Below are 57671 nucleotides of genomic sequence, written 5' to 3' on the forward strand. Positions count from 1 at the left end.
CGTCTGATGAAAGAGGGACTATCTTCGAGTGCCAAAATCAATGAGATCAGAGATGAAGGTTTCCGATTCTGTTTAAATCTGCTCAATGGGCACAATGCTTCTGTTGACCTGCTTTACAACTTTTCCCCGCAATATTGTGAGCTGTCCTGTGAGGAACATCTGTCAAATTCACCCTATATCGGTGCAACTCTGGCGATGACGACGGCCTTGAATATTCCGATCATTTTAAGCTCAGAGTCGCAACACTCGCTCAGTGAGGCCGCTAAGGATCAAGTGTCTTATTGTCTTCCCGATGCTTCCAAAGCGATAAGCCAAGGCACTATCGACAGCATTTAAACTTCTAATAAGAAAGGTCAGGGATCCAATGATAAAGTACAGGGAAACTCTGTCGGGGTATTTATTCCCCGTCGTTGCCGGCGGCCTTATCCTGATAGGGGCCTTGTTGATTCTGACCGGGTGGTATCTGGAAATCAGAAGTTTTGTCAGTCCTTTCGAAGCGGGAGTGAGCCGGTTTAATACCGGACTGATGTTTCTGTTGTTGGGACTCTCTTTGATTTCATTCCCGGGAAGCCTTTTCGTTCAGCGCTTTTTTCTCTGGTTTGCCCCTACCCTGCTGCTCACCTTCTCACTAATGACGTTTTATCAGTATGTTTTCAGCCAGATCTTGGGGATTGATGAACTTTTCATCAGAGACTGGATGCCCGCAGAACAGGGACAGTTTCCCGGACGCCCTTCTCCTGCAACCTCATTGTGTTTTACTGGTTTATCACTAGCCATTATCGCAAGAAATATTGTTACGAAGACAAGCTCTGAAATAACGTATAAACAGCTCCAAGATGTTCCTGCTACGCGAATCGCTCTTGTCGTTTATGCCTCCCTTACTATGGCAACCGCAAGTACAGTAACAATTACATTGTTTGTTTGGATAACCGGAAGCTCAGATACCATCTTTGGACGCTTGTCATCGGGCCAATCACTATTAACCAGCGCTCTATTACTGATAGCCTGTGTTGGAATGATCATCAACCTGGTGTATGCAAAGCCGTTTCAAATGCACTTTTATTGGCTGCCGCAATCAATCTTTGTCGCTTTTGTCACAACAGGACTTGTTATTGCGAATAATACTCATGATAACAAAAGGCAATATTACCAGCTGGAAATCAGTAATCATCAGGCACTCATAAAAAAGCTGGCCTTTTCCGCGATCGACGATGCAATCAACAATCTGAGCAGCCTTTCCTGGTACATCGGTGACCCGATGCGTTTCCCACGACATGCCAATAAGGAATACACCCAAGGACTAGTGGGTATTGTCCTCGAAAAGCAAAAATCAGTAACAGAAACCTATGGCGAAGCGATCGAGACAAAACTGCCAGACTGCAACCGATCACCTTATCAATTGCGATGGGTTCATGACCGCCTATTGATCTCTGTGAAAGCTGCTGACTCAAATCCAAGCCGGGATCTCTGTATACATGGTTTTTTTGACCAGAATTTCTTTTTAAAGCACCCGTGGCAAGAGCTGGGATTAAAATTCACCACCCGCCTTACTCCGGCAATGCCCGGTCTCGGAGTCACCAGCCCGCTATCTGCTGAAAAAAACAGCGTCTCCATTGCGGGGCGTGATTTTGATATAACGATCAAGCCGACCTCCGCCACTGAGAAAATGTTTCATCAGGATTCCAGAGCTTTCATTATTGCTATTGCGATGTGCTTCGGGATGATTGCCGCAATTGCGGTCAGAATGCTGCTTAAATCAAGACTGCACTATGATGAGATGGCGGAGGCCAATCTTCGGCTTAAAACCCTCGAACAGCGTAATCGCAAAGTTCTTGAAATGGCTCCCGAAGCCGTATTACTGGTGGATGATTCAGGCACTATTGTTTATGCCAACCGACGCAGTTTCGAAATTTTTGGTTTTCAACCGGACCAGCTGCAGGGTGAGCCACTGGAAACACTTCTACCTGAAACACTCAGAGAGATACACAAAAAGCACCGAAAGAGGTACATAGCAGAACCTGTAACTCGTGAGATGGGGCAAAACCTTATGCTGGAAGCCTTACATGCTAACGGAACCGCTTTTCCGGTTGATATTGTACTAAGCCCCATCGAATACGGCGATAGCCGTGTTGTTATGGCTATTATTCGTGATATTTCAGACAAATTGGCCGAAAAAAGGCGTGTTGAACGAGACCTTCAGGAAAAAGAAGTCCTTCTCAAAGAGGTGTATCACCGAGTTAAAAATAACATGCAGGTTATTGCCAGTTTGCTAAAAATGCAGTCCCGCTCCAGCCAACACGAACAAACCCGATCCAGTTTGCAGGAAGCTGCCTTAAGGATATCGGCCCTGGCACTGGTTCACGAGAAGCTGTACCAATCGTCAAGCTTATCCAGAGCCAGCATACGCTCCTACATTGAAAGCCTCTCAGAGACACTGCGTCAAAGCTATCTGGGCACAACACCGCTGAAAATCAGTATTGAGGCCAGTGAGGGCGAATTTGAGCCTGAAGTCATCGTTCCTGTGGGACTTATACTCAATGAACTGATATCCAATGCAATGAAGCATGCTTTTTCACAGATGGATGACCGGGATACTTCAATCATTGATATTCGCTTTGAACATTCTGAGGCGAAGGGGCACTACACCCTAATGGTTACCGATAACGGAAGTGGAATTGAAGATATTGCGGCACTGGAAAAGAGTAAAAGTTTGGGATTGAAACTAATACGCAGCCTGACAGCCCAACTGAAAGGGAAACTTAACATAGACTCCGGAGTCACTGGCAGCTGTTTTAGTATCGAGATTCCAGAGAATGCCCTGCAGCCTTCTGCATCCCCTATGATGACCAGTGGGATAGCAGATAAGTACAGTTCGTCAGGCTAACGTCAACAATGGACTGGATCTGCTTAGATTACTCCCGCCAGTCCTGTCCAATGGCCTTAAGTGGCAGTTTAAGCCCTAAGTCAGGTACTTGCTCCCCAATCCAAGAAGGAAAAGTATTGCTGTTAGGACCCGGGAACATTGTATATTGGTCAGCCCATGGGTAATTGCGGGCTGCCTCATCGATTTCCCGGATCAGACGATCAACCCCGTCTCCTTTTCGGCTCAGAAGAAGCTCTGGTTTTTCGCCAAACCAATAACGATCAGGATAATCCTGTGCAATTCTTAAAGCAGGCAAGCCCCGCTTAAGTCGCCAACCGATTACTTCATATACCGTATAGCGCTCAGCTTCTGACGGCTTAACAGCGATCCAGGTATGAATAGCAAACCAGCCTCTCCAACCATAAACCGGTGCGCCATAAACCTGAACAACCGCTTCAGGAGTGCTGTCAGGATCAGGAGCAATACCCGCGGGTTCTCGACTTGCTGTTCGCCAGTCGTTAGTACTGCAGCCTAGAGTCAGAGTGAGAAGAAGAATGATAAAAAAACTGCGGGTGGTTGTTGCTAATAACGGCATCAGAAAGCTCCTCCTTTGAACTTACCTGTTACGTAGATCTCATCAATCAGTTCACATCAGACAAAGATCCGCATAAGCACAGATCATCAGGACGCTTTTATTGTGAGGATGGTTTAATGGGTGAAAACATAAGTTTGGTGAAGGCTTTGGTAGCATTTGATAGGTTTTGTTCAGCCTGCGACAAAGCATCTGATAACGGCATGTCTTCCGGCGTGATGCATAGTGCCAAATCAATGCCTTCTTTATATACAGCATCATAACCCTCGCCGAGTTGACCCGCGAAAGCGACAACAGGAATCCCAAATTTCTTAGCTCTTCGGCCAACACCCACGGGGGTTTTTCCCGCCATCGACTGATTATCCAGGCAGCCTTCACCAGTTATCACCCAATCAACACCAGAGCACTTCTCATCAAACTTAAGTAGATCCAGAACCAGCTCAACCCCCGGTTTCAAACGGCAATTAAATGCTGCAAGAAATGCAGCGGCAAGCCCACCTGCTGCACCACTCCCCGGAATAGACTTAACCTGTCGACCAAAGGTTTCATTCAGGATTTCAGCCCAGTTGTCCAGCCCATCATCCAGTGCTTTAACCTGAGCCGGAGTGGCTCCTTTTTGCGGGCCAAAAACAACACTGGCACCCTTAGCCCCGGTCAGAGGGTTATCAACATCACAGGCAAGCATGAACTGACACTGCGCCAGACGGGAATCCAGATTGTTAAGGTCAAGACGGACGACAGAGTTCAGGCTGGCTCCAATCGGATCAAGAGTATTTCCCGTGTGATCCAGTGGCCTGGCCCCCAGTGCCGTCAGCATACCAAGACCGCCATCATTCGTGGCACTGCCCCCTAAAGCGATAAAAAAGCGACGGGCCCCCTGATCAAGCGCTGCCAGAATCATCTCACCGACACCGAGAGTCGTCGTTATTTCAGGATTGCGTTCCTCAGAAGTAAGCAACTGTAGTCCTGCGGCCTGCGCCATCTCAATGACAGCGGTGCCTCCCTGCAGTACTCCGACCTCAGCATTAACCCGGAAACCGGAAACAAAAGGCCCTATTACTTCAAAGGTTTCTGTTTTACCATTCAGGGACCGAACCAGAACGGACAAAGTACCCTCTCCCCCATCAGCCATGGGTAAAAGAAGGGTTTCCGCGTTGTCTATGTTGGCTTTTATAGCCTGCTCGATTGTCAGGCTGGCATGATAGGCTGACATGCTCTCTTTAAAAGAATCTGGCGCGATCAGAAATTTCACACGAAGCCTCAGTATTTTTTGTTGTTAGTGGCACTAATAAGCAGATTCAGTTTCAGATCTCTATCTGCGTGTTTGCTCATTAAATCACTTTTTGTGACAAGGCTCACACACTAAGTAACTTGAGAGCCCCCTCTCAAGTATTTACTCTTAGTAGTATTATCCATAACAGGTTTTACTCATGTTCCGCCGGTTATCAAAGCAAGACAATTCAGTATTACGAAAAATGCCATTAGCGGCTTTCCTGATCACATTGCTGGCCAGCTCTTCTGTGTGGGCAGAGTGCCCTGACTATAAGGCGAAAAGTGCCGCAAATACGCTTTCGAAAGCCTTTTTAGGTAAAAACAGTTCTGTATTTCAGCCTGCAGTGGTCCTGAAACGACATCATCCCAGCCGCCAGAAAGAGGTTGCCAGTTACATTAAAGCGGGTAACCAGTATTACACGATGTTTTCTATTGTGAATGGCAGCTGTAAAGCTTTCTTTATCAAACGTGCAGGCCCCCGTTACTGATTCAGTTATTGCGTGGACCGCTATCACCTGTCTAAGACAATAAAAAAACCGTTGGGATCACTCCCAACGGTTTTTTTAGTCGTGGACAAACACCGTGAGGTGTTTATATCTGTTTTAAATGGTCTACACCACTTTCATTTTAGGAAGCGGTTGGTAGGGAATACGGAAAAACATTGCGTAGAAAACAGGGACGGCAATCAGCGTCAGCAAGGTCGCAAAACCCAGTCCAAAAGAGATCACTACGGCCATGCCTTCAAAGAAAGCGTCAAATAACAATGGCACCATACCCAGAATGGTGGTGATTGCTGCCATGCAGACCGGTCGAACACGACTGACCGCTGAATGGAATACAGCTTCATAAGGCTCAACACCTTTAGAAAGTTCGTAATTGATCTGGTCAAGCAACACAATACCGTTTTTAACGATCATTCCGGAAAGGCTCAGGAAACCCAGTAAAGCCATAAAACTGAACGCTGCATCCATAATCAGTAAGCCCTGCGACACCCCGATCAACGCCAGAGGTACGCACAGCCAGATGACGATAGATGCTTTGAAGGAGTTAAACAGCAACACTGTGATAATAAACATAAACAGATAGCCCATTGGCAAAGAACTGAAAATGTTCTGCTGCGCATCCCGGGAATTTTCGTACTCGCCTCCCCACTCCAGGCTGTAACCACGCGGCAGCTCAATCGCTTCAACTTTGGGGCGGATACGCTGGAACACTGCATCAGCGGTCTCATTCCCCATGATCAAAGGATCACCCATCACCGTGATGGAACGCTTACGGTTTCGTCGTTCAATAATCGGGTCTTCCCAAACAACTTTAAAATCCGACACCAGACTGCTCAGAGGCACGTAGCTACCAGTGGCCTGGCTATACACCTGCAAATCATGCACCTGATCAATACTGAGGCGTTCCTGAGCAGGAGGCTGCATAATGATAGGAATCTGACGTGTTCCTTCCCGATAAACACCAACCTGAGCACCGGAGAAATTCATCAGCAATACCCGGTCGATCTCTTTCTTGGAGATACCCAGGCGGCGGGCGTGGGATTCATCGAATACCGGACGCAACACTTTAACTCGCTGACGCCAGTTATCTTTGATGCCTTCGATTCCACCATCAGCATCAAAAATATCTTTGGCCTTCACTGACAACTGGCGCAGGATTTCAGGATCAGGGCCAATAAAACGTGCTTCGAGTTTGGAGTTACTGGCAGGCCCAAGCATCAGACGATCCAGTTTAAAGTCCAGATCCCCGTGATTGGCCTGCAGGTACTCATGAACTCTGCCGATCATATCGGGAATATCGTCACCTTGTTTAGCACGCACCACGATCTGACTGTAGCTGGTATTCGCCTGAGCGGCAGAATACGTCAGCATGAAGCGTAGCATTCCGCGGCCAGTGGTTGATGAGGCATACAGCACACGGTCATCTTTCAGAATAAAATCCTGAACATCCTGCACTCTCTCATAGGTTTCATCGATATGGCTTCCCTCCGGCATCTCCATGGTTACAAAGAACAAAGGAGTGGTTGATGGAGGGAAGAACGCCTGCTGAACAAACTGGAATGCCCAGCCCGCGGTAAAAAGAGACGATACGAGAATAATTACTGTGGTTTTACGGTAGTGCAGTGCTCGGGACAGCAACCACTTGTAACCCGTGAACAGAAAGCCCTGGTAAGGATCTTCCAGCTCATGTTCTTCCTTGACCTCTTCCTTAAAGAACAGATCACAGAAGAAGGGCGTCAGGGTAATCGCGGTAATCCAGCTCAGGAAGAGTGAAATTAACAAAACCTGGAACAGCGATCCGACAAACTCACCCACTGAATCCGGAGACAACCCTATCGGTGCAAAAGCAACAATAGCGATTACGGTTGCGCCCAGCAGCGGCCATTTGGTTTGTTTAACGACATCCTCGGCCGCCTGAAGCTTGCTATAGCCCCGCTTCAGGCCAATCAGAACACCCTCGGTGACAACAATGGCATTGTCTACCAACATACCTAACGCAATGATCAGACCACCCAAGGAAATTCGCTGCAGGTTAATCCCCATATATTGCATCACAATAAAGGTGCCGAGGATGGTCAACAGCAAAATCAGACCGATCAGAATACCTGAACGGACACCCATAAAGACGAGCAGAACGAGAATAACGATGCCAACGGCTTCAAAAAGATTCAGCAGAAAAGAGCTGACGGATTTATCAACTTCATGAGACTGGAAATAGATGGTATTCAGATCTATCCCGGCAGGTTGCTGATATTCCAGCTCTTTAATTCGATCTTCCAGATGCTTGCCCACATCAACAACATTGACACCTGCAGTGAATGAAACACCCAGCAAGAGCGCCCGTTGCCCATTGAAATCTACAAGATGGCTGGCCGGATCCTTATAACCCCTGCGGACTTCAGCAACATCACTCAGGTAGACGGTATCACCGTTAGGCGAAGGCAAAAGCAGGCTCTCAAGGGCCGCCAGGTCTTTAAATTCGCCGGTGGTACTGATACGGACATACTCACTGCCCACTTTGACGCGACCGGCATTAGAGACCGCATTCTGACTGCTTAACAGCTGATCCAATTGACCTATGGTAATACCCAATGCTGCCAGCCGGGCCCGGGAAATTTCGATAAAGATCTGTTCCTGCTGTTGACCTGCAATAGCAACTTTGCTGACGCCTTTAACCAAAACCAGCTCGCGCTGCAAAAAATCAACATACGATTTCAGGTCATTGTAGCGATAACCTTCCCCTGTAATCGCCAGCAGAACTCCGTAAACATCACCAAAATCATCGATCACATTTGGCGAAGAAGTCCCCTTAGGCAGTGATCCGGAAAGATCGCGCATTTTTTTCCGGAGTTCATCCCAGATCTGGTTCAGATCACGACCGCGATAAGTATCTTTTACCGTGAGCTGTACTTTGGAATAACCGGCTTTACTGGTTGAAACCAACTTATCGACATAGGGCAGATTCTGAATAGCCTGCTCAATGGGATAGGTCACTTCTTCTTCCACCTGTTCCGGAGTTGCACCGGGATAATAGGTGATGACCAGTGCATCCTTAATTGTAAACTCAGGATCTTCCAACTGTCCGAGTTTAGTAAAGGATACGATGCCACCAATCAGAAGAATCAGGGTGATCATCCAACTGGACACTTTTTTCTCAATAAAATACTTAGCGATATTCACCCTTAAAGCCCCCGCTCTTTAACCCAGGGGCGAACTTCCATACCTTCTTTAATGGCATGCACACCGGCAGCAACAATTTGTTCGCCTTCGTTCAGTCCTGAGGTAACCTGCAATGTATCGCCCTGTAATTCGCCAATGGTTACCGCACGCTTGCTTAAACGGTGCGTATCGCTGTTATAAACCCAGACAGACCGATTTTCACTATCAACAGGCTCGGACTCATCCATAAAGACCGCCTCGACCGGAACTAACCAATAAGCAGGGTTACCCAGCATCTCATAGACGTTAACATTAACTTCTGCGGTCATACCCGGTAAAAGTGTCACCAGATCCGGATCGGGGCGCGGCATTGTCAGGATGACATCATATCCCTTGGTACTGGGGTCCGGGTTGGTACTATGTTCTTTATAGCGAGCCTCAAAGAACTTACCCGGCACACTCTCTACCGCAACCTGAGGCAGGTAGCTGGTGTTATCTTTGCGGATGCGGGCAATCAGATCTTCAGGCACCTGAAAACTGATATCAATGGTTTCAGAATTTTCCAGTTTTACAATAGGCGCAGTCGCACTGACAAACTCGTAATTATCAGCATAGACTTTAGCAATCACGCCTTCGTAAGGCGCTTTAATAACACTGTAGGCCAACTGATTTTTTGCCTGCTGTAATGCTGTTTCGGCCTGCTCCATCGACGTTTTGACTTCATCAAGCTGAGACTGAGTAGCCGCTTTTTGCTTTACCATGGTACTAATGCGCTGATGTTGAAGACGAGCCAGGTCATACGCCGTCTGACGCTGTTTCACATTAAGCAGAAAGTCCTGATCATCAAGGGCAGCCAGCACCTGTCCCTTGCTGACCTTCACCCCTTCTGAAACAGGTAACTTCTGTAACTCACCGGAAACCCGGAAAGCGAGATCAGTTTCCTGACTGGCGACAAATTCAGCAGGAAAATAGCGAATATTAACGCTCTGATGCCCAATCGTACTGAGCTTGACTGGCCGAATAACTTCAGCTGACTCTTCAACAGTTTCTTCTTTTTGGCAACCTGTCAGTAGTAAAGACGATAACAAAGTACAGGTGATCACAAATGAACGTGATGTGGCGGGCATCGATTGAGTTCCTATCTGGCATCAGTTTTATTTCAAAAGCGAATGACATTATCTTGCATTAGTGCTCTCGACTAAAGTCTTAACAAGCATGTAAAAAGCAAAAAAATGGGGATCAGCATATTAGAGCAAATGCGTCAAAGACAACATCCTAATTATTCATCAAATTAAAACAAGTGATTAATCACAGCTCAAAGACAGAAAAGCCGGCGTGTGCCGGATTTTCTGTTGATCAGGATATGATCAGAAGCCCTCAATGGGCTTGGGGCAGTTCAGCTGTGGACATGCCTGCTCACCATCAGGGCGTTGGCTCTTACCCAGAATATCCTGCAGACTATGGCGTATATTATTATCTTCCGGTGACAGCGTGATTGCACACTGAACCGCTTCAAAAGCGCTGCTGTAGCATTGTCTGGCCAGCTGAATATAGGCAATGTTGTTCCACAGCTGACCGGACTCCCCCAGTGAAGGACTGGCTAATAGTGTATCAGAGGCCTGATCAAATAAACCGGACTGAAAGTAGGTGTTTGAAAGCGCCAGTCTCATTTCGTCAAATCCAGGCCATCGGTCAACACCCTGCTCCAAAGCTTTCTGTGCAGAAACATTAAGCCCGACATCAGAAAGGTCCAGACTGGCTTCCAGATAGCTTAATGAATTGGCCTCAGCAGGTAGTTCGCCGGGTTTCAGAAACACATAAGCCCAGCTATCAGCACGCTTCCAGGTGTTCAGAAAGGTTGCAAAATCTACGCGGTGCTCACGATAAGTGGCAGACCGTAAAATTAATTCTCTCGCATCAAGATCAAAACCAACAACAACAGCAAAATGCCACTGAGGCAGACTCTCAAGTCCCAGATTCTGGAAAACGAGTACCGGATAGCCGGATTCAACCTGCAATAACAGATGATTTAGTTCAGGTTCTAATTGATAGGCCATCAGCCCATAGCTGCGCCCAGTGCTGACTATTTCCAGGGGCAGGCTACCTTCCTGTTCTGGCAAATAAACGCGTTCAACCAGATCAGCAGGCTTAACCGGATGGCCTTGATAAACGAGAACCGTAGCTAAAGCCGCTGGGCCGCACTGATATTTTTTCTGAGGAAAAAAGGGAACCTGATCAAGGTTTACTTGCCGGGCCTCCGGCAGCTTGAACTTAGATTGTTCAGTTTTTTGTTCCCTGCCAACAATTGCCGTTTCATCAGTTTGTTCCGATGGTACTGTGCTGCAACCGATTAAGGTCATGGCTGTCAGCAAAAGCATCGGGAACCACCTGCATGATTTAAGTGGGTAGGGTTTAGGGTCGCGGGAGGGAAAAAGCATCGTTAGGCTTAAGTTTTTCATGGCATTTAGGGCTTAGTAGAGTCCGTTCGGTCTGATCGTTAAATGACAGGGCCAAAGTGCCCTGCCAGATCGTTAAGTTTAACCCTGCTTTATCGATTGATGTTTTTTACAAATGGAAAGACGTCAGTAGCCCCGAGCATATCGGTAATGACAAAAACAACAAAAACCATAAAAGCCAGCCCCAGAACATCCTGACCGGCGGGTTGTTCTGCCAAATGCTGATTAAGCTGTTGAATTTCGGCATCAGACATGGCCGCAACACGGTTTTTCGCTACTTCAGAATCAACGCCTAACTCTGTTAGCTGCGCCTGAACATCTGTGCGATCAAAAAGCGCAATAGCCTGCTGACGGTCGAGCTGTTGCACAATAGTCTGGTTACTGATCATGGCAGCCTGAGCCTGATGAACCGTTGCTGATAGCATGAATAACGCGAGAAACCCTGCCAGTAGACGCTTGGATGTCTTAATCAGTTTCATACTCTACTCCAATTTTTTTAAACGTTTTAACCATCAGACCTGCTCTGCTTATTGAGTGCATTAATCCGAAACTCGTCATCCAGAACACTGATGCCCAGTCCTGGCTTTTTATTCACTTTGATCTGAACCGGAATTCGCTCTTTCATGGCGCTGATATGGCTGATGACACCAATCATCTTACCGCTGGCATTCAGATTATCCAGTGCGTTCAACGCCATTTCCAGCGTTTCGCTATCCAGCGTACCAAAGCCTTCATCAAGAAACAGAGAATCGATACGTACTTTGTGGCTAACCAGATCAGAAAGAGCTAAGGCCAGCGCCAGACTCACCAGAAAGCTCTCTCCACCAGACAGGGTACGGGTGTCCCGTACCGCATCGGCCTGCCAGGTATCGAGTATTTCAATCTCCAGTTCTGCAGACGCTTTTCGGCGTAACTGGTATCGATCATGTAATTGTAGTAGCTGACGATTAGCCAGCTCAATCAGATACTCAAGAGTCAGACCTTGGGCAAACCGGCGGAATTTATCGCCATTAGCGGAACCGAGCATATGATTCATCTGAGCCCACAAATCCGCTTTATGCTGCTGCCGGTCGACCTCTTCAGCGAGCGATTCCAGCCCTTGCCGACGCAGCTGGTCCTGCTTCAGAATCTGCTTTTGTTCCGTGAGTTCTGTTTTAAGTGTTTCGGTTTCCTGCTCGTACTCAGTCAGTCTTCTTTCTAAAGACGGAATCTTTCTGAGGGCCATGTTGACGGATTGGGATGATAACGTCTCCTGAAGCGCTGGCCAGACAGAATCCTCAGTCAGCTCAAGCCCGGTGCCCTGATGGGCCGAAGCCACTGAGCTTATAAATTGTTCCAGAGATTCCCGGTTAACCTTCAGGGTAACTTCAGCGTTGCGAAGTGCTTCGTCCAACTCTGTTTTCAGATCCTGCCAGCGTTCGTATTCCGCTGGCTCCGGTAGGGCCTGTTCAAACGCCTTTTGCGTTTTGAAAGGGCTGACCTCTAATGTGCTCTGCCAATTTTCTTCAGCCGCTCTTAGCTTCTCATCAGCATCCTGACAGTAGGAGGTTTGCTGACTCAGTCGGGCTTTCAGTTCATCCGCTTTCTCTTTCTGCTCGGCAAAGTGAATACGCATCTGCTCAAGATGTTTTTCGGAATGCTCTAACTGTGTCTTCAGACGAGTTCGTTCTTCATCAAGACTGGCACTGCCGAATGACAGGTGACGCTCCTCTTTAAGCGATTGCCAGTTTTTCTCCAGTTCACCGAGCTGGGTTTTGATCTGTTGGCAGCGCTTTTCCTGCTCGTCACTTTGCGCAAGCAAATTATCCAGTTGCAGCTGCACTTCACGCTGCTTCTGCTCCGATTGACGCTGGTTTTCAGTTGCTTGTTGCCATTCGCTAATTTGCGTATGAAGCTGACTCAGTAAGGTATCCTGCTGTTCCAATTCCGGCAGCGATGTACTTAAACCCAACTGGCCCAGGTTTTGAAGCAATAGCCGCTCGAGAGCCATCACCTGTTGCTCCAGCTTTATAAGATCTGCTCTGGTCTGCTCTTTTTGGGCAAGGAAACGTTCAAACTGCTTTTGCAGCTCATGGATCTGCTTCTGAGCCTCCTGATGATGGGTTTCCCGTTCATGGATTTTTTGTTGAAGTTTCCAGATCTGCTGTTTGAGCGCCTCGCGTTCATCGACACAGGCTTGAACGGCCTGGCTTGCAGACTTAAGGATTTGAATGCCCTGAACTGAAAATTCTGCCTGAAGCCCCGATAGTGGTTTTGGAGGACTGAAATACTGAACCAACTTATCAATAACCGCACTTAAGTCACCGATCGATTGATTGACCCGTGTTTTTTCTATCCGGGATATCATGCTACAAACATTCTGGAAGGCTTGCAGCCATCCGGTTTCAGCTTGCTGCATACTTTGCTGTTTCTGTCGCTGGTCCTGCTGAAGGGACTCAACCCGCATTTTTAGCTGGTCGATCTGATGACTCAGATGTTCCCCCTGTTTCCGGGTCTGATCCAACTGATCCCGAAGCTCCTGCAGTCGGGTCTCTGTCTGGCTTAGCTCAATCGCCTGATACTCATTAATGCCGGGATGATCATGAGAACCGCACAGGGGACAGGCTTCATCGGGCTGCAGGCGATTACGGGCATCTTCCAGTGCCGCAATCTGGCGCTCACGTTCCAGTAATTGCTCAAGATCCTGAAGATGGGCGTTCAGCTTTTTGTACTCCTCCCTTAGAGGCGTACGCTCTTTATCTAAAGCGTTGATCTGCTCTTCGTACCGGGTGATATCCTGTTCCTGCTGATGCACCTGCCCAGTGAGTTTCAGATATTCCTGCTGATAATAGGACATCTGCTGAGTCGGTTCAGAAAGCTGGAAAAGCTCATTCAGGAGTGATCGGGCCAACTCATCATTTTGCAGAGGATGTCGCTGCAGCAGCTGTCCCAGGGGGGATACTTGTTGAGTAAGGTCAGTACGTTCGGCTTCAAAGCTTTTCGTTTGTTGCTCCAGGGGCTGAAGATGGTGTCGAATCCCCTCCAGTTGCTGATCCGTATTTTTTTCCTGATCAGTGAGACGTGCTATCTCAGAATGAAGCTCCAACCGACGTTTAAGTTGCTCTGTAATGGTCGGCAGATTCTCAGAAAGGGCTACACAATGAGTATTATTCTGCAGCCACTGCTGGTTCTGCTGTAAGTACTGTTGCTGCTGATAAAGATCTGAAACCAGTTGCTGCTTTTTATCCTTAAAGGACTTGATCTGTTTTTCTTCCGGTTCAAGCAGGCGCTGCTGCTCTGCAATCCGGGACTCAAGCTGACGAATCTTTTCATCCAGCGGGGCAAGCTCTTCATTCAGACGCTTTTCTGCTTCCGCTTTGTTAGCTTTATCTGCTTTGAGGGCTGTATCAGCGGTATTAAAACGATGTTCAGCTTTTTGCCGCTCTGCATCCTGGTGCTGATGAGCCTCGTAAAGCTCAGCCTTGCGTTGCTCAGCTTCTGCTCTGACTTGATTCAGCTCCTGGACTTTCTGATAGTGAGTCAGAATTTTTTGTGCAGGACCCGCTTTATCAAGGGCATTAATAACCTCTTTGTGAGTTTTATAAGCCCCTTGGGCAGCCTTCAGTTCAGATTCCGCTTGTACATTGTTTTCCCATAGGGTTTCCAGCTGTTTAAAAGCGCGCAGTTCTTCAGCCAATCGCTTCTGAGCGGGCAAAACACCCTGAAGGAGCGCTTCCTTATCAGCCAGAGCGGCTTCATATTCCGAGATCTGATCCGGTGTCAGCAGTTCAATACCTTCCAGCCGATATTTGAGTTGCGTAACGGCATCCTGTTCTGCCTTGTGTCGTTGGTAGATCCGCTCTGAAATCTGACCGTAAACCTCGGTTCCGGTCAGCTTTTCCAGCAAGCCCGCCCGCTCACTGTCACTGGCATTCAGGAACGCTGCAAACTGCCCCTGAGATAACAGCATAGATTTGGTGAAACGATTGAAATCCAACCCGGTAAGCTCTTCAATCAGGCGTTTCTTATCGGTGATTTTACTGGCCAGAATCTGACCGTCGCTATCGGCCAGTTCAACTGTCGGCGCTTGCAGGCGTTGCGTTTTCGCAGCCTTGCGTTGAGCCCAGAATGCACGATAAATACAGTTATTGACCATAAACTCCACCTCTGCCAGGCAGTCTTGCGTATGGTGAGTCATTAGCTGGTTTTCTGAGCCGGAAACCTGTAGACGGGGCGTTTCGTGATACAAAGCCAAACAGATGGCATCTAAAAGGGTTGTCTTACCAGCACCTGTAGCGCCGACAATGGCAAAAAGGCTGCTACCATCGAATGGTGCACGGGTAAAATCGATCTTCCATTCGCCCTTGAGGGCGTTAAGGTTTTTTAATCGTACGGAGAGAATCTTCACAGTGATCCCTCCTCCTGAAGCTCAGTCCGAATCTGCTGAAAGCAATCAATCAGGGCATTACGGCGCGCCTCTTCCAGCGTTTCCTGACTCAGGCGCTTGAGGAAAACCTCTTCAGGTGTAAGCTCGTCAAGCTGCACTAAGGGCTGGTGGTCAGCTAACGTGGAGCGCGCACGATTGTCTCTGCGAATTCGAAGCACTTCTACCGGCTGATCGCCGATCAGGGCCTCAATGCGGGGTTGCAGATCGGCCAGATAATCATCGGTCTGCACATTGATCTCAGCCCATAGCGTTTGTCCTGGTTCAAGCTTATCGGTTTCCGGGCTCAGATCTGACAGATGGGTCTCTATATCAGACAAGCAACCATTCAATCGAATAAGTGGCTGAAACACAGGTACAGTGAGACTTTCTGCGGCAACAAAGCCCTTCTCAGGCTCAAGCTCTACAATAAGTACCTCTTTGCGTCTACCTAACTCATCAAAGCTTAAAGCCACTGGGGAGCCGCAATAACGAATATGCTCACTTTTAGCGACTTTCTGCGGCCGGTGGATATGCCCAAGGGCGATATAGTCCGCAGGAGGAAAAGCACTGGCCGGAAAAGCATCCAGGGTACCGATATAGATGTCTTTCACTGATTCTGAAGTGGATGCACCAACAGTGGTCAGATGACCTGTCATTACAACAGGAAGGTTAGGATAAACCTGTTTGGCCAGCTCAAACAGCTGGTGGTAATAACCCTGAATCTGCTGCGTCAGCTGACGCTGGCGCTCTTCTGCGGATTGGTCAGAACGACTTCGCATCAGATCACTGGGCCGAAGAAAAGGAATGGCACATAACACGGCCGCTGGCTTTTTAGCGCTATCTGTTAGCGGTATAAGCAATTCTTTTACCAGATCACCTGTTAAATGATCAGCAGACTGTTCAAGAGCGTCTGGATCCGCTCCGGCAATGACCTGCGTGTTCAGGGCCTTTAAAAGCCCTTTAGACTCATTCAAGACGGCAACAGAATCATGGTTACCCGCCAGAAGTATCAGCTGGCAGTCCGGGCATTCGTGATGAAGCTGTACGATAAATTGATTATAAAGAGCCCGGGCATAACTTGGTGGCGTCCCCGTATCAAAGATATCACCAGCCACAAGTACAGCATCAAGCTTGTGTATTTTGACCTGAATGACCAACCAATCCAGAAAAGCTGCCTGCTCCTGCTCTCTACTTTTGCCATAGAAAAGCTGGCCCAGATGCCAGTCTGAAGTGTGCAGAATCTTCATAAACATCCCTGAAATTGCGGAGGTCAGTGACAGAAAGGACGCGATCAGGCACTAAGGCCTGATCAACTTAAAAAATGAACCAATCGCTTAACAAGCCAAACAGCGGATTAGGGACGCAAACCGATGCGCAGCTCACCCGTGTCGAAAAACTGGGCGACCTGTTTACGCTTACGGCCGATGATGAGGGTGCCATCATCAAGAAACAGAAAGTTTTTCCAGGCTCGGCAGAAAACAGCCCAACGGGTTTCAATAACGTTTTCGCTGTCGTAACAAACATAGACTGTGGTATTGGCTTCCCAGTCAAAGTGCTGCTGTATCAATTCCGGCAGGTCATTACTCTGACTGTCCCAGGCACTCTGCCAGTTACCGGTTTCCAGCCAGCTTTTACTGTTACCTGCCCAGTCATCTTTCTGGAAAAAGCTATGATCGCTGCTGTGAGTGCTGATTTGGGATTGCCAAAGTTGTATTGAACGGTCAGTGGTCATCGGCTTGATGGCTGCAAGATCTTCCTCGGTGACAGGCAGATCCTTATGCTTGAAAATCCAGCGTTTTGAGTAGTCAGCTAAATCGATATAACTCATTGAAAATAAATAACCTGTTTTAATAATTGAACCCGACTTATGAAGATGTCATCAAGTCAGGTTCAGAAAGCGGGACAAGAGCACATTGTAACAGTTTCTTCCATTGGACCGTAACATTGACCGCTGAAAGCTTACTGCTGCTCATGCTCCAGCTGGGACAGGTATTTGGCAATTTTATCGGCCTGACTGAATCGGATCTGAGGAAAAGTTGGCATACGTGGGTATCGTGGATCCCCCTTACGGATCAATATATTGATCTCTTCCCGGGAAAGCTGATTGGAAAAGGTTGCAGGGATTCCCATGATAAACTTACCCAAGCCATTGGCTTTATGACAGCCCGAACAATAGTCTTCATACATCTGCTTCCCGGTAGCACTGATCGGTGGTGTGTCATTGTTGTAGAAGCACCCCGAGAGTAAAACTGCAGAAAACACCACCATAAGCCCCTGTAACAGGCGCTTATGGACAGCGTTGAACACTAACCGGTTGTTTTCAATAATCCTGTCCATAACGCTTTCCTCGATTTAGAGCGGAAACTACTCACCAAGCCACTATTCTCTGGCCTTTTTATTATGTTTAGGATTTTGCTGATCCCTATCTGAAACATAAAGCATCGATCTCTGTTTGTCCCGATCTGGCACAAACTTTCTCTTAATATTCGGGCCAATAAAAAAGGGAGCTGAGCTCCCTTTTCATTCCAGATAAACGTCTGTCTCTAACTCTGGCCAAAACGTTGAATCAGGCTTGAAAGATCATTGGCCTCGTCAACCAAATGCAAACTGGACTGGCGGGTTGCGCGCCCCGCCTGCGCGGTTGTCTGTGCAGAATAATGAATGGCAGAAATTCTCTCTTTCATCTCATTAGCGGCTGCAGACTGCTCTTCAGCGGCAGATGCTATCTGAATGTTCATCTGTCCGAGATGAGTAATAATAGTTTGCAGTTCTGCCAGTACCTCTTCCGCCTGCTTAATCTCTTCGACAGTTGAGATGGCCAGTTTCTCTGAGCTTTGCATGCGGGTAACAACGGCACGTGTCTGATCACGAAACTGGGAAAGAATCGTCTGAATATCCAGAGTGGATTGCTGAGACCGATGAGCCAGCCCTCGGACCTCGTCGGCTACAACAGCAAATCCACGCCCCGCTTCGCCCGCCCGGGCGGCTTCAATCGCAGCATTAAGCGCCAGCAGGTTGGTCTGCTCTGCAATGCCGCTGATCACATCCAGAATCTGATCAATATTGTCACTTTGTTCCTGAAGGGACTCAAGCTGACTGGTTGAGCTACGAACCGACTCACACAAAGATTGAATGGCGCGCTCGCTGCGCTCAACGATCTCCTGCCCGGACTGGCTGATCTCATCTGTTTTACGAGACACTTCAGCAGCGGCGTCGCAATTACGGGCAACCTCTTCGGTTGCAACTGACACCTGTTCCATCACCGTGGCGGCCTGAGACAACTCATCCAACTGTTGTTCGGCCTGCTGACTGACCTCAGATACCTGATTTGAAACGGCTTCAATGTGATGATGAAAATGACCTGAAGCGTTATCCAGACGATTAACAACTGTCTTCATCGTACGGTCAAGATAGTGCAGGGCGATATCAACCTCACCAACCTCATCATGACAATTGCTGTATACCTTTTGGGCCAACGGATCAGAATAGATCTTACGACTTTTACGGGCCAGTCGGCGGTATTGGGATGACTGCTGCACTGCTGCCATGGAGATACCGATTGCGGTGATCACCATGATCATCGCACTTTTGGCAAGGGAAACATCTGCCATCCAGAGTGCAAAAGCGATCAGAGGTAACGCCCAAACCAGCCCCTGAAACAAGGTTATCAAAGTGCGGCTTCGGCTCTTGAACCAATGCGACAGGGGTTTCTGTCCCTTTTTAACGGATCGGTAGAGTTCATCGGCACGCTCCACATCCGGTTGATCCGGGCAGTGGCGCACGGATTGATAGCCTGTGATTTCAGCCCCCTCGAAGACCGGTGTCACAAACGCATCGACCCAATAATGGTCGCCGTTTGCTGTACGGTTTTTTACTAGGCCGATCCAGTTTTCACCTTTTGAAACCCGTTTCCAGAGATCTGAAAACGCTTCTTTGGGCATATCCGGATGACGAATAATATTGTGCGGAGCCCCTATTAACTGAGCTTCTGAGTAACCCGACAAGGTCACAAAATAATCGTTACAGGCTTTGATATAACCTTTTTTGTCGGTAGTCGATATGATGCAACGATTAGGATCAACCGGAATTGCCCGCTGAGTGACAGTTGGATGCGACATTACGTGTTCAACCCTTTAAAGGTTCCGTTATCAGGCTTCAGCACAAAGACTCGAGTGTTCTTTGTTACAGGCCAACGATAGATTTTTGATAAAAAGACTAAATTCGTAAGCTGGCAGCGGCTTACTGATCAGATATCCCTGCAGATAATCGCAATCCAATGCTAATAAAGCAGCGCGCTGAGCTTCTGTCTCAACACCTTCTGCAACGATGCTCATCCCTAAACTTTTAGCCAGCTGAATAATGGCTTTAGTCACCAGGCGTTCCTGGGGCTGATCCGTCATTTTCTGCACAAAACAACGATCTACTTTTAATTTATCCAGCTGGAAACGGGTGAGATAGCTCAAACTGGAATAGCCGGTACCAAAGTCGTCAATCGACAACATGAAGCCTGCTTCTTTAAGATCAGCTACCACAGAAACGGCTGAATTCGCATCCTGAATCATCGCGGTTTCTGTGATCTCCAGAGAAACACGCTCTACAGCTATCTGATTCTGGTTAAGAATCGTTATTAACTGCTCAGCCAGCCCAGCATATTGGAGTTGGTGAGCCGAAAGATTCACTGCAATGCTGCCGGTAAAATCATCGCCCCAACGTTTGATCTGCTGGCACACTTCCGTGAAAACCCAACGACCGAGTTCATGAATAAGGCCGGTATGTTCTGCGATGGGGATAAAACGATCCGGTGGTACGGCACCAAACTGCTCTGAATTCCAGCGCAGCAGTGCTTCAGCCCCCACTAATGAGCCGGTTGTCGTATCGACAATTGGTTGATAATTGAGGGAAAACTCGCCTTTATCCATCGCCATATGAAGAGCCTGCTCCAGCAGGACACTCTCTTTCGCAATTTTTTGCAGATTACTATTAAAGAAGTGACTGGAGTTTCCCCCCTGCTCTTTTGCGTGGTGCATAGCAATATGAGCCTGCTCTATCGCTTCACGGGGACGGTGACTGGATTCAAGCAGCGTTACGCCGATACTGACTGTCGAGCGCCACTCAATCGATTGGTACTCAATACTGCTCTGAAGCGTACTTAATAGATTCTGAGCGACCGCTTCAGCCTGGGCCGGAGATGTTATATGGGGAGCTGCGATAATAAACTCATCGCCAACAGAGCGGGCAACAAGACCGTCTGGCTGAAATGTGTCGGCCAAGCGCCTGAGAATGACACGAATAATATGATCACCCAGAGCCATACCGCCATGGCGATTTAAACGCCCCATATTATCAATGCCAAGATAAAAAATCGTAATAGGCTGCTGTTGGTCTCGCTGCTTACGGCTTAACTGCTCAATTAACCCCTGCTGGCCCATAATGCTGTTGCTCTGACCCGGTGTCAGGGAACTAAGAAGTGTTGGTGCGTCATTGTGCAGAACCACTTCTCCCGAGGAGAAATAATGAGTTACCTGTCCCGCCTCGTTCTGTACAGCGTAGATCGTTTTTTGCTCAGGGTATTCACGGCCATCTTTGCGGCGATTCCAGATCAGACCTGACCAGTAACCGTCATTGATTAGGCTCGACCATAGATCCCGATAAAAAGCCTTGTCCTGTCGTCCTGAACTGAAAAAACCGGGGTCAAACCCCATCACTTCTGCGGATGTGTAACCAGAAACTTCTTCAAAACGCTTATTCGCTAAAACTATGCGGTTGCTGGCATCTGTAACAACGACAGAAGCTCTGCTGGAATTGAAAATTCGCTCGAAGAGCGTCCACTGGTCCTGGTATTTCTGCCGCCAACGAATGTCACGAATAAAACATAGAGCCGTTGAATCAGACAGCAGCTTCAGAGACCACTGAATATGAAAAGATTTGCCATCGGTAGCATGGCCCCTGCTTTCGGCAGTAATGGCCGAGTCGGAAGCCAGTTGTTGAAGAAGCTCGTCATGACTCTGATAGTGACTTCCCTTCAACCAGGAAAAGATTTCCTGTTCAGGTAAATGATAGAGATCTGCCATCTGTTTAAGGTGGGCATTGCCTGTGATTACCGTTAACTGCTGATCGAGGGCGATATGGGCAAATGCCATATCAATCAGATCCATCCCTTGCGACACATCTTCCAGTGAGTGCAAGATATCAGCAGGCATTCCGTAACGCTCCAATTTGATACTCCATGGGATTAACAGGCAATTATGATCAAGCCGAAATGGCCGGGCGGGCGCAATCTATCACCAGATCAAATGGATTAAAAGACGTGTTGGGGACAATCAAACAGGGCTTTAAAATGATAGGAATCAAATAAAAAGAGCAATCTTGTTGATTCAGGGCAAAAACGCCATGAAAAATCAGGGTTTAGAAGGAAATAAGCTGAAAATAGAAAAAAAACGACAATAATATTCGGATTGGCTAATTTACATTTCTTTACATTATTTTTCCAGAAACAATCAGGCTGCGGTTATTTTGTCACAAAAAACCCGAACACAATTCCTGCCCGCTCTTTTCGCCTCGTACAAGGCATTATCAGCCTCAGCCACCGCCTGCGATACTCTGCCCGCAACATTTTTTACGGAGAGATCAAGCTGGCTGATGCCAAAACTACAGGTCACCTTAACAGAGTTCTGATGGTTCAAGTGAAGAGTGTGACATGCAATGATCAACCGTAAATTTTCTGCGAGTTTGAAGGCCTCACAGGATGTTAAACCAGGCATCACCAATAGGAATTCCTCCCCACCGATGCGTCCGATCATCCCTTCCAGCGGCAATATGGCCTGACAGTGCTCAGCTACTGCAATAATGACCCTATCGCCCACCGGGTGCCCCCAGCGATCATTGACCGCTTTAAAGTGATCAATATCCAGAACGATAATAGATAAGGCTTCATTATAGCGCCCTGCCCATTGAGCATGCTTCTCCGCTTCATCAAGTACCGTTTTTCTGTTTAACACACCGGTAAGCCCATCCTGACGCGATAAGGTATACAGCTCCTGCTCTAAACGCTTACGAAGACTGATATCACGCATTACTGCAATGTAACCCTGATGAATACCGGATTCTGAAGGCGGGTTATCCTCATATAACGCTGAAATAGTGGTCATTTGAGTAAAAATATCACCATTTTTTCTTCGGTTAGTCAGCTCGCCATGCCAATAACCGTTTTGATTTAATCCGTTCCAGAGCTCATTGTAGGTATCAAGGCTGGTCAATCCGCTGGATAAAATACTGCAGTTCTCACCCAGCACCACTGATGTGTCATAACCCGTAATCCGGGTAAAAGCCTCATTGGTGTATTGTATCCGCCCCTGCTGATCAGCAATGAGGATCGCTTCGCCAGCTGCTTCAAGGGCAGCGTTCTTCCAACGTTGTTTCTGCAGCTCAATGACCTGAATATCAAACGCTTGCTGAACTTTTGAGGTTAAGTCATTCAGACGCTCAGTTAACGACATCGCTCTGTTGCGTTTAAATCCAATCTTAACGATAGCCTCCAGGCGATCGAGAAAATGATCCAGATTATCAAAGTGGCGGTGATAAACCAGACAGAGTGTCAATTGGCAAAGAGCAAAAAATGTAGCGGCAATAAGTATCCAATTATCAGTATCTGCGGCTTTTCTCCTCTCTATCGTGACCTGCGATTTATGCTGTTTTTCCAATTGATCAATAAAGCCTCTGAAAGCACTTTGGTTTTTTAGTGCATGAGCAACATAAGCTTTTCGATGTAAATCAAAGCGAGATATCATAAGTCTAATTGAATCTGATGATGCCCCCTCTGACCTGAGTTTATTTAATGACTGATAGATCGCCAGTAGCTTGCGTCCTTCATTAAGAGAATTGATCAGTGTGTTTTTAACCTGTTGACGCTGTCTGTCAATTAACTCAGAGGCCTGAGTTTGCTCTATATACCAGTCCTTATTTAAAAGAGCTGACATTAAGCGCTGAGACTGAGTTTCAAAAGTCGAATGGATCTGCTGAGCATTATCAGAACGGTCAGGTTGAATTCCTGCCAACAGCAAAAAAAGGTGGTTCGCCTCATAAGCTAACTCATGACTGGAGTACAGTGCCTGCCGCACAGAGGTGATTGCTCCTGTATTGTAGGAGCCTCTGTAAAAGAGAAGAACAAAGATAAAGCCGACCAAGAGTATCAGCTCTAATAAAATGATGAGCGAGAACCGTTTCGCTGACAACCCGGTAAAAACACGTTCCATGATCAATCCTTAGTGACCCATCCATTGGCGATAAAAGCAGGAAGCACGACAAGCAAGACTCAACGAGTCAATCAGCGAAGGGTCTATTCTCATTGAATTTGCTGTTGAAACATTGCCGTACCTCAAAAAAGAAATACTTTTCGCAGTATTGAAATATTGAAGATCCTGAGCTCTCTTTTTCTGGCTGCAATTCCAACCATTTTGTAGAATCCGATTTAGTTCTATATGTGATTTTACTCAATAAGATAAGGTAACCTAATGACTTTAAATGACTTTTTGCAAAAACTTACCAGTGAACAAGGTCCGGATTTCGAAGATACTCAAAGCGTTATTGCTGAGTTATACGCATACACCCCCGCTGCATTCAGAAATGGTGAACTGACGAATGAAGCCGGACAAAATGAAGGTAGCTGTAAAATTTTTGCCTTTGCAAAAGATCAGAATCTGGATCAGGAGGCAACTTTACGCTGTTTTGGCCGCTTCTATCAGGATGTACTCAACACGCCTGAGGGTGTGGATCACGGTAATATCCGTAATTTTATGCAACACGGATGGGATGGCATCAAATTTGAGTCCGTCGCTTTGGTAAAAAAATAACCGCTGTTGAAATCCAGAGCGTGTAAAAAAGTAAAAGCCGACCAATAAAATCGGCTTTTACTTTAATGGCAATCACGACAGATTTTCAGGCAGTAATCATTCACCATTCAGAGTTACAACAACCTTTCTACTCCCGCCTTGATTACGATGTTCACCCAGATAGATCCCCTGCCAGATACCAATATTTAACTCCCCTTTGGTAATGGGCAGAACCAAGCTGTTTCCCAACAGACTGGCTTTCAGGTGTGCAGGCATATCATCAGAACCTTCGAGTGTATGCTGGAAATAAGGCTCATTTTCCGGGACATAGCGATTAAAAAAACGCTCAAAATCACCGCGCACAGTAGGGTCGGCATTTTCATTAAGTGTGAGGCTTGCGGATGTGTGCTGAATAAAGAAGTGTGCCAGCCCTATCTCGATATCTGAAAGCTCTGGTAACTGCTGTAAAATCTCATCAGTTACCAAATGAAATCCACGTGAACGGGGTTTAAGGCGTAACGCTTTCTGCAGCCACATAGGAGCTTCCTGTGATTATGTCGTAACGGGTACGGTTAAAAAAAGAGTTCCATGATATCGAAAAAGAAAAAGGCCTGCTCATTGGGGCAGGCCTTTCGGATGCAGCAAGGTATTGCTATTGATTAGCTACGACTGGTCACCTCCAGCAGGTGATAGCCAAACTGTGTCTGTACGGGACCTAAGATCTGATTCACTTCTCCGGAAAATACAGCCTTATCAAACTCAGGAACCATCTCACCCGGGCGAAAACTGCCCAGATCCCCACCTTCCGCACCGGATGGGCAAAGGGAGTGTTCCTGTGCAATAGCAGCAAAATCATTGCCGGATTCAATTTTTGCTTTCAGATCCAGGCACTGCTTCTCATCAGCCACGAGAATGTGGCGGGCGGTTGCAACGGGCATGATCCGTCTCCTCTGTTGGTAAAAGCCTTAAGGCTCTTTTTTAATATTTCTTGTGGATGGTGCTGGCAGTTAAACTGCTCAGATCAGGTAATAATACCTGACAAATTGGACAAACAGTCTTATATTGCCCAGCCTCGTAGAAGTCAGTAACTGACTAAGATCATAGGATCCTGTTCTGGTTCCCTGAAAATGACAAAATTTGGAGTTTAAATGGCGTTAACGTGTCGAATGGGTTGCGCTGCCTGCTGCACCGCTCCCAGTATATCGAGCCCTTTGCCGAAACTTCCTCAAGGCAAGCCAGCTGGGGAGCCCTGCCCCCATCTCCTGGAAGACCTGCGCTGTGAGCTATTTGGTAAACCGGAAAGACCTAAGGTTTGTGGTGATTTTCAACCCGCAGAATACGTCTGCGGTGAAAGCAGGGAAGAAGCCCTGAAGCTGCTGACAGAATTGGAGCACTGCACCTGATAGAACCGAAAGAGCCCCGTTAAAGCCCTCTATATACCGCTAATGGCTGACAATAAGCTGATGAATCGCTTTTGAAATCAGATCCTTCTTAACCTGAGTTCGCGTCACAGGCTGGTCAAACCAGAAGCTAAGGGGCTGATCGAAACCGATGCCATGCATGTAATTATAGAGCGCCTTACGAAGCCCCTCCCCTAGCATCTCGTGATCGGTACCCGTTGGGTCAGTAAAATCGACATCATTTTCTGCGAACTGAGTTTCAGGACGTTGTGCCAGCCTAATACCGTATTCTTCAGGGTAAATACCGATCGGACTGTGAATAGTTGCCGCAAACCGATGCCAGTAAGCCGACTGAAAGCAGCCCTGTTGCATCATCTGGCGAACCATTTCTAAAGCATCTAGGGTTTCCTGTTCAGTCTGTGTTGGAAAGCCATACATCAGATAGGCATGCACCAGAATACCCGCATCACTAAAGGCCTTGGTTACCCGCGCAACCTGCTCAACACTGACACCTTTTTTCATCAATTTCAGCAGACGATCTGAAGCGACTTCCAACCCGCCGCTGACGGCGATACAACCTGAGTCTGCCAGCAGCTGGCAACGTTCCGGGGTAAAGGTCTTCTCAAAACGGATATTGCCCCACCAGCTAATCACTACGCCCCGCTCAATCAGCCGTTTGGCCAACGCAAAAAGCGCTTTAGGTGGTGCCGCCTCATCAACAAAGTGGAAGCCTGTTTGTCCGGTTTCTTCTATAAGTTGTTCAATACGGTCGACCAGAATATCAGCACCGGCCTCATCATAGCGGTCGATATAATCCAGAGTAACATCGCAGAAACTGCACTTACGCCAGTAACATCCATGAGCGATGGTAAGCTTGTTCCAACGACCATCACTCCAGATCCGGTGCATAGGATTCAGCATCTCACAAAGCGAAAGGTAGTCTCCAAGCGGCAACCCCTCATAAACCGGAACACCAACCTCAGTTTGAGGGATATCATGCAGTTCCGCGTTATTATTCAGGTGTACGTATTGCTGACCATATTCATCCTCAGCCAAAAAATAGGTACGCACCAGTTCATCGACTTCCCGTTGACCATCGAAATACTCCAGCAGCGTCATAAAAGGACGCTCACCGTCATCCAGACAGATGAAATCAACAAACTCAAACAGCCTTGGATCTTTAAGAGCTCTTAGCTCGGTATTCACAAAACCGCCTCCCATCACCACGGGCAGATCCGGGTTGATCGACTTGCAGGTTTGTGCAATTCGCAATGCCCCGAGCATATTACCGGGAAAAGGCACGGTCAGAGCAATAACACTGGGCTGGGTTTCTTCCAGATAGAGCTCAACTAATTGCTCCAGAATCTCAGAGCTGAAAGTTGATTCGGCCATCAGCGTCTCGTAAAGATCATCAAAACTTGGATTGGCCGCCGCCAACCGCTCGCCATAGCGGCTCACCTCGAAATAGGGATCAACCCCTTGGGTGATCACTGCCGAAAGATCATTGATGAATAACGTTGCCAGATATTTGGCTTTATCCTGAACGCCTAAATCACCAAAAGCCATTTTCAGAACATCACCTGACACAGCCTCCATCTGGGCAATGGCTTTAAAAGCCGGCCCTTCCGGCAAAAAACGACGGGAGATAATTCTAAGTGCAAGACTGGGGTCTTTACCCTGTAAAAAACGAATGACAGGTTCCACACAAAGCTGGTAACGATCAAACTCGGCAAGAAAAGTGTAAAGCACCTCCGGCAGCTGGTTATCATCGTAGTCTTCGAAGTTTGCTTCGACATGCTGGCGAATGATATCCAATCCCTGCGAGGTCATCATTTCCAGGAACAGCTCGATAGCAGGATCGCGCTGCACGGCCTCATATCCCCTCGAACGCAGAAAACCGGTCAGATACGCCGTTGCTGGATAAGGCGTATTCAATTGGGTCATCGGTGGGGTCATCAGAAGAACGGTCATAGCCTGCCTTAACGGGTAATCTGTCAGTCATTGAAAGGCGGGCATTCTAACAAAAGCCCCGCATAAAGCCCTAAAGCTTTTCCACGGGGCGCTAAGAAGTGATTAACAGGTATTAGCTGAGCCCAACACCAACCAGGACGGGTAATACCACCAGACTCAGAAGCGACCCTACTCGCAGCATCTCTTTTTGTGGAACAAAGCCACTGCCAAAAACAATCGCGTTTGGCGGTGTCGCAACCGGCAGGGTAAAAGCACAGGAAGCGCCAATAGCAATCAGAACCGCAAGACCCGTTTGCCCTAAACCAACCCCCTCCGCCAATGGCAGAAAAATAGGGAGCAGCAGTGCCGCACTGGCTGTATTACTGGCAACAGCGGTGAGAACCATGACAAAAATCACCAGACTGATCACGAAAACCAATAAAGGTGTATGCTCGATCATGCTGATAATGTGTCCGGCAATAAAGCTGCTTGCGCCGGATTCTGAGAGTAATGCGCTCAGGGTCAATCCACCGCCGAACAACAGCAGTATCCCCCAATCGGTCTGCTCATTTAGTTCTTCCCAATTCAACAGCCGTAATGCAGCCAGCGTCAGGATAGACGATACGGCTACCACAGCATCAATGCCACTGGTAATTCCCAGCACCGTGGCCAGTGGCTTACTGAATATCCACCCGGCAACCGTTAGCGCAAAGACTCCCAGTGTCATTATTTGCGTTCTGTTCAGAGGAGGCAGTTTCGTCGCCTCAAACTCGACCGGTTGGCTGAGATCAGGTTTGCAGGTATACCTAAGGGTGAAAATCATCACGGGCATCAACACAACGACAACCGGTAAGGCCACCATCATCCAACCCGTAAAACTCAGACCCACTGCAGCCGCCGCAATAGCATTAGGAGGGCTACCCACCAGAGTACCTATGCCCCCAATATTGGCTGAAAAAGCGATGCCAAGAAGAAAGAACAGATAAGTCCGACGGTGTTTGGATGAGTCCAGCGCAGACAAAACCCCCAGCGTTAACGGTAGCATCATAGCGGCAGTGGCCGTATTGGAGATCCACATCGAAAGGACAGCGGTGGTGATAAAAATCAGATTAGCAGCCTTGCTCAGTCGGCCTGCAGCAATGCTGAGAATCGTTTGGGCTATTCGTTGATCCAATTTTTGTTTATGAAGAGCGGCAGAAAGTGCAAAGCCGCCCAAAAAAATAAAGATGATTGGGTTAGCAAAGGCACTGAAAGCCTGCTTAACATCAAAAATACCGGATACAACCGCCAGAACCGGGACCAAAAGTGCTGTCATACTGACATGCACCCATTCGGTGACCCAGAGAGCGGCAATCACTAACAAAATCAGGCAACCCATCATGACCGGGTCAAACATAGAACAGCATCCTCAAGACATAAAAGCAGTTAAGTCCACTACGGGGGTGTGGAATTGGGCTGAATTCTAGTTGAAGATGCGTTGCAGATCAGTGATAAAATGCAGAAACTGTCGTGAATCCGGTAACAATTTGTAAGCACTGTCCCGGAACCGACAGAAAACGATGGTTTAAAAGTCTGATGACAAAAAACGTTACATCAGACTGTGGCCACTACCCAATTCAATATCGAGAATATCGTTCAGAATCTGACGAATAGCCTCTTCGTGCTGTGTCGGTGCGGCCATATGCGGAGTGATCACGATATTATCCTGCTTCCAGAAAGGGTGCTCTTTGGACAAGGGTTCGTGTTCAAAGACATCCATTAATGCCCCTCTCAGATGTCGGGTTTGCAGCTGAACCAAAAGTGCATGTTCATCAATAACAGAGCCTCGCCCAACGCTAATAACAACGGAACCTCTGGGTAAGTTCATCAGACGGTTTTCGTTAAGCAGGTGGTATGTTTCATCTTTCGCAGGCAGTAAATTAACCAGAAAATGGGATCGCGATAGAAAAGTATCTAACTGATCAAAGCCATTGAACTGTTCGAAATTAAGTTCATCTTTGCGACTGCGGCTCCAGCCCATCACACTATAGCCCAACTGAGACAGCTGCTCGCCCACAAAAGCCCCTAAGGGGCCAAGTCCCAATAGGCCGATACGTCTTTGTTGCAAACTATGGGTGTATTCCGGGCGCCAGGACTGACTCTCCTGATGCTTGCGATAATGATCAAAGTGCCGCCCGAAGTGAACAAGACCATACATCACGTACTCAAGCATCCACTGCCCCATGCCCGCATCCCTCAGTTTAAAAAGAGGAATATCGCCAGGCAGATCCGGGAGCTTTTCCAGGGCATCGATTCCGGCTCCCAGGTTGAAGATAGCTCTCAGTTCTTTCTGGTGTTGAAAGAGTTGATTTTCCGGCTGCCAAACCAGCGCATATTCGGCTTGCCAGTTACTCTCTTTAACATCACTCCAGAGACGAACATCGGCATAGGGGCAACATTTTTGTAACGCTTCAAGATAATAACCCTGATCTGTCAGTGGGGATGACAAGACAATGCGCATAAGTGAATGATCCTTAGCAGGCACCAGTGGGGTATCCGGTTGTCCTGCGACGACACCCAAGGCTTTCCTTTACCTAAGGCGTCTTAATAGTATGCGGTGGGTATCCATTTCCCTAAATAACGAAACCCTGAGTTTGAAATCGTTTCCATCTTGATTTGAGCTTCCTGCCACCGCTAGGGTATGTCATAACCTTTAAGAGGGTTAATTGCGAATATCCTCAGCTTTCTTGAGACTCAATTTAACTGACTTAATATCTTCAAGAATCATATAGTTAACAGGAATCAGGAACAGCGTTATAAGTGTAGCAAATAAAATCCCAAAGCCTAAAGAAACGGCCATAGGAATCAGGAACTGGGCTTGAGTTGATTTCTCAAATAACAGGGGGAAAAGACCAATAAAGGTAGTCATTGAGGTCAGCATCACCGGGCGGAACCGCTTAGGAGCTGCGCTCATAATCGCCTTATGAAGCTTATCCCCCTGAGCGCGCTTCTGATTAACAAAGTCCACCAGTACCAGGCTGTCATTGACGACAACACCAACCAAAGCCAGCAGCCCCATCAGGCTCATAATGGTCAGCGGCATCCCCATGATGGCATGACCAAGGACAGCCCCGATGGCCCCAAAAGGTATCACAGACATGACAATCAGCGGCTGGGTGTAACTGCCAAACGGGATGGCCAGCAAGCCGTAGATGATAAACAGCACCAGAATCAGACCGATCTGCAGGGAGCCAAAAGATTTCTCCTGTTCTTCTGCCTCTCCCCTAAGACTATATTCCACCGAAGGATACTGAAGGCTCAGCTGATTCAGAAACTGTTTCAGATCCTGATTGAGCACCGTCGTGTTAGTTGTTTTCTTGTTCATGTCCGCTGTTACATTGACGGTCCGATAACCGTCGATACGATAGATAGCAGAAGGGCTTTTACCGGGCTTAAGGTCAGCTAAATGAGACAGGGGTATTCGGGTACCGTCGCTTGTGACAATCTCAAGATCCAGCAGATCAGATATCGAATCGCGTTCCTGTTCAGGCAGACGCAGCATAACAACCACCTCTTCACGCCCGCGCTGGATACGCTCGACCTCGCTACCCAGATAGGCCTGCTGAACCTGTTGCAGAATTGAACTTCGATCCAGCCCCAGCATGTATGCCTGGGCTTTAAGCTCGATGCGGAGCTCCTGCTTACCATCGGCCAGGGAATCCGTAATATCAAACAGACCGGGATAAGTCGCTAGCCGGTTTTTTACCTGATCTGCTGCGTCAGAAAGCATTCGCAGATCTGAGCCGGAAAGCTGAATATCCACCGGGTCAGACACACGGCCAAACTCTGCTCTGAAAGCCAAAGACTCAGCACCGGGAACCGGACCTATCAGCCGACGCCACTCGTTGACCAGTTGAAGGCTGGTGATATTGGAGTCGCGCTCCTCAGCCGGAGTGATCTCAAACCGAACCTGACCGACATGCGCGGCTCCCCGGGAGCCTGTTGTAGAAAAGATATGACGAATCACGCTGACACCACTCACAGGATCCCGATATTTCTCCTGCAACACCCTTGCTTTATCCGTCATTCTGACCACAAAACGATCCGTCACCTCAAAGGCTGTACCTGTTGGCATGGTCAGAGTAACCCGGGCCGTTTCACTCGGTACTTTCGGGAAGAAAGTAAAGCGCATCCAGCCTGAGCTGACGGTGGCCACCAACAGAATCAGAGCGCCTATTGAAAACGCCAGCGCGGTGTATCGGTACCTGAGCACACGCTTCAGTGCCGGACGATAATAGCGCAGGATAAAGCGCTCAAAGCCATCAGCAAAATCCTGTTGCAGCTGCTCCAGTCGGGACTGTTTTTCATCTTTAGCCCGGATTCGGATGTACTTGAGATGAGCAGGCAATACGAACTTGGATTCAATGAGTGAGAATAATAATACGGGAATAACGACAGCCGGAATCTGGGCAAAGATCGCGCCACGATGGCCGTCAATAAACGCTAACGGTAAAAAGGCAGCGACCGTGGTCAGAACGCCAAAGGTGACTGGAACAGCCACTTCCTGCGTGCCAATAATAGCGGCATCAAGCCCGTTTTCTGCTTTTCTGAGGTGGGTATAGACATTCTCCCCGGTCACAATGGCATCATCCACGACAATACCCAGTACCAAAATAAAGCCAAACAGACTGGCAATATTCAGGCTAACCCCGAGAAATGGCAGCAGAATAAAAGCTCCCATAAAACTGATCGGAATGCCGATGAACACCCAGAATGCGATCGCCGGGCGTAAAAAAAGAGTCAGCAGTGCAAGTACCAGTAAGCCCCCCTGCATGGCATTGCTGAGCAGTGTATTGAGGCGTTTTTTAACAACTTCAGAGTCATCATCCCAATAACTTATCTCAAGTCCCTCCGGCAGACTGGCCTGACGGGATGCGATGTATTCTTTGACCACATCGGCAACAGAAATCGCACTTTCCTGGCCTGTACGGTAGACATCAATCATAGCCGCAGGCTTACCATTAAACCGGGTGCGCAGCGGTGATTCTTCAAAACCATCGGTTACTGTTGCGATATCCTTCAGACGAATTAAAGCGCCATCAGAAGTAGCTTTGACAACAATATTTTCAAATTCACGTTGGCGGTAACGCTGACCTTTAGAACTTATGAGCACCTCATTTCCCGAGGTTTTCAGATTACCAGCCGAAAGATCGACGGATTCAGCCTGGATAATCTGGCGGATTTCACTCAGGGTCAGATCATACTGTTTCAGTGCAAAAGGAGAGATCTCAATGGCAATTTCATAATCACGAACACCATCAAGCTTAACCTGTGTTACCCCCGGAGCCCGGATCAGGTCATCTCTGACGCGCTCAGCAGCCTGTCGAATTTCACGTTCTGTCAGCTCACCAGACACCGTCACCGAAATCACTTCACGAATGCGTTCCGCAAGAGCGATCACCGGGCGCTCAGCCTCGGAGGGCAAGTTGCTGATCGCATCAACTCGGGACTTAATATCAGTCAGAACATCTTTTGGATCGTAGCCATCAGCAACTTCCATACTGACCGTTGCCGAACCTTCAGCTGAGCGACTGAAAATCTGCTCAATCCCTTCCAGATCCTGAACACTCTGCTCAATCAGAATCGTGACCCCCTGCTCCATATCATCCGGACTCGCCCCTCTCAGGCTGACAGAAACATCAACCTGATCAAATTGAATAGCCGGAAATACCTCAAGAGGTACTTTTTTCAACAGCAAAAAGGTCCCGGCCAACAGAATAGAGATCATCAGCAGGTTGGCAGCGACATGGTTTCGGGCAAACCACGCAATCATGACTCAGGCTCTCCCTGTTCAGCAGAGGTTAACGTTACCAGAGTACCACTGGTAACCTGACCTAAGGGGGTTACAACAAGCTGGTCACCGGTTTTGAGGCCGCTTTCTACGACTGAAAAATGATCGTCCTGCCAACCCAGCACTACATTCTGCTTTTGAAGTTTTCCACCAATAACCAGATACACATAACCACTTTGGTAAACAGACGAATTCGGAATCACGATGACATTTTTCAGCGTCTGGCCTTTTATAACGGTCTCTACAAGACTACCTACCCGAGGCCAAACCATGGAATCCCCGGCTTTATCCTGATTTGAAACAGAGGAAGATTCTTTCAGTTGCACTCGGGCCATTAACTGCTGAGATGCCGCGTCCAGCTCTGCTGCGGTGCGAATAAGCGTTCCGAAATAGCTTTTCTTCCTATCGAAGACCTGCACGTCTGTTTCAGCCTCAGGCCTCTTTCCTGAAGAGTCGAGCATCAGGTACTCCAGATCACGTTGATGCAGTGCCACTTCTATTTCAGGAGCCCGATTGGCAATCAGGGTAGCAATTTCAGCTCCGGAACTGATCGCCTGCCCCTCTTCAACATTCAGTGCTGCCACTGAACCGTCAAAGGGAGCCTTAATGCGGGCCTTGGAAAGGGATAATTCCGCTAATTTTACAGAGCTTCTGGCACTTTCAACCTGAGCTGCCGCCGCTTTTAACTGAGGTTTACGCAACACCCGGGCACTAGGCTCACCATTCTGACCCGATAGCGCCCAGGCTTGTCGTGCCTGCTCGGCCAGAGCTTGCTGCTCCGCATAGTTTTCCTCACTTTCTGTCAGGCTTGCTTTAGCAATCGCCAATTCAGCGACGTAGCGGGAATCATCAAGAGTAATCAGTAACTGACCTTTACTAAATGTGCCACCGGCTCTCAGCTCCGGGGCAAGATACAGAACTTCTCCCGCAGCCTCAGCGATCAAAGGCGTTCTCTGCTGAGCAACAACCCGACCAAAACGTTGGACTTTTAACGGATAGTCTTCAGGCGTTATGGTTTGAACCTGAACCGACATCGCCGGGGTCGGTTTCCGGGGAGCCCTGTTGACTTCGGGAGGATTTTTAAAAACGACCCAGGCACCACCAGCCATTGCAGCAAGAACAACAAGAGGGATTATTTTTCGTAACATAGTGTTTAACCTTTAAGCGTCAGCTCGGGCTGCTATAACAAATCATCATTCATTGGGTTAATGTGCTCAGGAATCAGAGCGCTTCAGCGTCCTTAGGAGTTTCACGAGATGACACCGAACGTGTATCGCCCCCCAAAAGCAGGTACAGACTGACCCGGTTTGCCAGCCTTTGGTTCTGAAGACGGATAACCTCTGCTTCTGTATCCAGCATGCTTTTCTGAATGGAAAGCAGGGTATCCAACTCAGTCAGGCCAAGCTGATACTGGCTCAGAGCCAGAGCGGTACTCTGTCGGGCTGTAACCAGGTTTTCACTGGCCAGCGCGTACCGGTGTTCAAGGGTCGTTTCCTGCATCAGGGCATTTTCCACATCAGCAAAAGCAGAGAACACCGCCTGCAGGTAGCTTTTTTCCTGCTGTTCCACCTCAGCTGCGGCCTTATCCTCAGCGGCCGCAAGCTTTCCAGCATTAAACAGGGGCTGAGTAAGGCTGGCCATCAGGTTCCAGTCGATATTCTGATCGACAGAAGCCGAAAGCGAGAGACTTGGAAAACGATCACGGTTAGCGGCAGCAAGTCCCGCATCAGCAGCGAGCAGTGTCAGCCATTGAGACTGAAGCGAAGGCGACCGGGATATCAGTTCGGATGGCAGAACATCGGATTTAAACGTGGGCAGCTCTGGCAGCTCAAGACCGGAATCACTGAGCAAGCGGCCGTCCGGATAGCGCCCCAACAAAACCTGCAGCGCCCTAACCTGTTCTGTAATCACCTGTTGCTGAGCACTAATCGTATCTTTTTCGTTCTGAAGACTCTTCCTGGCACTATAGAGATCATCAACCTCTTTCAGGCCTTTGCTATAACCCTGCTCAACGACCTTAAGCGCATTATTCAGCGTATCTTCACGCCGTTTGTAGAGCTCCAGTAGCTTTTTCTGAGCAATCAGGTTGTACCAGCCGGTTGCCGTCTCAGCGCTCAGATCAAGGGCTGTATCGGTGAAACTTGCTCTGGCAGCGGCAAAATTAAGACTGGCCTCTTTTTCCCGGGCGCTAAGCTTACCCCAAAGATCTAACTCAAAGCCTGCATTCAGGCTGACGGTTTGCTGGTCGGTGGTAATACTACCGGTTTGTCTCTGACTGAAACTGCCGGTGAGATCCAGCGTGGGATAAAGTGCAGACTCGCTCTGCACCTGCCCAGCTCCGGCACTTTTTACTTTTGCGGCTTCAGCAGCTAAGCCTGCGTTGTTACTCAATACACGCTCGACCAGAAGTGTTAAACCGGGGTCATTGAAGTTTTTCACCCAGCGGGTTTGCGCAGTAGTCGCCAATAAGGGTGAATAAAGCGACGACGAATCGGAGGCCTTGTCAGACAGTTGGTAGTGTTGGGCAGGGGTATTTACCGATTCAATTCGGGTTTCAGAGGATTGCCATTGCGAAGGCATGCCTAATTGGCTGAAATTCGGCTGATCACGATTCTCAACTCCTGAGCAACCCACAAGAGCCACAAAAACAGCAACACTGAGTAATTTCGGTTTTTTATTCATTAATACTATTCATTAATACTCTGGCGAAAAATTTAGATCGGGCGATAGAGTTTGTATTGATACAGGGCACAGCACTAACCCATCGGTAATTAATGTCAGCAGTCCGTTAATGATATCCCCGAAAACACAATATCCTAGAAAAGCGGCTTCTGGATGGACAGCATTGGCGTTCAATAATTCCCTTCAGGGTAAAGCAATGCTTTATAAACGCATACGCTTAACCTGCTGAAATGGTTTAAAGTTTTGTTAAGAATACTCAAGTTTAGGCAAGCAGCCTTAACGCCAGCTGAAGAGAGATAAAAACAGGGGGAAGTTGAGCTTACAAAAAAAGGCTAAGTGTGATGATCACAACTTAGCCTTGCGAGCTCTGTCAGCCCGAAGCAGGAGACCGATAATACAATCAGGCTTCCGGCATCTTTAGAGGCTCCGGCGAAACGATAATACCGTTATTATCAGCATACACGTATTCGCCCGGGCGGAAGGTCACGCCACCAAACGTGATATCCAGATCCTGCTCACCGATGCCTTTTTTCAGGCTCTTCATTGGATGTGAACCCAGCGCCTGAACGCCCAGTTCAAGCTCGGCGAGAACATCCACATCCCGAACACAACCGTACATTATGATGCCAGTCCAACCGTTTTTAACCGCTTTTTCTGCCAGCATATCCCCCAGCATGGCGCAGCGGAAAGAGCCACCGGCATCAACTACCATAACCTTGCCTTCGCCCGGCTGATCAACCAACTCTTTAACTTTGGAGTTGTCTTCAAAACACTTAACAGTGACCATCTGGCCACCAAAAGAATCTACACCACCATAATTAGCAAAGCCTGGCTCAACAGCCTGGACCAACTCTGGATACGCATCACACAGATCAGGGGTTACCCAATTCATTTTTTATACTCCATTAAACGTCCGGCAGTTTTAGCGTCCTTTTTGAGAACGCATACCTTCCACTGCCGGTAATTATTGAGCGCAGCCGATTCAGACTATGCCTTTCTCTGTGCCGGAGAAAAACACGGACTGCGCACTAAGCGCCTGACAGGGCAGCATTCATTGAAAGTAACGCTGACCTTGCAGTGACATTGTCACACAGCTTAAGAGCAAGTTCACTGGGCAAAAAGTTCTACCCATTCAATGGTCAAATTTCACAGAACAATCAATAAGTTAATACCTGACGAAAGGAAGGTGTTTTCCGCCCTAATTGATTAAAAATATTGGTTTTGTCATCCAAGACAACTATCATTCCAAGCCTATTTACCTTGGCCAGATAAGATTCCATGCTACAGAACCTAGAATTGCTGAAACAACTTAAGAATGATCTACAGGAGTCCGCCCCCCGTGTTGAAGGGCAGATTAAAGCTACCGAAAAGAGTTATGGCTTTCTTGAGACTGATAAAGGGAAAAGCTATTTCGTGCCGCCTCCTGAGATGCGCAAAGTGTTGCATGGTGACCGTGTTCAGGCGCGTCTGGTCAGCAATGATGGTAAGGAATCAGCTGAACTTGAAAGCCTGACGGAAGCCTCACTGATCCGTTTTATTGGCCGTGCCTGCTTCTTCAAGAATAAATTACAGGTAATGCCGGAGCATCACTTGCTAAACCGCGCTTTAAATGCGGTAGTCAAATCGCCACTTGATAAGAGCCAATTCAAGGAAGAAGACTGGGTTGTCGCTCTTCTGGAAAAGCATGCCTTACGTGATGGTAAGTTTCAGGCCGAGATCGTTCAGCGAATTGCTTCAGCTGAAGATACCAATCTGCCGTGGTTAATCAGCCTTGCCCGTCATAAGCTTTCTGCTGATGCTCCTGTGACGGAAACCCCTTTTGCACTTCTTGAAGACCCTCTGGATCGCCGGGATCTCACAGAACTGGCTCTGGTTACCATAGACAGCCCCAGTACTCGTGATATGGATGATGCAATTCACGCAGAAGCCACCGCTGATGGCTGGCTGCTGACCATTGCAATTGCTGATCCGTCTGCATATGTCGCCGCTGATTCCGATGTTGATCAAATCGCAAAAGAGCGTGGTTACACAACTTACCTTCCCGGCCGCAATATTCCAATGCTTCCACGGACGCTTAGCGATGAGCTTTGCTCTCTTCAGCCCAATGAAAAGCGCCCGGTTCTTTGCTGTCAGGTGCAGATCAATCAGGCGGGCACGCTTCAGAGCACGCCTGAGTTTTTTACAGCCTGGATAAGTTCAAAGGCTAAACTGAGCTACGATGAAGTGTCTAACTGGCTGGAACTTGGGGAAGAGCTCCTTCAAAGCCCTGAAGTTAATGCCCTGATCGCCCCCTCCCTTAAAGCGCTGAGTGACGTGGCAGAAGCCAGCTTCAAATGGCGCAGTGAAAATGCCGTCGTATTTAAAGACCGACCAGACTACCGCTTCAAGCTGGACAGTGAAGGTCAGGTCACAGCGATCATCGCAGAACAACGTCGCACCGCCCATAAGATGGTTGAAGAGACGATGATTCTGGCTAATATCAGTGCAGCCCGATTCCTTGCCACTCACAATACAGGTATCTTCAACACGCACATCGGTTTTGATCCCGAAAAAATTGAAGACGTGGTTACCATCGTGAACGATCAGGGTTATACCATGAACGCTGAGGATCTCGGCTCACTGCAAGGCTATGCAGCTTTCCGTCGACGCTTGATTGGGGAAGAAAATACCTGGCTGGATTCACGTCTGCGCCGCTTCCAGGGTTATGTACTGACTCAGAACAAACCAGCACCGCATTATGGGATGGGACTTGAGGGTTATGCGACCTGGACCTCCCCTATCCGTAAGTACAGCGACATGGTCAACCATCGACTAATTAAGCAGATTCTTGCCGGCCAGACGCCGGTGACTCCTGAAGACAGTCTGGGTGAGCAACTGGATCAACAACGGCAATCAAGTCGGCTGGCAGAACGAGATACCTGTCATTGGCTCTATACACGTTTCCTAAAGCCTGCCGTTGAAGAACAAACGGTTTTTGATGGTGAAATCTTTGATATCAGCCGAGGTGGAATGCGTGTTCGGCTGTTGGAAAATGGTGCGGCACCTTTTATACCGGGCAGCATGATCCATAAAGATCGTAAAGCGATGACCATGGACAATAATTCAGGGCAGGTCATTATCGAGGGTGAAACCCGCTATCGGCTGGGGGATCAGCTTAAAGTGCAACTTATCAAAGTTGATGAGGAGCGCAGAAGCCTTATCGCAAAACCTTGGGTTGAAAATACTGACAAGGCAAATGATGGCTCACCTGCCGAATAGACGTTAAGTTTAAGAATACCGAGGGTATATGATGGCCTGTTAATTTATTGACAGGCTTTTTTTATTTGAAACAGGCTCAGTGATTAGTTTTTGTCAGGTCATAACGGAGATATTCCTTGAGTCTGCGACCAATCGAAACAACAATCCCTATTAAATTACTCGGATTTGACTTTCATTTCCCTTTAGCTAAAATATAAGACAATTCTAAATTAAAGCTTATCCAGCAACTCTCACAGGATATCTGCCATGTTACCTAAGAAATATCTGCCGATTGTGGCTCCCTTGCTTATGTCTATCCTGATGGTATTTATTATGACAGGTGTGATTACAGCCTATAATACCGGTGTTGATGCCGGCTTCCCGGCTCGCTGGGCGCAGGCATTTGTGGTTGCCTGGCCGGTTGCCTTCACCATCATTTTTACCATGGGTAAACGTGTACAGGGTTTTGCAGCAAGAATTTGCACTAAAGAACCTGAAGTTGAGCTGGCTCGTTCGGGTGAATAATACGGCTACAGTTCTTTTGCGATAATAAAGTAAGAAAGGCATTCCCTATCCAAAACGGAACAGGAATGCCTTTTCTCTTTGGAGGGATCAGATCACGACCTCGCCAAGTTTGATCGCGCTTCCGGTACGCTCTTTTTCTTTCTCCGGAAGCACACTCAGGCTCGGCCACAATCCATCCGATAAGGTATCGGCATAGGGCGTTATAAGGCCTGCGTCTTTCATCGCTACAGCCGCACCCTCATGATCATACGCCAATCTGTGCCAGCTGGCTTTTATCCCTGTAGTACTTTGATTCGGTTCTAGCAGCAAATACCAGGTGGAAGATGTGCCATCATTGGCAGGCATACCGATTACTCCCGCATTGATCCAATACCTATCTCTGATTTTTCTATAAAACGGGATGCCACAGTGCCCGCCAATAATGACATCAGCTGATGTCTGTTTCAGCTCTTCCTCAAAGACATGCGTCGAACTTCCGGAAAACACAAACCGGTTAATTTGCTTAACCCCACCATGAATGACATGAAACCTTTTATCCTTCATTCGGAATCGTATTGAGCGGGGCAATGCACTCATCCAGAGTTTATGATTGTCCGATACTTTTGTTCGCGCAAAGCGATACCAACCCGTGGATAGCTGTGAACAAATGGAGTTATCTTCAAAACCGCATCCGCAATCCAGAGCACCCTGTGCCAGAGATTCCTCACAGTTACCCATAACAACATGAATACCCCATTTTCTGACCCGCGTTGTTGTCGCTTCCGGATCCGCGCAATAAGCGACAATATCACCGGTGCAGATGACATTCTCCGGAGGGATATCCAGTTTATTGGCCTGATTTATGATCGATAATGTCGCCTGGAGGTTGCTGTAAGGCCCACCAAAAATAAGCATAGGACGCTTTATCAGACCTAAATCCAGGTCGTTTGCCGATGGTTGTATAGATGAGATCAAGGTGCAGTACTCGCCACAGGTTTATTATGAGACTTCGCCTTTCCAGATAGCTTCATACCGATCCAGAAGAAAATACAACCACCCGTAAGAACCGTCAGTGAGATCCAAAGTAGTTTTGTGTATTTATGACTATCGCCTAACAGCGCGCTATAACCAGAAGACTCTGTGAAATAGAGCGCTGCACCACCTATAGCTAATAAAAATCCTGCAAAATAACTGGCTACAGGGATATCTCTGACCTGCCCCCATAAGCTGAAAAAGATCACTGGAGCCAGATACATAGACGCTGTACCACTAACAGCCACAGCACTAAACAGATCCTTATTTCCCAAAAATACCAGAGCAACCCCCAAGAGCATAAAGATCGCCATTGCAGCACGACCATGAGCGACACTTGCGGTAGAAAGTTTCATGTCAACAATAGCCAGTTTTGCTGAACTGGAAAGAGCACTGTCTAAGGTCGACATCGCGGAGATAATCAGGGAAGCACTGAACAGCAACATGGGTAATTCTCCCAGAATACGCGTCAGGGCCTGATTCAGATCCTCACCGGTTAATGCATGGCTTCCGGCCATCACCCCTAATAAACCGAACAAAAGAATACAAAGGATGCTGATCCAACCGGCATGAATAAAGCTCCGTCGAGTTACATTCCGGTCTGCCAGAAAGCCACGATCCATCATTACCGGATCATGCATCGGATAGCTCCATACCTGCAATAAGGCAACCAATAAAAGAATCGGGCCAGGCTCCGCTATATCAAAGGGTTTAAAAGCCAGCATTTGAGTGTCAAAGCTGCCACTCAGAACGGCAGTCAGAATGAGTAGAACCAAGACACCGATAAAAACAAACATCTGAAACAGATCGGTTTTAAGTGATGCATGCAGCCCCCCCAGCATGGAGTAAACCAGAGTAATCAGAGCTATCGTGATCACACCAAGCGTATAAGCCTGACTCCCAGCAACACCAAAAAGTAAGCCAATAACTAATAGATTTGCGAAAACCTCACTGACGAGCCGAACGCCAATCACACTGTTGTAACAACCCGTCCCCACTTTACCGAAACGGTCTGCCAGAAAGCTCTGAATGCTCTTATAACCCTGCTCAAACCTCAGATGATCGATAATTTTTCCACCCGTAAAGAACGACAGGTAATAAGCGGCATAAGCCAGAGTTCCCCAAATTCCGTAATAAAATCCTAAAATTGCAGCGTTTAAGAGTGAACGAGCAAAAATCCAAGTAGTTACCTGAGAGAAAATAAGCGTTATAAGGCCTGGTGCCTGTCCATCGGGAGAATGCCCCTGAAAGAATCCTGATGCCGAGCGCGCCTTGGGAGACAGAAAGATTGAAGCCAGAGCTACAAAAAGGACGATGGCGATAAGCGGGTAATCCATGGTGTCGTTTCCTGTTTTGTTTAAAGACACTCAATAAAAAGTTACCTGACTAATACGAATTCAGCCCGATAAACAGATTCAGTATCCCCGCAAAAAAAGGCCTGTCGGCCTTTTATTTACTGTCTAACTCATCAGCAAAAACCTGCATAAGTTGCCCGGATATTGCAAAACCGCCTGGCTTCAGAGGAAAGTCCTCAAGCCGGCCCCAATGAGCTTCAACAATCTCGTGGCCATCCACTTTAATATCTCCACCGTCATACTCACAGATAAACCCAAGCATCAGAGAGTGAGGAAACGGCCAGCTCTGACTGGACTGATACCGGATATTTTTAACGGATACCCCTACTTCTTCAAAAATTTCACGCTGAACCGCTTGCTCAACACTTTCTCCGGGCTCGATAAAACCAGCAATACAACTGAAATAACCCGGTTTAAAGTTTGCATTTCGCGCCAGTAACACTTGGTCTCCCTGTGTAATCAGGGCAATAATACAAGGGTTGATTCGCGGGTATTGCCGATAGCCACAACTGTCACAACACATCGCGTTCTCAACCGGGTGCATCCGGGATTTATGACCGCAACGACTACAGAAGTTATGGTCTTGTTCCCAGGTGAGAAGCTGACTGCCCGATGCGATCAGCTCAAAATCACTTTGATCCAACTGAGGAAGCAGAGCACGAAAGCCATATCGCATGAACTGCTCCGGAAACGCCTCTGGCCAATCTTGCCACTCAACACTTCGTGCGCAGTAAACAGGAACGCCATCTCTATGAGTGATATACCTCCATTCAATATCTGGTAGGTTTCGCTCTTTCTGCCAGAAGGACAACATGCCAGCTGCCGAATGCAGAGGTTCAGCCGATGTATCGGTAATAAGTTCATTTCCTGCGAATAAGATGAGTAAACTATCTGCAGGTAATTGAAGAGTCTTGCTAAAGCGTTTCGCTTGCATAAAAGCTCCACTGGACGGTAGTTAACCCATTTAACGTTTAAACTCGGGTTTATGTAACCATGGGTTTATGATGGCAATGGGTTTATAATGCCGCGACATTTCGTTTATAGGTGCATTATGAAAGTTTGTGGTGTTGAACTAAAGGGCAGCGAAGCGCTTATCTGCCTGCTCTCTAAATCCGGTGACCTGTTTGATATTCCAGACTGCCGTCAAATCCGTTTTTCTGTTAAAGACAGCGATGATCAACAGCAGATGCGCTACTTTCAGCAATCTTTTGGTAAGCTTCTGGAAGACTACAAAGTCGATAGGGTCGTCATCCGTCAACGCCCCCATAAAGGCAAGTTTGCCGGTGGTGCCGTGGGTTTTAAGATGGAAGGCGCACTACAGGCTCTGACCTCCGTTGATGTAGACATTCTGACACCAACGCAGATTAAAGAGCAGTTAAAGAAAACACCGATGCCTATCGACTTTCGTGAAACCGGCCTGAAAATGTTTCAGGAGGTCGCTTTCACTACAGCGTTTGCCTATCTTAGCAACCCCAAAGTAACCAAGGGTTCAGCTCCGTCAGAGCCAGAAGAAGCAGAGGCCCCTAACCCCTGGAATACATGATTCCATCAGAATTCAAACCTAAAAAAACGCGCCTTAAGCGCGTTTTTTTAGGTTAGTCAGGCTGGACTCAGGCATTAAATTCAGCAGCAACCACTGACATCTCAACTAACAGCTCTGGACGAGCCATACGCGCCTCAACGCAAGCGCGTGCAGGCGCTACACCTTCAGGCACCCAAGCGTCCCAAACTTCATTCATGGCCGCAAAATCTTTCATATCACGAACATAGATCGTGACTGACAACAGATGATTCTTATCAGAACCCGCCTGAGCCAACAGTTTTTCAATTTTCTCCAGAGTAGTCCGGGTTTGTTCTTTGATGTCGGCATTCGCATCAGCGGCAACCTGACCACAAAGATAGATGGTACCGTTATGTTTAACGATACGACTCATACGTTGACCCACTTCCAGACGTTCAATCGTCATTGAAAACCTCATAAATACAGTTTGAAAATTAATTTGCGTATTTTAACAGAACAAATGGCAACAATTTATTTAAAAAATGATTTTCTACAGAAATAAAGACTATCCAGGTGGTTCTAGTCAGCACATTTACCCTTATTTATGAACCTCAAGGTTTCTGAACGCATCTGGTCGAAATTAAAAGATGCAATATGCCCTCCCCTGCTTTCCAGCCAGCAGGCCTCCTTATTGTCAGCGGCAATGACTTCGAAAACGGCCCTCCCCTGAGAATAAGGAATAACAGCATCATCTTTACTATGCATAACAAGCGTTGGTACTGAGATTTCCGCAGCCGCATCAACAGGATCCCAGGTCCCCGGTACAAGAAGAGTAAAGGGGTAAATAAGCCATCCTATAATATTTTTACTTGTCGCTTCCCGCGCAATTTTGCCAAACCCTTCAAAAGGAGCATCCAGAATCAGGCCATCAATTGCATAAAAATCTTCTGTTTTTGCAACAAAGTTAACAGCAAGACTTGCTCCTATGCTTTGTCCAAGAATAAAGAAACGTTTTTCAGGATAGTGCTGTTTAATCCAGCGGGTTGCAGCTTCGATATCCTGAAGAATATCCGGTAACGAGGCTTCCCCCTGAGATGCCCCAAAGCCGCGGTAATCGAGAGCTAAAACATCCACGCCTTGCTGGGTGAGCCAATAAATACTATGGCTATGGGTACTAATATTCTGGGCATTACCGTGCAAGTATAAGACAAGGGTATTACTTGCTTTCTTTTGAGCCGGCAACCACCAACTATGGAGGCGAGTGCCATCCGCTGCTGTAAGAATAATGTTTTTATAAGGCTGCCCCACCTCTTCCGGAGTAGAGAACCAAATACTATGCGGATAGAAGAAATAAGAAGTGGTTCCTGAGCAACCCGAAATCATCGAAACCAAAAACACGTTCAGCAGCAATTTCCTGCTCAAGATCGCTTTAATCCGTATCAGTATCGAAGACGTTAATGCTTTGCTATGGATTTTAGTAACGCGGATCACTCCATGCTCCTTAGCCAAAAAAACCAGCAGAATTAATAGGTTCTGCTGGCTTGGGCTCTTGCTCTTATCTTATTAGTGTCTAGTAATACCAATTGATACCCGTTGATATCTCGGACTGGTCAACCTGAATGTTGTCTTTCTCTGACTGAGTACCTTTAGCCGCTAAGCGAAACTGCCAATTGGGGGCTAAAGTGTAGCCCAGCTCTGCAGTAAGAGAGCGGCGTTTTACTGTATCGCCTAAACTAAACTCCTGAAAGTTTGCTTCAATCTGCGCCTGATACTGACTTTGTTGCAAAAGCCAGCCAGCCCTTGGGCCAATACTGAGCTGATAGCCTTTCTCAAACTGGTCATCGGCCAACAACTGAACCTCTGCCAAACCATAAAAACGCCCAATGTCCGTCAGATATGCCTGGCCAAAAGCGACTTTCAAATAGCCATAGAGGTCACCCTGGTCTCCGAGAGGTCTTTCAAGACCTGTCGTCACAGCCCAGGCTATCGGGCTTTGAAAATAGGTCTGGTGACTCAGTGATAACACATCGATCAGAATAAACCGATTAAGACGAACCTCACTGTCATCCCAAACCCTGGCATCAAACTGCCCCATCTGAATCTGTGAACCGGGCACATAGCCATCCGGTAGATCCATCACATTGTGATAGGCCAATCTGAGGCGGAGATCGACAAACTCTGCATCGCCCTGGTCTCCAGAAGTAGCACCGGCCCAGACTGCGAATCTTGAGCTCAAATGCCCTTCATCATCACGAATTGCAGGTGTCGGTGGCTCGGCATAGCCTGCGTCAACAGGCCTCTTAGCTCGTGCGGATAACAGTTTAATTGTTCGTTTGCGAAGCTTAGGGTTGTCTTTTTGTTTCTTAATAGCCAGATAACGCGCATAAGCATGAGCAAGCTCCAATGCACGAACTTGCTCCTGTTCATTAAGGCCGATCAACAGTTGTTCGATATCTGCTTCGGTATCCACCAGGTCTCGGGCCACTTTAAGAACGCTATCACGGGTTTGTTGACTCTTGTATTCAAGGCCGGAAGCTGCAGAAGCGCGATAATGTGTCGCTTCAACCAGATCAGCATCCTGTAAAACCCGAATGGTATCGACAGGCACAGCAGTAAATGCGAAATTTTTTGTCAGATCTGAGCGTTCTGAACTGGCGTCCAGCAAGGCCAACAGACGGTATGAGCAGTTTTCATCAAAGAAGTAATAGTCAAAATAGGTGTCTTTTGTTTCCCACACATGGCGAACAAACTGGTCAACTTCTTCCTCGGTCAGATTCAGCCGATATTCCCAGATATCGCGATATTCCATATGCTGGTATTCATTGGTTTTTTCATAGTACGGCATTACAGAAACAACGCCAGGGTAGCCTCCGGTTAACCCTTTGAAACTGAATACCAGCTCGTTATCGCTTGGGTCTGCATTCGCCGCAAAGTTGACACTATAGGAAAGGAGCTTACTTTTTGATTCATCTTCACGGTCCAAACGAACTAAAGTATGACCATACATAGAAGAAGGCGAGTTGATATGTGAAGCAGGAAAAATAAGTGTCAGATAGTGCGCATTGATCTCGCTCTTCCATTCATTGAATTCAGAGCAAGTCTGATCAATAAAAGTCTCTTCCGGAAATTGTTGTTTTAACCAATGATACCTGGCAGGAAAGCGGCATTGTGCAGACTCATTATCAGGCATATCCGTTTTTTTGAAAGCACTCACATCAGCTTTAAGCTCAGCTAAGAGGCTGGTTTTGCCTTCCTCAGAAAGATAAAAATCATCGCTATCATTCTGACCGATAAAGCGGAAAGTATAAGGATGCTTTCTGAAATGTAATAAATGAGCCCACTGTTTCTTTGCCGCGATATCTTCCGCGGATTGACTATTTAAGGTCTGGCCTGCATAAACCTGACAAGCTAATGATGAAGCAGCTAATAAAAAAAGTCCCAGTACCCCTGACCAACGCATAAAAGACGTTACTCCAATATCATGACAAATAAACAGCAAAACTAACAGGCAATAAAAAAGCGCGCCTAAGCGCGCTTTTTAAAAACGATTGAGAGCAAAGGGTATTAGCCCAGATACTTCTGCAGAGAAGCATCCTTAGCCATTGCTGCTTTCATCGCTTCGTATGCAGAGCCTGAAGTACCTTCAGCAGTGAAGATGCTGTCAAAGTTTGACTGTACAGTACGGTTGAATGCAACAGTATCCTGAGACTCGATACCCATTACTTCAGCCAGAGCAGTCAGAGATTCGCCTTCACCTTTAGCTGCATCCATAGCCAGCTGATCCATGTTGTCATCCATGAACGCCTGACCCAGCTGCAGAGGACCGTTAGCATCCTGACAACCCAGAGTACCGGAAGTCATACCGAAAGTCTGGTTACCAGATGTACCATTAGTAGTCGCAGCCATTACGTGCTCATACCATGCAGATGCATCTGGGAACAGAACAGAAGAACCTAAACCACAACCGGCAGGACCGTGGTTACCCGCAGCGAAAGCCATAGAAGAAGAAGTTAGTAGAATTGCGCCTGCAATAAGTTTTTTCATGGACTGGATCCTTGTATCTTTTTTTCCGAAAAGAATTTCCAAACAGCCATCGTGGCTGCGGGACTAAGTTACGATTTTTTATAAATTTTGTCTACATATAAAACTGTAACTTTACGTACAAGTTTTTCAGTATGTTTTTGATTACTCAAAAGAAAATAGATACCTATTAAATATATAAAACCCCGAAAAAGAACGACGACTTGTTCGGGGTTTTATATCGAAAAACTAATTAACTATCTTTATCTGCCAACATAAACCAGGTTTCCAACACCGCATCAGGGTTAAGGGAAACACTATCGATTCCCTCTTCCATCAGCCATTTCGCCAGATCCGGATGATCGGATGGCCCCTGTCCACAGATACCGACATATTTACCGGCTTTCTTACAGGCACTGATCGCCATGTGTAGCAGCGCTTTAACGGCAGGGTTACGCTCATCAAACAGGTGCGCAACGATACCGGAGTCACGATCCAGCCCCAGTGTCAGCTGGGTCAGGTCGTTGGAGCCGATGGAGAACCCATCGAAATAATCCAGGAACTGATCCGCCAGAATTGCGTTGGCAGGCAACTCACACATCATGATGACACGCAGATCGTTCTCGCCCCGTTTCAGGCCGTTCTCAGCCAACAGGTCGATCACTTCACGGGCTTCACCCAGTGTACGAACAAACGGCACCATAATTTCGACGTTGGTCAGACCCATCACATCACGCACTTTTTTCAGTGCACGACATTCCAGCTCAAAGCAGCTGCGGAAGGATTCTGAGATATAACGCGAAGCGCCTCGGAAGCCCAGCATCGGGTTTTCTTCAGCAGGCTCATACAGCTTACCGCCGATCAGGTTACCGTATTCGTTGGACTTAAAGTCTGACAGACGCACGATCACTTTCTTCGGATAGAAGGCCGCTGCCAGCGTGGAGATACCCTCCACCAGCTTGTCGACATAGAAATCCACCGGAGAGGTATAACCGGCAATACGCTTGGAGATACTGCGCTGCAGCTCAGGAGACAGCGTATCAAAGTCCATCAGTGCTTTCGGGTGTACACCGATCATACGGTTGATAATGAACTCCAGGCGCGCCAGACCGATACCTTCATTTGGCAGAGACGCAAAGCTGAAGGCACGATCCGGGTTACCCACGTTCATCATAATCTTGAACGGGATGTCCGGCATGGAATCCACATTGTTGGTCATGCGTTCGAAGTCCAGTTCACCTTCATAGATGAAACCGGTATCCCCTTCCGCGCAGGATACAGTAACCAGCTGACCTTCTTTCAGCTGCTCGGTGGCATCGCCACAACCGACCACTGCCGGGATTCCCAGTTCACGGGCGATAATCGCGGCGTGACAGGTGCGACCACCACGATTGGTGACAATCGCGGAAGCGCGCTTCATGACAGGTTCCCAATCCGGATCCGTCATATCCGTCACCAGGATATCGCCGGGCTGAACCTTATCCATCTCATCCGGGCTCATAATGATACGCACCGCACCGGAACCAATACGCTGACCGATGGAGCGACCTTCAACCAGCACTTCACCGCGCTCTTTCAGCAGGTAGCGTTCCATAACATTGGCATCAGAACGGCTTTTAACCGTTTCAGGACGCGCCTGAACGATATACAGTTGGCCATCATCGCCATCTTTGGCCCACTCGATATCCATCGGGCGGCCGTAGTGCTCTTCAATAATCATCGCCTGACGGGCCAGAGCCATCACTTCTTCATCATTGATGCAGAACTGACGACGCTCTTCCGGACTGACATCCACTGTTTCAACGGATTTACCGGTTTCTGCGGCTTCGCCATACACCATTTTGATCATTTTGCTGCCAAGGTTACGGCGTAACACGGCAAAACGACCCGCTTCCAGTGTCGGCTTGTGTACATAGAATTCATCAGGGTTTACAGCACCCTGTACAACGGTTTCACCCAGACCGTAAGAAGCCGTGATAAATGCGGCATCACGGAAACCGGATTCGGTATCCAGCGTAAACATCACACCACTGGCACCGGTCTCACTGCGCACCATCTTCTGGATACCCGCAGACAGCGCCACCAGAGAGTGATCAAAGCCCTGGTGAACACGATAAGAGATCGCACGGTCATTAAACAGTGATGCGAAAACTTCTTTAACCGCTGTTTTGATGTGCTCAAGCCCCTGAATGTTCAGGAAGGTTTCCTGCTGACCGGCAAAAGACGCATCCGGCAGGTCTTCCGCTGTTGCCGAAGAACGAACTGCAACCTTCAGATTTTCGTTGCCGTTCTGCAGCTGGGCGTAAGCTTTTTCAAGTGACTCTTCGAGAGCCGGTGGGAAGGGTGTTTCCAGAATCCAGTTACGGATCTGGGCACCGGTTTTTGCCAGGGCATTAACGTCATCAACATCCAGCTTATCCAGCTCAGCGTTGATACGATCAGCAAGGCCTTCATAGTTCAGGAATTCACGATACGCCTGAGCGGTCGTCGCGAAACCACCGGGTACAGATACACCGGCTCCGGCCAGATTACTGATCATCTCACCCAGAGATGCGTTTTTACCACCAACATGCTCAACATCATTCATGCCAAGCTGATCAAACCACGCGATGTATGCGTCCAACTTAAATCTCCCCCTGAGCTTGCTTTTCAGATGAATTCTTCGACAATGGAACGAGAATTTTTCAATGATACCATGAAGTTGCAGGCGAATAATTATGAAACGTACCGCCTTTTTTGTTTCCGATGGCACCGGGATTACTGTCGAGGCTCTGGGCAGAAGCCTTCTGGCTCAATTTGAGCACACAGAATTTACCTATGTCATTAAGCCTTTCATCGACTCACCCGAGAAAGCATCACGCCTCGTCGAACTAATCAATAATGTCTATTCCGAAGATGGCATCCGTCCAGTTGTCGTGGACACCATTGTAAATGATGATGTCCGGTCTGTGTTGAAAAGCGCAGAAGCATTCACCCTTGATATTTTCTCCACCTTTCTGGCACCACTAGAGGAAGAATTGGGTTCAGCGTCTTCCTACAGCGTCGGAAAATCTCATTCGATCCGTGAAGATGACAAGATTTATAAGGACCGTATTGACTCGGTTCACTTTGCGATCGACAACGATGATGGTGGCCGGACACGACATTACGACAAAGCCGATATTATTCTTTTAGGCCCTTCCCGTTGCGGCAAGACCCCCACCTGCCTCTACATGGCACTTCAGTTTGGTATAAGGGCAGCTAACTACCCACTGACCGACGATGACTTTGAGTACGGCGAGTTACCCAAAGCGGTACGTCACTACAAGCATAAGCTTTTTGGTCTGACAATTGACCCGGACCGCCTGGCGAATATCCGCAATGAACGTAAACCGGATAGTCGCTATGCGTCGCTGAAACAGTGTGAGATGGAAGTGGATGAGGCAGAGTTGCTTTACCAGCGCTTCGGTATCCCTTATATCAATTCAACGCATTTCTCTGTTGAAGAGATCTCGACACGCATGATGGAAGAAGCGGGCATTGAACGTCGGGCCGCGCCTAAATGAGTACAAAACTGATGGTAGAGCTACTGAACCTCATAGTAGGAGTTTGAAGCACAATGTTCGTAAAAGGACGCAGCACAACATTATGAAGGATATCAGGCGCTATAGAGCTCCATTCTTGAAACAACCTTACCTAAATAGTCCCGTGTTTCCTGATAAGGCAGGTTTCTCTTTAAGTGTGAGTACACCTGCTGCGGCTGTAACCGGTTTATTCTGGAGGCTGCTCCTCTGACACTGGTTGCCCCAGTAAAGGCCCGTGCAACATTTCCCGCTCCGGTATTATAGGCAGCTACCGCACAATAAAGTCGGCTTAACGGATCATCAATCAGGCGCAGGTAACGGTAATAGAGCAGGTGCAGATAAGCAGCCCCAGAGCGCACATTGATCTTCGGCTGATAGAGTTCAGAGGCGGTAAGCAACCGTGATCGCCCACTCAGGTACTCAGTGGTATCAAGCCCGGCACTTTGCGGAACAATCTGCATCAGCCCAAAGGCCGGTATATGGCTTCTGGCCATGGGATTAAAATAGCTTTCCGTATGCATAACAGCCATCACAAGGGCTGCCGATACTTTCTGCTCATCCGCATACTCTTCTGCCAGAGGCTGATAACGCTTAGCCTTGGTCGCGGTACTGCCTTCCGGTAACTGAATCACCACTCTGGCAACCGGGCGGCGATCTTCCACAATGCTTTTCTCAGCCGGTTTCAGAATGTCACCGGCACTTTTACCCACAAAAAGATCACTGAGGATAGGTTCTGCCGCAAGTTGTTCAGCATTTTTTTCTATCTGATCCCGATCCACCAGCTGAAGAATAGCGTCATCTTTGTAGGCTCCCTGGGTATCCAGATTGAGCAGTCGTTCCACTTCCTGCCTGATCTTACTGCCCGCCTCCGCCGGAGAAGCTCCTTGTGCCTCAATCGTGACCGTACCGGCCTTATAATCAACGGCGGAGCGAACCAGAAGGTCGGAGGAGTAACTGACAAACTCTGACCGGCTACTGATCTTAGCGTCCAGCCAATACTGTTTGATCTCCTGCTGGTAGACCAGCTGTGCGGCTCTGAAACGAGCCTGATAGTTATCAAACTGTTTACTCTGAAGTCCTTTGTACTCATCGAAGGTCATTGCAAAAGCCTCAGGCACACTTGCACCTGCTGTTGCCAGCAGTATTCCCTGCAAAAAGACTCTCCGTTCCATATGACCTCCGGTTTATTCAATCTTCAAATACCAGGAAGCCCGCACTGGGCGGGCTTCTTCTATAACGCGCAGAACTTTACCCGTTTAACGATACTGGCACAGGTAAGCGGTTTGTTCAGCGACTTTAACATCGAAGCTTTGATTCGCATCGATCTCAAAACGCTCACCCGCAGCATAAGTGATCCACTCATCGCTACCCGGCAGCTTTACCGTCAGCGCACCGGATACAACCGTCATCGTCTCGTGCTGGCTGGTGCCAAATGTGTAGTCACCCACATTCATTACACCAACGGTCAGCTGACCTTGTTTGTTGTCCAGAGCGATCGACTTAACCTGATCATCAAAATACGAGTTTACTTCTAACATGGGTTCTCTCACATAAAAGCTCTGCTAAAACAGAGTGTTGTTATCAGTTCGGTCATACCGAACCCAACCCCTAGTATATGTCCGGAACGAAATTAATTGAATCCAACGGTGGGCGTACATAACCCGTATCCTCCTGGCGCTCGGGCAGTTCAATAGGGTCAGGGGTCAGATCTTCATAATCGATCAGGCTGAGTAAGTGGCTGATAACATTAAGACGAGCACGTTTTTTCACCTCGCCATCGACCACATACCAAGGCGCTTCCGGGATGTCGGTATGAACAAACATGGCGTCTTTAGCCTTTGAATATTCAACCCAGCGAGTACGTGACTGCAAGTCCATTGGACTCAGTTTCCAGCGTTTATGAGGACGGTTAATGCGATCTTTAAAGCGACGTTCCTGCTCTTCGTCGGAAACGGAGAACCAGTATTTAACCAGTGTAATACCTGAACGTACTAACATACGTTCAAACTCAGGACAGGTACGCAGAAACTCCTGATATTCCTCATCGGTACAGAAACCCATCACCCGCTCAACGCCAGCGCGGTTATACCAGCTACGGTCAAAAAGCACGATTTCACCGGCACTTGGTAAATGCTTAACGTAACGTTGAAAATACCACTGTGTTTTTTCACGCTCAGTTGGTGCAGGCAGTGCAGCTACCCGACAAACCCGAGGGTTAAGAGCTTCTGTAATTCGTTTAATACTACCGCCCTTGCCTGCTGCATCGCGGCCTTCAAAGATGACCACGACCTTCATTCCTGTATGTCGCACCCATTCCTGAAGCTTAACAAGTTCAACCTGAAGCCGTTCCAACTCCTTTTCATAGAACTTTTTATCAATCTTCTTGGTATTACCAACTTTTTCTTCTGCCATGATTCCTTCCTTTAATTGGCTAAAACGCATCTGACTTGCAGCTTTTCAGTGTATCCAATGAAGACGGGGAATAACAAGAAGAGGAGGAAAAACCGGATAAGGATTAGGATTTTATTGATCTGAAACAGAGAGTTGTCGGATCGATTTGCGCACGGTCAACCAGGAGACATAAGCCATCATAGCGTTGGCAACGACAGCACCGCCAAAAATGCCATAAAGACCAAAAAACCAGGCACCCAATGCACAAACAGGCACATAAAAAACAAAAAGGCGAAGAATACTCAACCTGAGTGCAACCATCGGCTGGTGCAGGGCATTCATGGTCGAGTTGGCAAGAATAATAACGCCCTGAAAGCCCAACCCCAGAGGAACCAGCCAGAGGAACCCATACAGGTTATCTGCAAACCCGGTACCCTGATCGGCAAAAGCACCAACCAAAGGTGACCGAAAGGCAACCAGTAACAACCAGACAAGTGCCTGCCAGACAAGAGCAAACAGAAAACAACCCACGACCCCCTTGTAGAGCCGTTCAATTTGGTTGGCTCCCAGGTTCTGACTGACAAAAGGTGGCAATGTCATTGAAAGTGCAAGAATAACGATAAGCGAGACAGATTCAATTCGATTTCCCACACCAAAACTGGCCACAGCCTCCGTGCCAAAAATTGCCACGATACGGGTTAAAATCGCTGCACTAATAGGAGTCAGGATGCTGGAAATAATTGCCGGGATGGCAATTTTTCCAATAGCTCGCCAGCTTTCCATAACGTCGCAAAAACGAACTGCACTAAAGGTGAGCAGTTGATTACGAACCTGAGGCAGAAGAAGAACAGCAACCGTCAGTAACATCCACGAGATTAGAGTGGCAAGTGCCGCCCCCTGAACCCCCATCCCAGGTATCGGTCCCCAGCCAAAAATAAGCAATGGATCCAAAAGAGCATTGAGTAGCGCAGATGCAATCATTGCCAGGCCCGGAATCAGAGTGTTTCCTGATGCCCTCAGGGCACTACTGATCGTTCGGGGAAAAACCACAAACAAGGTCCCCAGATACCAGACCTTCATATAATCCCGGATGTAAGGCATCAGCTCGTCAGAAACACCCAAGAGTCGAAATAAAGGCTCTAGAGTCAGCCAACCCAGAAGCGTCAGCAATAGAGATAAAACAATGGCCAGCAACGCTGAATCAGTTGTTCTGCGCTTGACCAGTTCATGGGCTTTTTGACCAAGAAGCCGACCAACAACGGCTGAAGTGCCAATACCAAGACCAATAGATAATGAGATCAGTGTAAAGGTAACCGGGAAGGTAAAGGTAACAGCAGCCAAAGCTTCTGTTCCCAACTGAGCGATAAAGTAAGCATCAACAAGATTGAACAGCATCAGGGCGACAATGCCCCCCATCACCGGCACTGTCATCTTAAAAAGTAACAAGGCGACAGGGTCGCTTGTTAAATTAGGCTTAGCGCTCATCAGATGGCTCTGCGGATGACGATTCTTGATGCGAACCAGGTATTTCCTGCGTCATAACGTCCGCTCCAGCCTGCACGACCTGATTCCTGCCTCCGGCTTTAGCACTATAGAGAGCCCGGTCAGCAAGGCGAATCAGCTCAGACACATCGCCCTCCAACTCAGATTTCATCGTGGCCACCCCCATGCTTACCGTGACATAAGGAGAAACCTTTGAGGCCGCATGAGGAAGGCGCAGCTGTTCAATCACCTTTCGGCACTGCTCGGCAAGAATCACCGCATTCTCGTTGGTATCCGGAAGTAAAATAGCAAACTCTTCACCACCGTAGCGGGCAACCAGATCCATAGGCCTGGACATCATATCTTTTAATGCCTGAGCAACCGCGTGAATACACTCATCCCCTTCAAGGTGGCCATAATAGTCGTTATAAAGCTTAAAACAGTCGATATCGACCATAATCAACGTCAGAGGTGTCCGGTTGCGCAAAGAGCGTTTCCACTCTTTGTCGAGCACTTCATCAAAGTAACGTCGATTGGCTACCGCAGTTAAGGCATCTGTTCGGGAGATTTCGGCTAACTCCTGATTTGAGGTCAACAGCTGCCGAGTCTCATGTCGGATACGGGCATTTTTGCGCGAAACCCGCATAAAAATATAAGAAATAAGTCCGGTAAGCGTGACACCAAGAACAAATATCAGGTGCGGCAGCCACGTCGCTTTACTTTTGAAGTAATAATGCGTGGGTAGTGCCTCTAAAAACCATTGTCGATTAACACTCACATGCATAGGGACAAGCACTGAGCGGCCCGGATCTATCTCCAGTCGGGTTCGGCTCACATGATGATGCAACAGCGTAGGTTCCAGCGCTCCGGTCTGGTCCCAAAGCTTCATATCAATACCCGAAACACGAATCTGACTGAGTGCATCTTCAAATGAGATTCGAAGATCAATCACTGCAACAATATAACCCGCAATCTTCCCCGGATAGCCTCTCAGAGGAATCGAGAGAACGGCTTTAACCATCGAGGTGTGATAGCTCCCTTGCTTCTGCAGCGCGTCACTCAGCTCAATACGCCCAGAAGTAAGAATCAGCTCACCGGAAGATTTTGCCTGCTCGAGAAGAGGATTAAGGGAGTCGTTCCCAACCATATCAATGCCAATAGGCATTTTTTGGGTACTTTCTCCCTGAAAATAAGTGACAGGCCGATGAACACCCTGGCTTCGTTCAGAATGCTTAAACTCACCCTCAGCATTCTGTTCAAGCACTGCGAACTTAGTTAACCCATTGACTTCGACGACATCTTTTTCGAAAACAGAGCGCAATTGAGTATTGATTTCAGGAATCCAGTAAACGGCCACAATATCTTTGTGACGAGCCCGACTATTACTGGCAACGAATTCAAAATCATCCTGACGGGGAATCGCTTGAGCAATAAATAGTGTCCGGAGGGTATAGAGAGCCTCAAGTGACGTGTTTAGCTCGCGGCTGAATACCGCACTACGGTCCGTAACATCTTTTACAAAACGATTTCTAAGCTGTTCCTGTTCTGAGAAATGCAGTAGCCAGGCCGCTCCCAAAGAGAAGCTAAGACCAATAATCAGAATAAGAAAAGCCCAGTTACGGGATGTAGTTTCTTTCATTAAAAAACCAGTTTTCAGACGATACAAGCCTGAAGATGCTTATTATGTTCCAAGGGGCGTGGATTATCACAAATCCACGCCATAAAAAGAATATCTAAACTGATATTTTTAACGGTTAGTTTTTCAGGATTTGTACCGATTTACGCCAAACGTCTGATATTTAGTGCCCGGTAAATCTGGGTTCTCTTTTTTCAAGCATAGCAGCAACCGCTTCGCCATGATCCGACGTATGATGAGCTAATGCCTGCATAGATGCAGAGAGTTCCAACAAGGTCTCCAGTGATACTTTCTGCCCCTCTTTCAACAATTTCTTGGTCATTCTCAATGCCCGGGGAGGATTGACGGCTATACGCTCAGCCATTTTATAGGCCGCAGTCATTAGCTCTTCCGGCTCGGCAACCTGAGAAACCATGCCCCAGCTTAACGCGGTATCGGCATCTACCGCTTCCCCGGTGAACGCCATTTCACAGGCACGGGACATTCCTATGGCCCGCGGCAGAAACCAAGCCCCACCATCACCAGGAATAATGCCTATTTTGGCAAAGCTCTCTGCAAACTTAGCTTTTGTGGAGGCTATGCGGATGTCACACATCATCGCCAGATCGCAGCCTGCGCCGATTGCCGGGCCATTAACGGCCGCAATCAGAGGCACTTCAAGGTTATTCATCGCCAGCGGGATGCGTTGAATACCCCGGCGATAACCTTCTCGAAGCTCAACCGGAGAACCGCCAAACATACCTTCTTTCTCGTGCATATCTTTAACATTGCCACCGGATGAAAAAGCCTTACCAGCTCCGGTAAGTACGACAACTGAGACACTATCATCACGATTTATCTTTCTGGCGGCCGCTTCAAAGGCATCAATCATCGCATCGGATGAGATCGCATTGCGAGTCTCATCCTGATTCATGGTCAGCGTTACAACTGAACCTTCCTGCTGATACAACAAGACATCACTCATCAAAGGTACTCCTTCATTCATTAACTTGTCTCATTCACTAAAAATA

43 protein-coding genes and 1 pseudogene are annotated in these 57671 nt (G+C 47.8%); 8 read left to right on the top strand and 36 right to left on the bottom strand.

What is annotated here, in order from left to right; all coding sequences use genetic code 11:
- Window positions 1-336: hypothetical protein (locus AC4GL5_RS08970; RefSeq protein WP_490382437.1), on the top strand; the 336-nt coding region annotated here is incomplete at its 5' end.
- A 28-nt stretch (window positions 337-364) separates the two neighbouring features.
- Entirely contained in the window at window positions 365-2884 is a 2520-nt protein-coding gene (locus tag AC4GL5_RS08975) for a sensor histidine kinase (RefSeq protein ID WP_490382438.1), read from the top strand.
- A gap of 28 nt (window positions 2885-2912) precedes the next feature.
- On the opposite strand, the gene AC4GL5_RS08980 is transcribed toward AC4GL5_RS08975, so the two are convergent.
- Together AC4GL5_RS08980 and AC4GL5_RS08985 are read right to left on the bottom strand one after the other, a co-directional pair.
- Window positions 2913-3458, bottom strand: a complete 546-nt coding sequence (locus AC4GL5_RS08980; RefSeq protein ID WP_490382439.1) for a DUF3750 domain-containing protein — start codon at window positions 3456-3458, stop codon at window positions 2913-2915.
- A 97-nt stretch (window positions 3459-3555) separates the two neighbouring features.
- Window positions 3556-4707, bottom strand: a complete 1152-nt coding sequence (locus AC4GL5_RS08985; protein WP_490382440.1) for a glycerate kinase family protein — start codon at window positions 4705-4707, stop codon at window positions 3556-3558.
- A 178-nt stretch (window positions 4708-4885) separates the two neighbouring features.
- On the opposite strand from AC4GL5_RS08985, the gene AC4GL5_RS08990 reads away from it, so the two are divergent.
- The gene (locus AC4GL5_RS08990) at window positions 4886-5215 is read left to right on the top strand and encodes a hypothetical protein (protein ID WP_490382441.1); all 330 of its coding nucleotides are present in this window, start codon (window positions 4886-4888) and stop codon (window positions 5213-5215) included.
- 123 nt (window positions 5216-5338) lie between these two features.
- Here AC4GL5_RS08990 and AC4GL5_RS08995 read toward each other — a convergent pair whose 3' ends face one another.
- The 11 genes from AC4GL5_RS08995 to AC4GL5_RS09045 all read right to left on the bottom strand — a co-directional run bounded on the left by AC4GL5_RS08995 (window position 5339) and on the right by AC4GL5_RS09045 (window position 23502).
- The gene (locus tag AC4GL5_RS08995; RefSeq protein ID WP_490382442.1) at window positions 5339-8410 is read right to left on the bottom strand and encodes an efflux RND transporter permease subunit; all 3072 of its coding nucleotides are present in this window, start codon (window positions 8408-8410) and stop codon (window positions 5339-5341) included.
- 2 nt (window positions 8411-8412) lie between these two features.
- Window positions 8413-9516 (bottom strand): efflux RND transporter periplasmic adaptor subunit, encoded by a 1104-nt coding sequence (locus tag AC4GL5_RS09000; RefSeq protein ID WP_490382443.1) that lies wholly within the window; start codon window positions 9514-9516, stop codon window positions 8413-8415.
- 240 nt (window positions 9517-9756) lie between these two features.
- Window positions 9757-10767: a PA2778 family cysteine peptidase gene (locus tag AC4GL5_RS09005; protein WP_490382444.1), complete on the bottom strand. Its 1011-nt coding sequence runs from the start codon at window positions 10765-10767 to the stop codon at window positions 9757-9759.
- 170 nt (window positions 10768-10937) lie between these two features.
- Window positions 10938-11324, bottom strand: a complete 387-nt coding sequence (locus AC4GL5_RS09010; protein ID WP_490382445.1) for a DUF6627 family protein — start codon at window positions 11322-11324, stop codon at window positions 10938-10940.
- 26 nt (window positions 11325-11350) lie between these two features.
- Window positions 11351-15232: an SbcC/MukB-like Walker B domain-containing protein gene (locus tag AC4GL5_RS09015; RefSeq protein ID WP_490382446.1), complete on the bottom strand. Its 3882-nt coding sequence runs from the start codon at window positions 15230-15232 to the stop codon at window positions 11351-11353.
- Window positions 15229-16497, bottom strand: coding sequence for an exonuclease subunit SbcD (gene sbcD, locus AC4GL5_RS09020; RefSeq protein WP_490382447.1), 1269 nt, complete (start codon window positions 16495-16497; stop codon window positions 15229-15231). Before sbcD ends, AC4GL5_RS09015 begins: the two co-directional genes overlap by 4 nt.
- Before the next feature lie 107 nt (window positions 16498-16604).
- Window positions 16605-17078 (bottom strand): DUF2947 domain-containing protein, encoded by a 474-nt coding sequence (locus AC4GL5_RS09025; protein WP_490382448.1) that lies wholly within the window; start codon window positions 17076-17078, stop codon window positions 16605-16607.
- A 131-nt stretch (window positions 17079-17209) separates the two neighbouring features.
- Window positions 17210-17587 (bottom strand): c-type cytochrome, encoded by a 378-nt coding sequence (locus tag AC4GL5_RS09030; RefSeq protein ID WP_490382449.1) that lies wholly within the window; start codon window positions 17585-17587, stop codon window positions 17210-17212.
- A gap of 206 nt (window positions 17588-17793) precedes the next feature.
- Window positions 17794-19368 (bottom strand): methyl-accepting chemotaxis protein, encoded by a 1575-nt coding sequence (locus AC4GL5_RS09035; RefSeq protein WP_490382450.1) that lies wholly within the window; start codon window positions 19366-19368, stop codon window positions 17794-17796.
- 30 nt (window positions 19369-19398) lie between these two features.
- Complete coding sequence (locus AC4GL5_RS09040) at window positions 19399-21450, bottom strand: putative bifunctional diguanylate cyclase/phosphodiesterase (RefSeq protein ID WP_490382451.1); 2052 nt, start codon at window positions 21448-21450, stop codon at window positions 19399-19401.
- 297 nt (window positions 21451-21747) lie between these two features.
- A complete protein-coding gene (locus tag AC4GL5_RS09045; RefSeq protein ID WP_490382452.1) occupies window positions 21748-23502 on the bottom strand; it encodes a sensor domain-containing diguanylate cyclase in 1755 nt (584 codons plus the stop codon).
- 258 nt (window positions 23503-23760) lie between these two features.
- Between AC4GL5_RS09045 and AC4GL5_RS09050 the strand changes: the two genes are divergently transcribed.
- A complete protein-coding gene (locus AC4GL5_RS09050) occupies window positions 23761-24099 on the top strand; it encodes a HopJ type III effector protein (RefSeq protein ID WP_490382453.1) in 339 nt (112 codons plus the stop codon).
- A gap of 96 nt (window positions 24100-24195) precedes the next feature.
- Here the strand turns inward: AC4GL5_RS09050 and AC4GL5_RS09055 are convergent, their stop codons facing one another.
- The 9 genes and pseudogenes from AC4GL5_RS09055 to rraA form a co-directional block, all read right to left on the bottom strand.
- Entirely contained in the window at window positions 24196-24615 is a 420-nt protein-coding gene (locus AC4GL5_RS09055; protein ID WP_490382454.1) for a secondary thiamine-phosphate synthase enzyme YjbQ, read from the bottom strand.
- Between the two features lie 122 nt (window positions 24616-24737).
- A pseudogene (locus AC4GL5_RS09060) lies at window positions 24738-25022 on the bottom strand (peptidylprolyl isomerase); the annotation flags it as partial.
- A 498-nt stretch (window positions 25023-25520) separates the two neighbouring features.
- Complete coding sequence (locus AC4GL5_RS09065) at window positions 25521-27449, bottom strand: B12-binding domain-containing radical SAM protein (RefSeq protein ID WP_490382455.1); 1929 nt, start codon at window positions 27447-27449, stop codon at window positions 25521-25523.
- Between the two features lie 112 nt (window positions 27450-27561).
- Window positions 27562-28824 carry an SLC13 family permease gene (locus tag AC4GL5_RS09070; protein ID WP_490382456.1) on the bottom strand — a complete coding sequence of 421 codons (1263 nt, stop codon included), beginning with the start codon at window positions 28822-28824 and terminating at the stop codon, window positions 27562-27564.
- Window positions 28825-29016: 192 nt separating this feature from the next.
- Complete coding sequence (locus tag AC4GL5_RS09075) at window positions 29017-29988, bottom strand: NAD(P)-dependent oxidoreductase (RefSeq protein WP_490382457.1); 972 nt, start codon at window positions 29986-29988, stop codon at window positions 29017-29019.
- Window positions 29989-30129: 141 nt separating this feature from the next.
- Complete coding sequence (locus AC4GL5_RS09080) at window positions 30130-33240, bottom strand: efflux RND transporter permease subunit (RefSeq protein WP_490382458.1); 3111 nt, start codon at window positions 33238-33240, stop codon at window positions 30130-30132.
- Window positions 33237-34406 (bottom strand): efflux RND transporter periplasmic adaptor subunit, encoded by a 1170-nt coding sequence (locus AC4GL5_RS09085; RefSeq protein ID WP_490382459.1) that lies wholly within the window; start codon window positions 34404-34406, stop codon window positions 33237-33239. The genes AC4GL5_RS09080 and AC4GL5_RS09085 overlap by 4 nt, the downstream gene beginning before the upstream one ends.
- A 73-nt stretch (window positions 34407-34479) precedes the next feature.
- Window positions 34480-35940 carry a TolC family protein gene (locus AC4GL5_RS09090; RefSeq protein WP_490382460.1) on the bottom strand — a complete coding sequence of 487 codons (1461 nt, stop codon included), beginning with the start codon at window positions 35938-35940 and terminating at the stop codon, window positions 34480-34482.
- A gap of 400 nt (window positions 35941-36340) precedes the next feature.
- On the bottom strand, window positions 36341-36832 hold the full coding sequence (gene rraA, locus AC4GL5_RS09095; protein ID WP_490382461.1) for a ribonuclease E activity regulator RraA: 492 nt from the start codon (window positions 36830-36832) through the stop codon (window positions 36341-36343).
- A gap of 386 nt (window positions 36833-37218) precedes the next feature.
- Here rraA and AC4GL5_RS09100 point away from each other — a divergent pair, with 386 nt between their 5' ends.
- A complete protein-coding gene (locus AC4GL5_RS09100) occupies window positions 37219-39198 on the top strand; it encodes an exoribonuclease II (RefSeq protein WP_490382462.1) in 1980 nt (659 codons plus the stop codon).
- A 246-nt stretch (window positions 39199-39444) separates the two neighbouring features.
- Complete coding sequence (locus AC4GL5_RS09105; RefSeq protein WP_490382463.1) at window positions 39445-39702, top strand: DUF2798 domain-containing protein; 258 nt, start codon at window positions 39445-39447, stop codon at window positions 39700-39702.
- Between the two features lie 87 nt (window positions 39703-39789).
- Here the strand turns inward: AC4GL5_RS09105 and AC4GL5_RS09110 are convergent, their stop codons facing one another.
- From AC4GL5_RS09110 to nudC, 3 genes are all read right to left on the bottom strand, one after another.
- Entirely contained in the window at window positions 39790-40596 is an 807-nt protein-coding gene (locus AC4GL5_RS09110; protein WP_490382464.1) for a metallophosphoesterase family protein, read from the bottom strand.
- Between the two features lie 56 nt (window positions 40597-40652).
- Entirely contained in the window at window positions 40653-42050 is a 1398-nt protein-coding gene (locus AC4GL5_RS09115) for a sodium:proline symporter (protein WP_490382465.1), read from the bottom strand.
- A 112-nt stretch (window positions 42051-42162) separates the two neighbouring features.
- Window positions 42163-43002 (bottom strand): NAD(+) diphosphatase, encoded by an 840-nt coding sequence (gene nudC / locus AC4GL5_RS09120; protein WP_490382466.1) that lies wholly within the window; start codon window positions 43000-43002, stop codon window positions 42163-42165.
- Between the two features lie 117 nt (window positions 43003-43119).
- On the opposite strand from nudC, the gene AC4GL5_RS09125 reads away from it, so the two are divergent.
- Window positions 43120-43611, top strand: a complete 492-nt coding sequence (locus AC4GL5_RS09125) for a DUF3010 family protein (RefSeq protein ID WP_490382467.1) — start codon at window positions 43120-43122, stop codon at window positions 43609-43611.
- A 67-nt stretch (window positions 43612-43678) separates the two neighbouring features.
- Here the strand turns inward: AC4GL5_RS09125 and AC4GL5_RS09130 are convergent, their stop codons facing one another.
- The 5 genes from AC4GL5_RS09130 to ppsA form a co-directional block, all read right to left on the bottom strand.
- Window positions 43679-44035: a RidA family protein gene (locus AC4GL5_RS09130; RefSeq protein ID WP_490382468.1), complete on the bottom strand. Its 357-nt coding sequence runs from the start codon at window positions 44033-44035 to the stop codon at window positions 43679-43681.
- Between the two features lie 113 nt (window positions 44036-44148).
- Entirely contained in the window at window positions 44149-45060 is a 912-nt protein-coding gene (locus tag AC4GL5_RS09135) for an alpha/beta hydrolase (RefSeq protein WP_490382469.1), read from the bottom strand.
- A 79-nt stretch (window positions 45061-45139) separates the two neighbouring features.
- Window positions 45140-47029 carry an Lnb N-terminal periplasmic domain-containing protein gene (locus AC4GL5_RS09140; protein WP_490382470.1) on the bottom strand — a complete coding sequence of 630 codons (1890 nt, stop codon included), beginning with the start codon at window positions 47027-47029 and terminating at the stop codon, window positions 45140-45142.
- Window positions 47030-47133: 104 nt separating this feature from the next.
- On the bottom strand, window positions 47134-47613 hold the full coding sequence (locus tag AC4GL5_RS09145; RefSeq protein WP_490382471.1) for a DUF3015 family protein: 480 nt from the start codon (window positions 47611-47613) through the stop codon (window positions 47134-47136).
- A gap of 229 nt (window positions 47614-47842) precedes the next feature.
- Window positions 47843-50212 (bottom strand): phosphoenolpyruvate synthase, encoded by a 2370-nt coding sequence (ppsA, locus tag AC4GL5_RS09150; protein WP_490382472.1) that lies wholly within the window; start codon window positions 50210-50212, stop codon window positions 47843-47845.
- A 94-nt stretch (window positions 50213-50306) separates the two neighbouring features.
- On the opposite strand from ppsA, the gene ppsR reads away from it, so the two are divergent.
- Window positions 50307-51134, top strand: a complete 828-nt coding sequence (gene ppsR, locus AC4GL5_RS09155) for a posphoenolpyruvate synthetase regulatory kinase/phosphorylase PpsR (RefSeq protein WP_490382473.1) — start codon at window positions 50307-50309, stop codon at window positions 51132-51134.
- 92 nt (window positions 51135-51226) lie between these two features.
- Here the strand turns inward: ppsR and AC4GL5_RS09160 are convergent, their stop codons facing one another.
- From AC4GL5_RS09160 to AC4GL5_RS09185, 6 genes are all read right to left on the bottom strand, one after another.
- Window positions 51227-52324 carry a transglycosylase SLT domain-containing protein gene (locus AC4GL5_RS09160; RefSeq protein WP_490382474.1) on the bottom strand — a complete coding sequence of 366 codons (1098 nt, stop codon included), beginning with the start codon at window positions 52322-52324 and terminating at the stop codon, window positions 51227-51229.
- An 84-nt stretch (window positions 52325-52408) separates the two neighbouring features.
- A complete protein-coding gene (ppnP, locus tag AC4GL5_RS09165) occupies window positions 52409-52690 on the bottom strand; it encodes a pyrimidine/purine nucleoside phosphorylase (protein WP_490382475.1) in 282 nt (93 codons plus the stop codon).
- Between the two features lie 70 nt (window positions 52691-52760).
- On the bottom strand, window positions 52761-53564 hold the full coding sequence (ppk2, locus tag AC4GL5_RS09170) for a polyphosphate kinase 2 (RefSeq protein WP_490382476.1): 804 nt from the start codon (window positions 53562-53564) through the stop codon (window positions 52761-52763).
- A gap of 111 nt (window positions 53565-53675) precedes the next feature.
- Entirely contained in the window at window positions 53676-55028 is a 1353-nt protein-coding gene (locus AC4GL5_RS09175) for an MATE family efflux transporter (protein ID WP_490382477.1), read from the bottom strand.
- The gene (locus AC4GL5_RS09180) at window positions 55018-56664 is read right to left on the bottom strand and encodes a diguanylate cyclase domain-containing protein (RefSeq protein WP_490382478.1); all 1647 of its coding nucleotides are present in this window, start codon (window positions 56662-56664) and stop codon (window positions 55018-55020) included. The genes AC4GL5_RS09175 and AC4GL5_RS09180 overlap by 11 nt, the downstream gene beginning before the upstream one ends.
- A 160-nt stretch (window positions 56665-56824) precedes the next feature.
- A complete protein-coding gene (locus tag AC4GL5_RS09185; protein ID WP_490382479.1) occupies window positions 56825-57625 on the bottom strand; it encodes a crotonase/enoyl-CoA hydratase family protein in 801 nt (266 codons plus the stop codon).
- Window positions 57626-57671: the final 46 nt, after the last annotated feature.

This window comes from Oceanospirillum sp. (assembly GCF_982874595.1).

Coding starts and splice junctions, on each gene's coding strand:
- AC4GL5_RS08975 (WP_490382438.1), top strand. CDS start 365: ATGATAAAGTACAGGGAAACTCTGTCGGGGTATTTATTCCCCGTCGTT.
- AC4GL5_RS08980 (WP_490382439.1), bottom strand. CDS start 3,458: ATGCCGTTATTAGCAACAACCACCCGCAGTTTTTTTATCATTCTTCTT.
- AC4GL5_RS08990 (WP_490382441.1), top strand. CDS start 4,886: ATGTTCCGCCGGTTATCAAAGCAAGACAATTCAGTATTACGAAAAATG.
- AC4GL5_RS09000 (WP_490382443.1), bottom strand. CDS start 9,516: ATGCCCGCCACATCACGTTCATTTGTGATCACCTGTACTTTGTTATCG.
- AC4GL5_RS09005 (WP_490382444.1), bottom strand. CDS start 10,767: ATGCTTTTGCTGACAGCCATGACCTTAATCGGTTGCAGCACAGTACCA.
- AC4GL5_RS09010 (WP_490382445.1), bottom strand. CDS start 11,324: ATGAAACTGATTAAGACATCCAAGCGTCTACTGGCAGGGTTTCTCGCG.
- sbcD (WP_490382447.1), bottom strand. CDS start 16,497: ATGAAGATTCTGCACACTTCAGACTGGCATCTGGGCCAGCTTTTCTAT.
- AC4GL5_RS09025 (WP_490382448.1), bottom strand. CDS start 17,078: ATGAGTTATATCGATTTAGCTGACTACTCAAAACGCTGGATTTTCAAG.
- AC4GL5_RS09030 (WP_490382449.1), bottom strand. CDS start 17,587: ATGGACAGGATTATTGAAAACAACCGGTTAGTGTTCAACGCTGTCCAT.
- AC4GL5_RS09035 (WP_490382450.1), bottom strand. CDS start 19,368: ATGTCGCATCCAACTGTCACTCAGCGGGCAATTCCGGTTGATCCTAAT.
- AC4GL5_RS09040 (WP_490382451.1), bottom strand. CDS start 21,450: ATGCCTGCTGATATCTTGCACTCACTGGAAGATGTGTCGCAAGGGATG.
- AC4GL5_RS09045 (WP_490382452.1), bottom strand. CDS start 23,502: ATGGAACGTGTTTTTACCGGGTTGTCAGCGAAACGGTTCTCGCTCATC.
- AC4GL5_RS09050 (WP_490382453.1), top strand. CDS start 23,761: ATGACTTTAAATGACTTTTTGCAAAAACTTACCAGTGAACAAGGTCCG.
- AC4GL5_RS09055 (WP_490382454.1), bottom strand. CDS start 24,615: ATGTGGCTGCAGAAAGCGTTACGCCTTAAACCCCGTTCACGTGGATTT.
- AC4GL5_RS09065 (WP_490382455.1), bottom strand. CDS start 27,449: ATGACCGTTCTTCTGATGACCCCACCGATGACCCAATTGAATACGCCT.
- AC4GL5_RS09070 (WP_490382456.1), bottom strand. CDS start 28,824: ATGTTTGACCCGGTCATGATGGGTTGCCTGATTTTGTTAGTGATTGCC.
- AC4GL5_RS09080 (WP_490382458.1), bottom strand. CDS start 33,240: ATGATTGCGTGGTTTGCCCGAAACCATGTCGCTGCCAACCTGCTGATG.
- AC4GL5_RS09085 (WP_490382459.1), bottom strand. CDS start 34,406: ATGTTACGAAAAATAATCCCTCTTGTTGTTCTTGCTGCAATGGCTGGT.
- AC4GL5_RS09090 (WP_490382460.1), bottom strand. CDS start 35,940: ATGAATAAAAAACCGAAATTACTCAGTGTTGCTGTTTTTGTGGCTCTT.
- rraA (WP_490382461.1), bottom strand. CDS start 36,832: ATGAATTGGGTAACCCCTGATCTGTGTGATGCGTATCCAGAGTTGGTC.
- AC4GL5_RS09100 (WP_490382462.1), top strand. CDS start 37,219: ATGCTACAGAACCTAGAATTGCTGAAACAACTTAAGAATGATCTACAG.
- AC4GL5_RS09105 (WP_490382463.1), top strand. CDS start 39,445: ATGTTACCTAAGAAATATCTGCCGATTGTGGCTCCCTTGCTTATGTCT.
- AC4GL5_RS09110 (WP_490382464.1), bottom strand. CDS start 40,596: ATGCTTATTTTTGGTGGGCCTTACAGCAACCTCCAGGCGACATTATCG.
- AC4GL5_RS09115 (WP_490382465.1), bottom strand. CDS start 42,050: ATGGATTACCCGCTTATCGCCATCGTCCTTTTTGTAGCTCTGGCTTCA.
- nudC (WP_490382466.1), bottom strand. CDS start 43,002: ATGCAAGCGAAACGCTTTAGCAAGACTCTTCAATTACCTGCAGATAGT.
- AC4GL5_RS09125 (WP_490382467.1), top strand. CDS start 43,120: ATGAAAGTTTGTGGTGTTGAACTAAAGGGCAGCGAAGCGCTTATCTGC.
- AC4GL5_RS09130 (WP_490382468.1), bottom strand. CDS start 44,035: ATGACGATTGAACGTCTGGAAGTGGGTCAACGTATGAGTCGTATCGTT.
- AC4GL5_RS09140 (WP_490382470.1), bottom strand. CDS start 47,029: ATGCGTTGGTCAGGGGTACTGGGACTTTTTTTATTAGCTGCTTCATCA.
- AC4GL5_RS09145 (WP_490382471.1), bottom strand. CDS start 47,613: ATGAAAAAACTTATTGCAGGCGCAATTCTACTAACTTCTTCTTCTATG.
- ppsR (WP_490382473.1), top strand. CDS start 50,307: ATGAAACGTACCGCCTTTTTTGTTTCCGATGGCACCGGGATTACTGTC.
- AC4GL5_RS09160 (WP_490382474.1), bottom strand. CDS start 52,324: ATGGAACGGAGAGTCTTTTTGCAGGGAATACTGCTGGCAACAGCAGGT.
- ppnP (WP_490382475.1), bottom strand. CDS start 52,690: ATGTTAGAAGTAAACTCGTATTTTGATGATCAGGTTAAGTCGATCGCT.
- ppk2 (WP_490382476.1), bottom strand. CDS start 53,564: ATGGCAGAAGAAAAAGTTGGTAATACCAAGAAGATTGATAAAAAGTTC.
- AC4GL5_RS09175 (WP_490382477.1), bottom strand. CDS start 55,028: ATGAGCGCTAAGCCTAATTTAACAAGCGACCCTGTCGCCTTGTTACTT.
- AC4GL5_RS09180 (WP_490382478.1), bottom strand. CDS start 56,664: ATGAAAGAAACTACATCCCGTAACTGGGCTTTTCTTATTCTGATTATT.
- AC4GL5_RS09185 (WP_490382479.1), bottom strand. CDS start 57,625: ATGAGTGATGTCTTGTTGTATCAGCAGGAAGGTTCAGTTGTAACGCTG.